This window comes from Methanosarcina sp. (assembly GCF_028693135.1).
Taxonomy (GTDB): Archaea; Halobacteriota; Methanosarcinia; order Methanosarcinales; family Methanosarcinaceae; genus Methanosarcina.
The window spans coordinates 1-57,671 of record NZ_JAQUVZ010000015.1; the positions used below are offsets into that span (position 1 = coordinate 1).

Consider the following 57,671-nt stretch of genomic DNA (forward strand, 5'->3'; position numbering starts at 1 on the left):
TCGACCAGCACATCCCGATTTTCAAGCAGTACAACCAGCCATACGTAATCCACAACTGTGCTGATGCCGTGCACTTCGAGACCCAGATCAGGAAGTTCGGAACCTCCCTGTACAGCTACGCCTACTACGAGAAATCAAAGGAAAAGGGATCCCAGAACTATGCAGACCTCATCCCCAAGTATGGAGACATCTGCTGTATGATGGGAGAAGTAAACCCTGTTGAGTTCATGGACGGCTCTGCAGCCGGCGTGCAGAAAGTCAAGGACGACACCAGGAACCTGCTCCAAAACGTGATGCCTGTGCTCAAGGAGAACGGTTACCAGTCCAAGTATATCTTGTCCACTGGCTGTGAAATCCCACCAGGAGGACCACTGTCCACTGTCCAGGCAATGGTGAACACCGTAAAGGAACTTGGCCCGGACCTCCAGAAGAATATAATGGGATAAAATCTCCTTAATGGGGTGAGATCGTCTCTCCCCATTTTTCTTTAAAGCTTTAAGAAAATCACATTTAATAGCCCAAAAGCAATAACTAAAAAGCCAGAAACACTCCATAAGAATTCAGAAATAAAAAACAGAAAAACCTCCAGAATCAAGAAAATAAACAGAAAAAACAGATTTTAACCTCCAAACAGATTTTAACCTCCATAAAGAAGTGAGAATAAACTTCTGATTTCCACACTTTTAAAATAACACCAGGTACTCCCGTATAATCGAGAGCTTCATGGTGAAAGACCTCCAATTAAGCAAGCTCTGAAGAAATACGAAGGGTGAAGATTATTCACCCTTCTCCTAATCAGGGGACGCCGGAAAATGTAAGCCGTGTTATCTTTTTTTGAAAAACGGTTTGATGCCTTAGAAGAATCGGATTTAACCAATTTATAGGCTAAAAAGATGAGAGAAGTATCCGGGCTATGGGAAATAATTGGGACCCGGAAAAAGGGAGAAAATGGGCCATAGAAATTGCAGAGGAGGAATTTAATGTATTTGGGACTGGGCATTGATACTGGTGGGACATATACCGATGCCGCTATTATGGATATGTCAAATGGAACCGTGATCGAGTCGAATAAAGCGCTTACAACTTATCCTGACCTTATAAGGGGAATAAAGAATTCAATTGAAGGACTGACCCAGGATTGCCTGAAAAGGATAAAATTCGTTTCTGTGTCTACAACCCTTGCTACCAATACTACTCTTGAGGGCAAAGGCTATCCTGCGGGGCTAATTCTTATAGGGCACACTATCCCGAAAAAACTTGCCAGCCGTTATGTAATATCAATAGGAGGCGGGCACGATTCCGATGGAAACGAAATTGCTCCTCTTGAAGACCTGGAAATCGTAAAAGAATTTGTCAGGCAGGTAAAGAACAAAGTGGCTGCTTTTGCAGTTTCCGGTTATTTCGGAGTCAGGAACCCGGAACATGAACTCAGGGTCAAGGAAGCAATTCAGGAAATAACTGACATGCCTGTTGTTTGCGGGCACGAACTTTCCATGAGCCTTGGAGCTTACGAAAGGGCTGTGACAGCTCTCCTGAACGCTGAACTGATCCCGGTAAGCAAGCAGTTCATCGAATCCATCCAGGCAGTAATTGAAGAAAAAGAAATAAAGGCAACCCTGATGATGATGAAATGCGACGGGTCCCTGGTCCGCATAGAAGAAGCCCTGCAAAAGCCTGTAGAATCAATATTCTCCGGACCCGCTGCAAGCCTTGTGGGAGCTGCCCACCTGACAGGCCTGCACACCTGCGTGACAATGGACGTGGGAGGCACAAGCACGGATATAGCCATGATTTCCAGAGGCATACCCGAGATCAGCGACACGGGAGCAAAAGTCGGGGGCTGGAAAACAATGGTAAAAGCCATCAGGATGGACACCTCGGCTCTTGGGGGAGACAGCCTGGTCTGGATTAAAAGAAAAACCTACCTGGGGCCCACAAGAGTGGTCCCTCTCTGCCTGGCAGCTTCAGAGTTCCCGGATATTCTGGAGAAACTCGAAAAAAGCGATGTTCCAGGCGAACGCATTATGGATGAGATTATACAGCCAACTTCGTTTTTCATAAGGACTGGGGTGAACTCTCCTGAGCTTCTTAGCGGGGAACTTGAAGAAGATGAGAAGGCAATAATCGAACATCTCGGGACAGAGCCTCTTTCGGTATTCGAGATCTCGGAAAGAACTGGAAAACACCCTCTTATGTTTGCAGGAACCCTAAAAACCCTCATCCGAAAGAGACATGTAAGCCAGATAGGGTTTACCCCAACCGATGCCCTGCACGTGCTCGGAGAATATGTAAAATGGGACGGGAGAGCTTCCTTCATAGGCGCTAAAATCCTTGGAAAGACTCTTAAAAAAGGAGCAGAAGAGTTTTCAGCCCAGGTTAAAGCTGAAGTCGTAAGAAAACTTACTCTAGAATTGATTTCTTTCTTTGCGGAGGACATGAAGAAAGAAGACGTTGAAAAGATGATAGGAAAGGAAGCTTTTCTGAAATTCCATATAAAGGTCCCTGTAGTCCTGGTAGGTGCGCCTGTAAGAGCCTATCTGAAAGAACTGAATGAAGCTGTGGACGCAGACATAAGGATTCCTGTATTCCACGATGTAGGAAATGCCGTGGGCGCCCTTGTAGGAAAAGTCGTCCACAGGACAGAGATCCTTATCCGTCCTTCGGCAGCAGGAAAAGCAGAATATTCGGTATTCTCCAGGCTTGGAAAAGAGATCTTTGAGGATTACGGAGAAGCCCTGGACTACGGGCTTAAGCTAAGCCACAGGTTGATTTCTGAGTACATGGACGGATACGGCCTGGAGATGGACAACGTGGATTTCGACCTACGACAGAATGACGTGGGAAACAGGGGGAAAGCTCCGCTGGAGACCCGCCTGGTCGGAGTCGGGGTAGGAACGACCGGAAAGCTGGCATAAGATAGAATGTAAAAACGGCAGGCACCAGCAGGCCATAAACAGCAGAAACAAAACAGCAGGAACAGCAGCAAATGAGGAGAGGACATGGCAAGCGAATTAAAAACACAGGGCAGCATGAGCCCGGAAAGCCAGGACGGAATGGCAAAACTGGCCCGGACGATAAGGGATAAGATTCTCATCGACGAGCCGATAAAAGAAGAAGAGCTTATCGACCAGCTTGAAAGGGCAGCCACAGAAATTGACGAGCTGCTGGGCTCCTCCCTTGGGCCAAAGGGGATGAACAAAATAATATTAAACCCCGTGGGGGATATTTTCGTTACGAGCGACGGGAAAGTCATCTTAAAAGAAATGGATGTGCTTCACCCGATAGTAACTTCATTAAAGAAACTTGCGGAATCAATGGACAAAGCCTGCGGAGATGGCACAAAGACAGCTGTGATTTTTGCAAGCAACCTGATTAAAAACGCTGTCGGACTCATCAGGGCAGGGGTTCACCCGACAATCATTATAGAGGGTTACGAACTTGCCATGCAAAAAGCGTATGAGATGCTGCAGTACAGCATAAAGCAGGCCTCAGAAGAGGACATACGCACAACAATAATGTGCTCGGCAACAGGAAAAGGGATTGAAAGGCAGCAGGCAGAAGCTGTGACGGACATCGTCCTTCAAGTCATAAGCCACCTTAACGAAAAGCAGGCTGGAAGGCTCGACCTGAACAGGAACGTCAAAATCCTAAAAAAGAGAGGCGGGCCGGAGATCGTTGCAATAGAAGGCCTGATTCTTGATGAAAACCCGGCAAGAGTGGATATGCCTGCTGAATTCGAAAGCCCTGCGGTCCTGATTACGAATTATGACCTCAAGATAAAAAGCGGATACCTAAACCCCCAGCATAACCTCAAAATGGATTCTGTACAGACTTCCCTTCTTTTTGAAGATAGAAGAAAGGAAATGTGCGGGAAAATCGCTAGAAAAATTATTGATTCGGGAGCTAACGTGCTCTTTTCTGAAGGGGATATAGATCCGTATATAGAGACTTTGCTAAGGGACAGTAACATACTGGCTTTCAAGAAGCTGAAGATGAAAGACCTTGAGAAGCTTGCGGAAGCAACAGGTACAACCCTGATGGCACAACAGGACGAAATTAACCCGCAGGATCTGGGCAGAGCAGACAGTATAAAGGTAGAAAAGAAAAACGGAGAAAACTTCGTTTTCATCACCGTTAAAGAGAAAGCAATAGCCACCATCCTGATCTGGGAACCTGTAAAATACGGGCTTGACAAGGTAGAAGAAGCCGTTGATGATGCCCTCAATAATGCGGCGTTCCTCCTGAAGAACAAAGGGATAGTAAACGGGGGAGGGGCGATAGAGTTTGAACTGGCACATATGATCCGGCTGTTTGCAGCAACACAGACTGGAAAGAAGCAGCTGGCAGTCCAGGCATATGCTGATTCCCTCGAAAAGATCCCCACGATTCTTGCCAGAAATATGGGAATGAATGCAATTGATGCAATGGCGCAGATGAGAAATTCATATTCAAGAGGAATAGAAGCCAGGATAGACCTTTCAAGAAAAGTGACCGAAAAGGGACCGAAAGTCTACGATTCGGCAACGGTAAAGAAACTCGCCATTATAGCAGGTACGGAGACTGCAAGAAACGTGCTCAGAATAGATGAAATAGTCCCGAAGAGATGAGATCACGCTGATGATAATGTCCCACCAGTATCCGTGGCATTGTTATCGTTTCCCCAAAAAGTGAGTTAGACTTGCAATACTTTTCCGGGAGGATACAGATTTGCCATTTTATGTGCCTCTCGAAAAGAAAAGTATAGAGCCAGAAAAACCCTCTCGGAAGGAGGCTCCGTGATCCCCTGTTTTAATCTTTTTTGTTATCGAAGGCAAACCCTCCTGAGACGGCGAGGAGGAATATAGCCCATAAAAATCGAAGTGGTCTGAAAAAATGTACATCTGGAAAAAACAGGCCCCATGCAAAATTAAAGCCTTTTGTAAAACCAGAGCCCTTCTCGAGAAGACTCGAATTATGTTATATAGAGTTAGTCCCAAAATTGGGTAGATTACCGGAACCTGGATAATTAGCATAATTGTTGTTGCCGTGGAATCCTGCCGATCCTGGAAATTGCAAAAAATAGAAATCCATCTGCATTCGGAACTGTCCTGTCTATGGCGGTTCTTAATCGTTGAGGTATAAAAAGGGATTTACTGTGTGAGGAATTAATTCAAATAGTGATTCTGGGAATAAGGTTGGAAGTTGATATTATGAGTGGACTTATAGATTTGATTTTTTTTTCGGAGAAAAGGAAGGAAATTTTGATCCTGTTGACAAAAGGACCGAAAAGAGCCGATGAAATAAAAAACAGCCTTAATGGCGATACATTTTCAATAATGCCGCAGCTAAAAAAGTTGAAAGATATGGATGTTATTGTCCAGGAAAGAAACATCTATAAACTCTCGGACATCGGGAAAATAATTGGGGAAAAAATACTGCCTCTGACGGAGCTCCTTCAGGTTTTTGAGGGAAATGACCATTACTGGTCAAAGCATGACAGAAGGCCGATACCCGAGTTTCTGATGAATAAACTGCACATGCTTGGAAAATGCAAACTGGATGAACCTGATCTGGATCACCTCTTCGAATTCCCGGAGGATCTGAAAGAAATGGTATTCAGGTCCGAGAGACTCAGAAGTTTTTACTCATTTTTTTGTCCCGAATGTCCTGCAATTCAGGCAACCTGTGCAAACAATGGAGCAAAAGTGGACCTTATTCTGGATGAAAAGGTCTACAACCGACTAAAGAACGACTTTAAGGACACATACGGATCACTGCTTGAAAACGATGTTTCACTCTACATTTATAGGGGAAAAATAAAACCGTCCTCCTTCATAATTTCAGATGAATTTATGATGCTGAAACTCTTCGGAAAGGAAGGACAGTTTGACCACAGAAAAATCATGAGTTTCAATAAAAGCTCCATTGAATGGGGAAACGAACTTGCTGATTACTACATAGGACTTTCGGAAAAAGTAAATTAAGCAAAAAAGGAGGTGCATATTTACACCTCCAAAATCTGAGTATTTGTGCCTCCGCCAACCATTCCAAATACATAGTTTTTACTTAAGTGCAGGTGACTTTTAGATATTAGTGATAAAATATTGAAAAGTGAGTACATCTGCCTCCTTTGCCCATATTCGCCTACTTTGCCCATATTCGAGAACCACACCCCTATTTGCGGTTCACAGTAACTGACCCCCAGACCCTAAAAACAATACCCTCGAATATTTCGAGGTATAATTATTTTTGAAGGCATCTATTTTTTTGAACCTGATTATTCAGCGAGAAAAGCTTTTCTCATCCCCTCCCCGAAAGTTCTCATTTACTAATTTTCTGTTTCCCCAAAATGCTCTGATTAAACAATTTTCCTGCTTTCCCTAAAAGCCCCTTTTACAAATTTTTCTGCCTATCCTGAAAAGGCTCCTTTGCCAGAGAGTAAAGTATCCTGAAAAGGATACACCTGAAATATTAAACATACCCGTAAAACAGGAAAGCCAAAAAAATAAGAGCACGATTAAAAATTTGCAGTTTCTACAAAAACAGCATCGGCTATGCTATATATTATTGAATAATAATACCTGAATGTAAACAACCATAGCAGAAACATGACCATCCGGAGATGTAAACGCGGCTATTTAGAGACTTGCTGACGAAATATCATCATGTTGGAGAAATAGCTACTGGATAGGCATCAGGTACTGGATAAGCATCAGAAAGTCTATGGAAAAATAAAGGACAGGGAAACCTTAGAAAACCCTGCCCAGAGCAGAAAAAACAGGATACCAGGATCTGGTACATCTAATCCTGAAAAATGGAGGTTTAAATATGGCAAAAGAAGAAATTCTTAACGGTTTAACAGATGCTGTCGTCGAAGGAGACGACGACCTTGCAGAAGAATTCGCACAAAAGGCTCTTGACGAAGGAGTCGACGCATATGAAGCAATCATTGATGGTCTCGCAAAGGGCATGAATGTAGTCAGTGACATGTACGAGAAGGGAGAAGCCTTCGTCCCCAGCCTTCTGCTCGCTGCTGATGCAATGTATGCAGGAATGGAAATCCTTACCCCTTACATAAAGACTGACGCAACCACGGTCCCACGGAACGTCGTCGTTGGTACTGTTGAAGGTGACGTGCACGACATCGGGAAGAACCTTGTCAAGACAATGATCACCGCCGCAGGCTACAACGCAATTGACCTCGGTGTCGATGTCCCACTCGATAAATTTGTTGAAACTGCAAAGGAAAAGAAGGCAGTTGCAATCTCCATGAGCACCCTGATGACCACCACCATGGGCGGCATGGAAACTGTTATCGAACAGCTTCAGGAAGAAGGTCTCAGAGACTCCCTTGTCGTCATGGTCGGCGGTGCACCCATTTCCAGGGAATACGCAGAATCCATCGGAGCAGATGGCACAGCCGGGGACGCAAGCGGAGCAGTCGAAACACTTACCTCCCTCTTCAGCGCACTTCCTGCCGATACATGGAGCGAATCCTCAGTCTCAGCAAGCAAGATGAAGTACAAGGAAATCCTCGCACAGAAGGGCACCAGGGAAGATATCGACGTTGGGCTCCTCACCGCAGAGAAGATCCTCGCAGATTACGACTCCGTTGTACCCAAGTTCAACGAGACCATGACCAAGAAGGAAAGGTTTGTTTCCGCTTTCCAGGACAAGAAGGTCGACAGGCTCCCGGTCGCACCCCTCATCTGCGGTCTCTCCAGGAAGTTTGTACCCTGCTCCTACGCAGACTACTCCACCAAGGCAGAAATGTATGCAGCCAGTGCAGTCGCAGGTACCAAGTACTTCAACATTGACAACTTCGTTGGCCTTACTGACCTCTGTGTGGTCGCAGGTGACTTCGGTGCAACCATCAGAGTCCCTGAAGAAGACACTCCTGCAGCAGTCGGACACCTTGAAGACTACGAAACCATGGAAGTCCCTGAAATCAAGGAAGGCACCCGTGCATACAACCTTATCCAGGGCAACAAGCTCGCGACCGAGAAGGCAAAGGCAATTGATGCACCCATCACAGCCCTTTTCGAAGGCCCGATGGTAGCCCTGACCCAGATCATGGGAGCAACCCGTGTCCTCTCCGACCTCAGGACCAACCCCGACGTTGTCCAGAAGGCCCTTGATAAAACCACCGAATACTGTAAGGAAATGGCAAAGATGATGTTCGAGGAAGCCCAGCCTGACAACCTCTGTCTGGTAACTCTCTGGACTAACAACATCATTCTCGGAGCAGACGAATATATGAAGACCGAAGGAAAGGCCATGCAGAACGTCTTCGCCCCGCTCTACAAGGAGTACAACAAGCCCATGGTTGTCCACAACTGTGCAGATGCCCCTCACTGGGACCTCATCAAAAAATGGGACACCAAGTACTACAGCTACACCTTCTATCCCGAGCAGGTAAACAAAGGCTCCAAGGACCACAAGTACCTCATTGAGAACTACGGCAAAGATGTCATGTTCGGCGGAGAAGTTAGCCCAATTGCATTCATGGACAACAGCCCCGCAAACATCGAAAAGATCAGGACCGAAACCATTGCCCTCCAGGAAAGCGTCCTGAACACTCTCAAGGAGAACGGAATGCAGTCCAAGTACGTGATTGCAACCGGTTGTGAAGTCCCACCAAGAGGCCCGTGCGACACCGTCACTGCCCAGTCTTACACTGTAGCAGAAACCGGTCCGGAACTCTACAAAAAGATCATGGGATAAACCCACTGATATCACCCAATCAAAAAAGGCAATGTAAAAATTGCTGTTTGAGAGGACGGATATTTTTGTCCGTCCTCTTTTTTATGAAACTTGATGTATTTACAGAAGCTTTCGGGTTTTATTAAGAAGGGCACTTGTATAAATTAAATTAATTCTGCAGATGTCGAAAAATAAATCCAGCAAAATCTCCACACATAAAGTCAAAAATCCACAAATAAAATCAAAGCTCCATACATTAAAAAAATCTCCACACATAAAATCAAAGCTCCATACATTAAAAAAATCCACACATAAAGTCAACCCTGTAGAATTCAGAAAAAATAGAATTCAATGGGATCTTAACACGAAATCCTGAATTACAAGGTAAAAAATCACGCTGATGACAATGTCCATCCCTCTCAAAAGGCATTGTTATCCCCTCTCCAAAAAAGTGAATAGACCAGAAAAACTTCCCTAAGCACAGATTTGCCATTTTAACGTGCCTTCGGAGAAGTAAAGTCTACATCCACGAAAAACCGGTTCAATGCTCTCAGCCTCAAACCTCCAGGCAGGAGAGGGCAATGAACCGGAAAAATAAGAACAAATCAGGACAAACGCACTGTTTCAGGCTCTTTTGCCATTTTAAGAGCTGAAAAAGTGCTGCTAATCCTGAGAAACCTCCAAAAAAAGTTCCAACATATTGGCATGCCCCTGGAACTGCCGGAATCCTCCGAGCAGGAAAAGGGGCAGAAATCCGGTTGTTGATAATTGTTGATAATAGAACATCAACGTTATCCGTCAGTCCAGGGATCTTTTTTCTCATGTTCTGTTTCCTGGCAGGTTTTCGTTCTATCCGCTTCAAAATTGGTATAAATCCATGAATCTATTTTTACTCCATGAATCTCTTTTCTACAAGCTTTGTTTTGTGAAATTTCCTGAATATATTTTCTACAAGCTTTGTTGCCACGCAATAAAAAGAGATAGCTAAGGCGCGATTTGTCTTCAGAAAAAGTATTTTTAGATGGATTTATATAATTTGTATACAGATATTTTAACTGAAAAATATAAAAGTGATCCCGCCTGTAATTAATAATCAGAAGAAGTCAACTATAAGGCTTAATGTAACAAAAGGATTTTTAATGGCAGGTTAAAATGGCAGATCCGGACCTGAGAGACCGTTTCCTGAATACCCTGAAAGGAAAAGCTGTGGATAAAGTGCCGGCTCTTTCGGTTACCCAGACCGGGACCGTGGAACTCATGAAAAAGAGCGGAGCAGCCTGGCCTGAGGCTCATTTTGATGCGGAAAAAATGGCAGACCTTGCCCTTTCAGCTCATACCTTTGCAGGCCTTGAAGCCGTTCGCTACCCCTTCTGCCTCACTGTCCTATCCGAAGCTCTGAGCTGCAAGATTAACCCGGGCAGATTGGACATTCAGCCGTCTCCAGGCTCTAACCCTTTTGCAGAAAACCCGGAAACGCTGGAACTTCCCTCAGACTTTGCGGAGAGGGGAAGAATTCCACTTATTGCTAATGTGACATCTATTTTGAGAAAAAAAGCAGGTGAAGAGGTCCCTCTCATAGCAGGAATGGAAGGCCCGGCATCCCTGGCTTCAAGATTGGTTGGTACGTATAATTTCCTTACCTGGACACTTAGAAAGCCCGAAACGTTAAAAGAATTCATTAAAGTCACAGGAGCAGTCTGTTCCAGATACACAGAAGTGCTTTACGAAGCCGGGGCAGATGCTGTCTGCATAGTTGATGGGATAGCAGGGCCTGACACGCTTGATCCCAAAGACTTTGAGATTTTTATGAGGCCCGAATATGAAAAATTATGCAGAGCCGGAAAAGGAATAAAACTCATACATATCTGTGGGAACTCAACCCCCATCCTCAAATCTATTTCAGAATGTGGTTTTCAGGGGATCAGTATAGAAGAAAAAGTAACCGACCTGCGTGCTGCAAAAAAACTTGTAGGAAGCAAAACAAAACTGATAGGAAACCTTGCTTCATCAGGAGTCATGCTTAACGGGACCTGTGAAGAGATAAAAAAAGAGGCAACGAAATGCCTGGAAGAGGGAATTGATATACTTGCTCCCGGGTGCGGAATTGCCCCGAAGACCCCGATTAAAAATATAAAGGCACTTGTTGAAGCGAGAGATGAGTATTACATCAAGCTTGAAAGATATGGGTGTTCACGGTACATAGCTGATGTTTGAATAAAAAGCAACTGATTCGAAATAACAAATCTGAGTTCTGGCCCATACAACCTCTTTCACTATACCAAACCTTTCTTGTCACGCTCGACGCAGGAGAGCGGCCTTTCCCGCTAAAGAATGATTCAAATATAATATCAAAGATTTTTGTTGCCAGGAATGATTATTTGGGGAAATGGAACTATAGAATAATTCCCTAAATAAAAATTTGAAGTTATATTTTTATCATTCCCAGGTCGTAGGTCTCGGATGAAAGGTCCCAGACACGGGCAATATCCAGTTTCATCTGGTTATCCTGAATAGCCATATCTTGATTCCTATGTTTGTGTTTTCAACTTGAGGTAATAGTCCCCCATTTTGCCCCAATCAGATTAGCTCCCTGAAGGTTTTTGGTAGACTGAATAGCGCTACTAAAAATCACTATTCCGGGAAGAAATCTTCTGCTCTTCTTTTGTATTCCCGGGTTTAGTTTATAAAATTGTATTCATTTTACCTCAGCAGGAGACCCCTTCCTCGACATTTCCGGCTTGCCGGAAATGGCAGGTGGGGGAGGAATGCGTCATCTGTACCATCTGAACTAATGTTGTACTCCTCGCACTCAGTCTCCTACATTTTTTCTTAACATTAACACTATCTGAAATTTTGTTTCCGAATATATCTGAGATTGAAAAATACCCGGATGACCGTTTGCCACGAATGAACCCGATCCCTTTTTCCGTATTTACAAGATCGAATTTCCTGAGCCCAAACAGCTTTCCGGTAGGTATTTTCTTCTCTGATCTCTTCCCTCTCCGCTGCTGATAATCTCCCACAGGAACGTTTCTTTTTAGAAAAACCGAATCTTCTACCTCTACTTTCTGATCGTCCCTGCAACAGATAGCAACAGCATCAAAGTAATGTGTTTTTAACAACTTTAAGACCTGCTCTCTCCTGTACTTTGTTTCGTACCCGAAAGTCTCTGCAAAATTCCAGCCGGATTTCCGGATTTGGGATTTGAGAATCCCAATTTCAGTTGCATGTTTTGTTTTTGACTTGTTACCTGAGAGTTTGAATTCTTCATTGTGCAGGGCTTTGTGACAGGTTTCACAAAGCGTAATCAGGTTTTCCGGTGCATCTGATCCCTTCTGTGACCTGAAAACAATGTGATGGCAATGTAGCCGGGAATCCTTTGACTTTCCCATGCAATGCTGGCAGGTGTAGCCGTCCCGATCCAGAACGTAAGCTTTGACATTGTAGAAGCCTTTAAGGTCCCCTTCCTGATACCCAACCCCGGAAACCTCCGGATTTGTTATTTTGTGAATATCAAAGGAAGCAAGCTCTACCTTCCACCCGGTTACAGGAAGCAGGGATTCCACAAACCTTTTTTCCCGGAAATGAGACTCAAGTTTGCTTTTGATGGAAGAAGCTAATCTCCCTTCTCTCCTTGAATTTCCCCGGTTAGCAAATCTTGAGGGTCTGTACCTTGTTTTTCTACCTCTTCTGGTTCTCCGGTACATCTTCCGTTGTTGCATCTTTTTTGAAATGTTTTCTCTAAGGTAGATTTCGGACTGATACAACACTTTTCCGTTAGCAATGGCTGCACAGCCCACTACCTTAGAGCCGGTATCCATCCCTGCAGTTACAGGTTGAGTATATCCACTGCTTCCGAAAAGTAACTTGATTGTGAATGGAGTATTTCGGACCACTTTTGCCTTGCCTGCTTGCAGTAGCTTTCTGGCTTTTGAAGGTTTACAGGGCATAAGTGGTTTTTTGTTTTGATTGATTACGAAAACTAACATATAGTTTTCCTCCGAAAAGTTATGCGTATCCGAATTGTGGAGTCAATTCCGGAATCCGTCTTCCTCTCGATCTGATATGGAAAGGTTTAACGATGCAAGCACTGTCCCTACCTCTCAGGACTGTTTAACCGGCATCCTTAGAGCCTTAAACTGAGGCGGCATTCAAGGGTAACTATTTCTTTCCTATCGTTTACCGATTTTCCATTGCTCCTTATCGGTGATCTGGTCAACCAGGGCTTGTTAGACAAGCCCCTTCCTCAAAAACCTGAGCCGTTAGGTGAAGGTTTTAGGGAGGGGTAATTGACTTATAGCCTGGGTCTATTAGGCCTACAAAAATGACAGCAATGTTTTCACTAAAAGGTTGCTGATTTTTAGTAACCACGTAGTTCTTGTCTACTTGCAGCTATTGCTCCAAATAATAATGCTATAAAAACTGAATCGCGGAATGTCGAGAATGTCAAATTTTTTATTTTTGAAAAATATAGAATTGCTGCTGCAAATGTTATTATAAATGTGAAGACTCCTAACATTACATTCATCTTGATTCAATATGTTAAACATATAAATTAATATTTTCTGTGAAGCTTCCTTTCCTAATTTTGACAGCAACATTTTAGCCTAAATGTTGCTTTTTTCTCGTTTTCAAGCTTGTATCCTGCAGTTTTTCATACCTGTCACATGGATTATAGCAACATTGTGATATTTTGTTGCCATATAACTTCAGGCAAAAAAGTCTATACAAATGCATTTTAGACTTGCTGGATTAAAAACCGATTTTCGGGGAGAAGAGACTATTTTTCAGGCAGTAGTGACATTTTACACAGTGTTTGGCTCCCTCAATAATATCATAGCTTCTGTAAATTGATACACCTCAAAAATCAATGCCCCCTCAAAAATCAATGCCTTTACTGAAATCAGGACCCTTTATGATAAGCCCCGAATTATGTTATATACATTTAAGACTAAATTTTAGTTAAAAACGAATTGAATAATAGTGAAAACGCTGCGCAGCTCATTTCACTACCTGGAGTATATCCAGTTCATTACAGCCTGATACAGCGGATAGGCTCCAATTAATTTTTTTTAATTTTCAATCACGGAATGTGAATAGTGCAAGTGGAGTAAGAAAAATGTATGGGATCGCACTTGACCTGGGAACCAGCGGCTTTAGAGCGCAGCTTATAGACCTGGAAACAAAAAAAGTTGTAAGAACTGCCATGACAATGAGACACCCCCTGCCAGGGGGCAATGTGATCGACCATCTGGATTTTGCCCTTGAAGTAGGGGAAGATATTGCAAACAGTATCATACTTGACGCAGTAAAGAAGGTCATTGAAACCCTGGATGTAGATCCGGTTAGCATTCAGAAACTGGTTGTATGCGGAAACCCTATCCAGCTTTCACTCTTCCAGAACTCGGAGATAAGGGACCTTGCCTTTGCCGGAAAAAACATGCAGAAAAGGCTTGGAGTCGAGAATGTGGACAGGAGTGCCAGAGTCTTTCCGGCATCCGAACTTTTCAAGGATGTCCTGGACCTGCCGAATTGTGAAATAACTGTGCCTCCGGCTATCGCCCATGAGATAGGAGCCGACGCCCTGGCCATGATGATCGAAACGGATTTCCTGAACCAGAAAGAAGTCTCCATTGTCACTGACTATGGTACGAATGCGGAAATGGCAATAAAAGTAGGGGACAGGATCATCACCGGCAGTGCAGCCGCAGGACCCGCCATTGAAGGGCAGGGCATTAGCTGCGGAATGATTGCAAGCCCGGGTGCGATTTCAGACGTGAACCCTGAAGGTGAATACTGGCGGCTGACAGTCCTGAATGAAAAGATGGATGGAAGGCCCGGGGCTCTGATAAACCCTGTTACCGGCGAGACTGTGGAGAACGGAGAAATCGAGGCAGTGGGTATTACCGGAACGGGTGTAATTGCAGTTATTGCCGTTTCAATGGAAACAGGCCTTATGGAACAGCCTCCAAGACTACCCAATGGAAGGCTGATCCTTGGTAACGGCATAGAAATTACAGACGGAGATATTGCAGAAGCCGGAAAAGCCATAGGGGCAATCAGGGCATCCCAGCTAACTCTCCTGCTTGAAGCAGGAGTGCCTTTTGAAAAACTTGAAAATGTATATATGTCAGGAGCTTCCGGAACATATGTGGACAGCAGGAAAGCCAGGAAAATCGGCTCCTGCCCGGATTTCTCAAGAAAAACCGTACAGTTCGGAAACACTTCAATCGCTCTTGCCAGGGAAATCCTCCTGGATGAGTCCAGGCTCGAGGAAGTAATTGCCCTTGCAGGAACGATAAAAGCCGACCACCTGATGATGGCGACCAGTGAGACCTTCAAGAACATCTACACATGCGAGCTTTCCTACTGGACCGAAGGCATGAGTATGAAGTTGTACAAAAAGTTTTTTAAAATGTACAAGTGCCCTCCTCTCCCGGAACCCGTAGAGAATGCAGTGATGGAAAAAAGGGTTGTCAAAGACATTGAAGAAACAGGAAACGTTCCTGTAGAGATTGTCGAAGATGTGGGGATCACTATAGAGGTTCGTGTAGAAGGCTGCATCCAATGCGGTCGCTGTAACGAAGAGTGCCCGGAAAATGCCCTTGTAACCATCGAGAGAAACGGCAGTTTCTTTGCAAGCTGCAGGACTCAGGACTGCCTGGGGACAAGCTGCAGGCGCTGTGTCCGGGCCTGCCCTATAAAAGCAATAGATTTCAAGAATATCGCAATTCAGCCCACAAACGAGCTTCAGAAAAGCGGAATGACCAGCGGAATCTACTGAAAAGCGAATCTCTAAAAAAATAACTGGACAGGGTGCGAAAAATGACAAAAATAAGTGTATCTTCCTGCATGTGCGGTTTTAGCCATACGATAATGGGAAGGGTTGAAGGAGATAAGATCATCATAAAGATCGAAACTCCCTGTGAAAAATTCAGAGAGCTCACCTGCCTGGAATTCCCTCTTGAGGAAATGCTCGAGAATCAAAGTACTCTCGCCCTGGAGATGGAAAGACAAACGGACTGCTCCCTTGAATGCACCAGGGAATGCGCCATGGACTGCACGCGGGGATGCCTGATTCCCCATGCAGTGCTTAATGTATGCAGTATGGAAAGAGAGCTTGCAGAAATGCCGATTCTTGAAAGTGAAGAATACACGATTTCAGAGCTGCAGTGACTGGGGAGGAGGGGGCTTTTCAAAGGATTAATCCCCTCTTCCTCACTTAATTCAAATACTTAATAATAATACTTACATTATCGATTTTTAAAAAGCTCTGGATTGGCACCTATTACCTCATTCATATCTTCCGTATTTTTCTGCTGCATCTACCATTGCCATCACTTTAACAGGTGCTGCATTGACCGGAAATTCGCATCCAGGTGAGAGAATAAACCCACTTGGAGAGTTTATACCTTCTTCGATGTTCTGCCTGCATAGTTCCATAACTTCGTCATATGAACTACTAAGGAAAAGTGGAGGGTTTATATTGCCACAGATAACATCATGGTTTCCAAATGCCTTGATCTGATCTTTAATAGGTGTTTCCGGCCCAAAAAGCCAGATATATTTTCCAGACCAGCCCATATCTTCTCTTAATTTTGCATAATATGGAAGATTTAAATTCTGATCAGCACATGGATGCATGAGTACGGCATTTATCCCCAGTTCTTTTGCGTGTGTATGAACCTTTTTCATATACGGATATGCGAATTCCTCGAACATCTGCGGAGAAATCATGTTATTTGATTCAGATGGCCCCCCATCAAAAGGAATCAGGCTTTCTGAACCATACTTATTTGCAAAATAATCCAAGGCATTGATGAACAGGTCACTTACCTTATCGAGTAACAGATGGACAGCTTTTGGCTCCATTAGAAGCCATGTCAAAAACTCAGAGGTATCCGCAACAACCGAAGCCGCAGTAAAATTACTACCTATTTGCATAGTAACTGGCATTCCGAGTTCAGAACACCTGGCTGCGACTCTATCTGCTATTTTATATCCACCAGGCAATTCTCTGTCAAAATCTGGAACTTCAAGTTTTTCGATGTCCTCTATGGTTACCACAGGATGTTTTTTTACAAAAGGTGCACCCTGCCCTTTCCCATAGGGAAAACCTATCTCTCCGCCAAACTCCCATGCCCCACATGAGGCATATCCATACATTGGAGTTTGTTCATAACCATGAAGTCGCATCGATGCAAACTGCGCCTCGAAACATTTGTCCCCATCCGCATAAAAATCTCCAAGAGATATGCCTGTAATTTGTGAAGAATAACCCTCTATAAATGGAATCACTGGTATACGATCAGGTTTTTGGCCTGAAATAACAGCCGCCATACGTTCTGATGATGTCATCCTGGATACCATTGTAGAAATCTTCTCCTTGATTAATATTTATTTAAAAGTATGTAACTTAAAACATAAGTATATGTTGATATTGTAGCAAGTCAAACAGAAAAATCCAAAAATCTCGTATAACCAGCGTAAAATTCACAGAGAATGGAAAGAAAATCAATACACTTCCGACTTAAAAACAAAAATAAATTTAGATCGTCTCTGCCCTCTGGAAGAAATAACTGCTGGCGCAGACCATCAGAACCGACAGTGTTAAAAGAATACATACATCCAGCACAATTGAGAATTCACAATGACCGATCAATACTCCCCGCAAAGCATCCACACCATATGTCAGCGGATCAAAGTAAGACAGAATCCTTAGAGGAGCAGGCAAATTTGAAACCGGAAATAAAGCCCCGGATAAAAGGAAGAGGGGGAATGCAATAAAATTAATAACTGTGCTAAACCCGTGAAAATCCTTCAGTACGGAGGACAAAATCAATCCTATATTTATAAAGATCATCGATATGAGAACCATTATCACGACAGAGGATAGAATTGCAGGAAGATAAGGCAGCCTGAAACCAAGTAACACCGACATCATCATAATAATTAATGCCTGAATGATTGATGTGGTGGCACTTCCGGAGATCATCCCGAGAACAATAGAGACTCTGCTTGCAGGAGTCACCATAACCTCTTTTAAAAATCCGAACTGCTTGTCCATTATGACACTCATACCTGCATAAGCAGCCGTAAAAAGAAGGGTCATCCCGATAATACCAGGCACAAGATACTGAAAATATCCTATTGATTCAGGCAGACCCGGAAATTCCACTCTTCTAAAGCCCATACCCTGAAAGATCAGCATAAAAGCTGGCATGCCAATAGCACCCGCTATTCTGGATCGTGCCCTGAAATACTTTATTATCTCACGCCGCCAGAGGACATATACAACTCTTCCCTGAATCATCGGAGCATCCTCCTTCTCATCCGATCACGTCTAGCTGACTGCCTGCTGCCTTCCTGTTCTCGTATTATTGAACCTGTCAGGCGGAGAAAAACATCTTCAAGGCTTGGTTTGCTGAAATTTATCGAACTGATCCCGATACCCAGATTGCCGGCAGTTTGAAAAATATAAGGAATATTTTTCCCATAATCCGATAGAATAACATCAAGCGTTTTTCCGTTAGGAACAATTTCCTTCACCCATTCCTTCTCCCCAAGTGCAGCAGCAATGAGCTCAACCCTCCCTTCAATAGTCAGGCTGACACAATCCCCCCTAAGACAGTTCTTCAGACCTGATGGAGTATCAAGTGCAATTATCTTCCCATGATCAATTATCGCAATGCGGTCACAGAGGTAATCGGCCTCTTCCATATAATGGGTAGTCAGAATTACAGACGTCCCGTAATTTCGGTTCAGGTTTCTGATATGGCCCCATATTGATCTCCGGGTCTGTGCATCAAGCCCGAGAGTAGGCTCATCCAGAAACAAAACCTTCGGATAATGAATAAGCCCCCTTGCAATTTCAAGCCGCCTCTTCATCCCACCGGAATAATTTTCAACAAGAATATCAGCTTTATCAGCCAGACCCACAACATCAAGCACTTCCCGGATTCTTTTTTTCCGCTCATCTGAACCGATGTTGTACATCATGGCGTGAAATTCAAGATTTTCCCTCCCGGTAAGTCCTATATCAAGCGAAGGGTCCTGAAATATTATTCCGATACTATTCCTGACCTCACCGGGATCTCTTCTAAGGTCATATCCTGCGATTTCAGCATCACCTGCAGTAGGAAGAAGAAGAGTGGTCAGCATATTGAGAATAGTCGTCTTTCCCGCACCATTAGGGCCTAAAAGCCCGAAAAGCTCTCCGGGTTCAACCGAAAATGAGACGCTGTCCACAGCAGTAAATTCCCCGAATTTTTTTGTTAGCTCTTTAATAATTATTGCACTCATGTTAAACAGGACCTTCAAACCTAAACAAAACCTTCAAAACGGGATTTTTGAACAATTATCAGAAATTCACATATCAGAAACTCATATATCAGAAATTCACCTTTCATTGACAAAAATAAACAGTGTAGATTTATGAATTGTAAAAACAAGATCCATAGGGCTTAATGATTATGACAGCACAGCCCTATTCTTGAACCCACAAGCCTTTTTGTATACTCATCCGAAGGTGAAAGCATAACATCGTGGGAATTACCCATCTCTACAATCTTTCCGGAATTCATAACGGCTATTCTGTCAGCAATCTTCAGTGTCAGGGAGAGATCATGTGAAATATATATCATTGAAAACCCTCTCCTGTTCTGAAGGCCCTTTAAAAGACGCAATACATTTGCAGAGGTTGAAACATCCAGAGCCGAAGTTATCTCATCGGCAATAAGAAGTTTTGGCTCCATAACCATTGCTCTGGCAAGTGCAACCCTCTGCCTCTGCCCACCGCTGAGTTCCCCGCAATATTTTCCGAGGAAATTATCAGTAGTGGGAAGACGAACAAGTTCAAGGGCATTTTTAACCATTTGCAGTCTATCTCCATTGGACCCGATCTTATTGATATAAAGAGGCTCTTTGATTGCATCAAGCACGGTAAACCTGTTGCTGGTTGAACTGAATGGATCCTGGAATACTATCTGAACGCCGTTGACCCTGTTTCCATAGTTTCCCCCGCTGACATTCCCATCCATAAACAATACCTCTCCGCATTCGGGCCTTATTACATTTGCAAGGATATGTGCAAGGGTTGACTTGCCTGAACCGGTCTGACCAACAACTGCAAGAACCTCCCCTTCCATCACTTCCAGATTAACATTATCAACTGCCTTAAGATATTCTCCATTTGGCAGAAGATACCTGAAACTCAAGTTTTTTGCCTCCAAGAGGCCTGCTATGCCACCTCTATGGCATGCAATTTCCCGCCCGCCTCCTACCGGCATAAGAACCGGGGAAGCTTTATTGCATATATCGATTTTCTGTGTACATCTTGGGCTGAAAGAGCAACCCTTAAACTCATCCCCTGCCGGAACATCCCCGGGAATTCCCCATAAATCTTTATAAACGAAAATATCCGGTGTCGAATGGACAAGGCCCCTCGTATAAGGATGACGGGGAGATACGAGAATATCCCTTACAGGTCCGGTTTCCACAACCCTTCCTGAATACATAACAGCAATCCGAGACGCCACAGAAGACACAAAAGTGATATCATGAGAGATCATTAACATCGTATAACCGTTCTTCTTCTGAAGGTCAACCAGAAGATCCCTGATCTCCTTTCGGGTAAATGCGTCAAGGGCAGAAGTAACTTCATCAAGAATCAGTAATTTAGGATCGCATGAAAGAGCCATTGCCAGAAGAACCCTCTGCCTCATACCCCCTGAGAGCTGATGCGGATATGAATCCATCCATTTCGGATCAAGGCCGACAGTCCGGAATAGATCAGCACATTTACTTCGGGCGTTTTCAGGGCTGATATCAAGATGTTTTATCATTGGTTCCGTTACCTGAACGCCTACTTTCATAACAGGATTCATCACATCCAGGCCGTTCTGAAAAACTATTGCAATATCCTTCCATCTGAACCTGTCCATCCCGGATTCGGGCAAAGAAGAGATTACCTCATCCCGGTAAAGAATTTCACCGGAAATGGCTGTATTTTCCGGCAAAAGCCCCATGATCCCAAGTGCAACAGTGGTCTTGCCACTTCCGGATTCTCCGACAATGCCCAGAATTTCTCCTTCTTCAATTTCAAAAGAAATGCCGTCAACAGCCCTGACAGTGTTAATGTCAGTCAGATAGTGGCATTTAAGATAATTAATTTTAAGCAAACTCATAATCAGAAACCTTTCTTTATCTTTAATTTCGGATCAAGTATTCTCTCCATATCCCTGCTTATGAATGCCAGACAGAGCAGGAGGAAAATGAGCATAAACAAAGGAGGCAGTAGCCACCATTGCCAGTAAGGTGTAAAATATATTGACCTGAAACCGGTTGCATGATTAAGCATCATCCCCCAGCTCTTGGAAGTAGGATCTCCGAGGCCCAGAAAGGCAAGCCCTGCTTCAGCTATAATTGCATGGGAAGATATGCCGATAACAAGCACAAGCAGAACAGGCATAACTTCAGGAAATATATGCCTCCAGAGCAGGTAAAATGGTTTTGCACCGTAATTTCGGGCGGCAATAATGTAGTTGTTCTGCTTTAATGACAGCGTCTGGGAACGTGCAATACGTGCAGGTTTGGCCCAGCTGAAAAGAACAAGTATGAAAATTACGTTAAGAATACTTGGTCCGAGAAAAGCAGATATTACAATCAGAAGAGGAAAACTTGGAAGAGCCATTGTCACATCAATTATTCTCATCAGGCCCTGATCAATGCGCCCTCCCATATATCCAGCCAGTATTCCGACAGCTCCTCCCCCAAAACCGGACAAAAAGGCTACTGCAAACCCTATTGTAAGACTCATTCTTGCACCGTAACATATCTGTGACCAGATATCCATACCAAGTTCATCAGTTCCGAGTATGTGTCCGGGACCCGGGGATTCAAGTGAATCCCCTGTGATCTTCTGAGGAGGATAAATTGTTATCACAGGAGCAAAAACTGCCATTAAAATGATACAGAGAATGCCAAGGATACCAATTTTACCTTCAGTACTGAACCTGGAGAATGGCTTAGCTATAGTCCTGAACCTGGAGAATGTCCTGGCTATACTGCTGACAATGCTGTTAATATGTAAAGCCTGAATAAAAGAGAGTATTCCGGCATTTCCAGAGGCAGCAATATCCTTTATCATATCACAACTCTCGGATCAAGTTTCCCGTATATTTTGTCAACCAGCAGATTGCAGATAAGTATGGAGACTGCAATTATCAGGAGAATACCCTGAATAAGAGGATAATCCCGGCCGACTACAGCACTTCTGAGCGTCATCCCTATGCCGGGATAAGAAAAAACACTCTCAACAAGTACAACACCACCCATCATTATACCGATCATAAAACCTGTTCTTGTTACTACCGGAAGCAGTGCATTTCGGAGTGCATGCCGGATCCATACGGTTTTTTCACCCAGGCCTTTGGCCCGGGCAGTCCTGATATAATCCTTTGTGGTCACTGTAATCAGAGTATTTCTGGTGAGCAGGTACACACCCGTCAGCTGTGAAAGTGATAGAGTCACAACAGGCAAAAAGGCATGACACAATATATCCCATGCCTGTTCTGCCGGACCATTATAGTTTGCGAAGGGAGTAATAGCACCTGCAAGCGGGAAAAGCCTGAGATATGCGCTAAAAATCAGAAGAAGGATCAGGCCGAGCAGAAATGAGGGAATTTCTGCAAAGGCAATCATACCCGTCATCATAATTCTGTCACTCCCCTTTTTCCGGTTCATTGCCGAAAGTGTTCCGAGAACCACACCGGAGATTGTACTGATTACGATAGCACCCACGACAATTAACATAGTCCAGGGGAGATGAAGCATTATTACATCACTGACCGGCATTTTGTAATAAATACTCCTGCCCAGGTCGCCCGTAATCAGATTTTTCATATATACTAAAAACTGTTCATAAAGCGGCCTGTCAAGTCCGTAATAGTTCATGTAATAAAGACGCTGCTCCTCTGTCATTACGATAATTTCTTCCCCGACCTCATCTGCGGAAGTGGTTGAGAACGGATCTCCGGGCATCATTCTTGGAAGGAAAAAATTTATGGCAAGAATTACAAAAAGGGTCGATAAAAACCTGAAAATAAACGAATTCCTGTCCTTTACCATCCAATCATCTGCCCCTTTACCACCCGATCATCTGCCGTTAACTTCCCAAACCATCATCCCGGTATATACATCCGACTCGGAACGATAGATTCCATCCGAAGAGGCATTCTGATAATAATCCATTATTTTTTCCTTTGTTTCGTCATCAAAATCCCGGCCTCTTCCAATGAACCCTATTGCCTGTTCTGCCGCTTCTTTCCAGTTTGTTTCGTCCTTCCATTCGGAATGGTTAATCCTGACTGAAGGCCTGTAGCCTGAGAGGTAAAGATACATGAATGGGTAAATTATGCCGTTCATGTTATTCTCGGATTTTTCCCCGAGTATCGAACTCCGGATATCACGATACGCCTTATCCTCAACTCTTCTAAGGAAGTTACTGTAATAACAGAGATTTTTTGAGCAGGCCATCATCATATTAAAGTTTTCAACATCCTTTATTCCGGGGGTCATGGAGGCAATTACAAGGTCGAATTCGTTCCGGAATCCAAGCTCATCTATGTCTGCCGTCCACCAGGAGCATTCAATGACATCTACCGGAAGAGACTCATTTTTTATGGCATCTTTTAGTCTGTTGAGCATTCCGGACGAGATATCAAGCGCAGTCACCTCTGCTCCGAGCCTTGAAAGAGGAAGAGAAAGGGTACCGGGTCCGCACCCGATATCCAGGACTCTGGAACCTTCCGGATTAAACCCGGTTTCTTCAAGAAATTCGAGAATCTCATCGGTTCTCTTCTTTCGTTTATCTTTTTCAATGTTATTGGCATAGTTATCGGAACGTTTGTTCCAGAAATCTGCCATCCTGCCCTCATCATGGACCAGCCCGTTTCCCGTGGCTTTATTCCAGCATTCGATCAGGCTATTAATATCATCTTTTTTCTGCAATTCCATCCCTCTCAAGATACGAAAGAATACTGTGTGTTCTTGCATGATGATCGTACATATTCATCCAACCATCGTATTTTGAAATGCGCCATACATCATACGAGGTAGTATAATAGAGCGGGATTGCAGGCACATCATTTGCAAGCACGGTCTGCATGTCGTATACAATTTCTTTCCGTTTCTCATCGTCAAGTTCCTGCAGTTCCTGAGTACCAAAAGCATTCAGGGTATCATTGTGGTAACCATACACTGCTGCACCGGATGACACACTGTTTGATGAATGTGAATCCGTATCACAGTACCTTGTACGAAGATAATCTGCATCCTGTCCCCAGCCTCCAAAGCCGCTTATCAGGAGTTCAAAGTCTCCGTTCTTCAGGTTTGTATCACGGGACTTGCTCTCAAGGGCTTTTACCTGAACGTCAACCCCCACTTCACTCAGCCTCTCTTTTATGAGTTCCCCGATACGAACTTCGCCACTGCCAAGGGACAATACATATGACAGTTTTTCCCCGTTTTTATCACGTATTCCATCCCCATCCGTATCAATCCATCCGGCCTCTTCAAGCAATGCTCCGGCCTTATCCGGATCATAGCTATATTCCGGCTGGTCGGGATTATACCATATGTGATCTTCTGGGAGTATGCCCATTTCACCGGGTTTTCCTGCACCTCTTGCGATCTTTTCCACCAGTTCCTCACGGTCAATGGCATAAGCAAAGGTCTGCCTTATTCTGCTGTCATTAAGCTCCGGACATTCTTTCATGTTGAAATAAAACTGGTAACCCCAGAAAGCTGGCTGCTGGACTACTCTTACATCAGGGTCTGATGTGAACCGATCAAGAATATCAGGGGATATACTTGTGAAATCTATTTGCCCCTGTTCAAAAGCTATTAATGAATCACTGACCGGAATAAATTCAACGGACTTAACAGCAGTATCCGGTCCCCAGAAATTGTCGTTTGTTACAAACCTGTATGATCCGTGCTCTTTATTGTACTCATCAAGAAGGAACGGGCCAGTACCGATGACTGCCTGCGGATCAAGGAAACTGGAAGGGTCCGAGACATTTTTGTAGATATGCTCAGGTATGACATTAAAACCCGTGAGCTTGTAAAGGAATGTTGAAACAGGCTGGACCAGCACGAATTTGACGGTATTGGGATCCACGACCTGGACATTATCTATAACCCCGGACTCAATTCCACCTGAGATAGGTACATTCTCCTGCTCATAATCGAAAGTGAATTTGACATCATTTGCTGTGAAAGGTTCCCCATCGCTCCAGGTGACACCTTTGCGGAGATGAAATGTATATTCTGTTCCATCTGCACTGACATCCCAGCTTTCAGCCAGCCAGGGAATTATACCGACTTCATCTCTTTCTAACAGACTGTCAAAGATCATTCCAACCTTTGATGAGCCAGGGCCCCTCGGATATATCGTAAATGGCTGGGGATAGCCATAATCTCCACCGCTAAGATAAGCAACATCCGCATGCTGTGATCCTTCAGCAGCATTCTCAGTCAGTGTCTCCTCAGCCAGGGCTTCTTCAGCCGGCATCCCCTTAGCCGATATTTCCTCAGCTTGGGAACTGTCCTGACTAACGCAGCCTGCCGTCATTAAGATCAGAGCTGTCAGGAAAACAGAAAATAATACTAATAATTTTTTTTTCTCCATTACAGAACACCCTTTTTTGTGAATTACCTACTAATCACCTGATAATCTGAATAAAAGACATTAACAACACACAACGATATTACCTAAACATATAAGAGTGTTACTAAATGAGCTTAAACTAAAAAAAAAGTAGAAAAAATTCCATCTCAAAACAATTTTGAATTTTACAATTGGGTGACATCTTCATTCAATTTTATTGTTGATTTATACTCATCCAGCTTTAAAATTCGGAACTTTTGGTCCCAAAATAGGGATACTTTACCAGAGGTTATTCCGAATAAAAAATATTGAGGGGTATAATTCGAAAATTTTGAGGTATAATTCGAAAAGAGAAGAATATAATTAGAAAAGTGAAGGTATAATTCGAAAAAAAGATTCATTTGGATTCGGTTAAGGTTTAAAATGTCAAAAAGTGTTATTTATTATGTTATATATATAGAAATTATGTTGGAAAATCGCTATACTTAGTATTCAAAATTGTGCATGAAATTCATTAACCAATGCCAAAAGAAAAGAGATTAATTTTCATTGATCACCATAGCTTATTTTCGTTTCCGGCTGAAATCCCCCATATATTTCGTTTCTACAATTAGAAAGAATGGTTTACCTGTTATAGACGGTATTCTCGCGGCGCTCAATGGAGCGCCGCTATTATCCTGAGAATTGCAGCATTTTGCTGAGAAAACATACTTTTTTATCAGTGGCTGAATAGTTACTATTTATTTTCTTTTGTTTGCCGATAGACCATGTACGCTCCGACAATGAGGAGCAACAACAGAAACGGAAACATGAAGCCTATACGACTGGAGGTTCCAGATACGTCATTTTCCTCAGAACCAGTCTCCGGGAGCTTCTCTTGTTCGTCATAGATGGATTTTTCAGAACCAGAAACTTGAGATTCTCCTGTAATCTCCTTTTCTCCCAAAAGATCCGGATCAGAATCTCCCGGAGCACTTCCATCCTCAACTGTCGAAGAAGCAGGACGGATCGTAGCCGAGCCGGTCCCACTGCCTCCATTACGCGGAATAGAGATTTTCTCGGCTGTTATGGAGAACGGGGAAAAACCTGGGGTTTCTGCACGGAAATAGTAATAGTCATCATCCGAACCGGTTTCCCAGGTATTAAGAGACTGCCATTCCCCATCATGGTACCTGTTTAGCCGGACAGTGCCCTGAACAACTGTTTCCATCCAGGCTCTGGTAACTCTGAAATCAATAAACTTTGAGTCGGAACCAGTCTCATTCATAACCGTGTGGTTGCTGCAGTAAATGTTTATGTGCTGGTAAACATCCCCTTCGGGGTCTTCTGAAACCTCAGACGCCCTAACTTTCAGGACTTCGACAAAGACCGAAACATTTCCGGCTGAAGAAGCATTGAAAGAGACTCCGAGAATGCTGTTGTCACCGGTATTGTCAGGGTCCTCCGTGAAATCAAAGGTCACAGATTCGTTTTCCTCGACCTTCCTGATCGGCAGCACTACAGTGTTATTGATGTTTTCTTTGTCCTCCGTGGAATCCGTGATAAGGAAATTCCATGTATGGTTTATAGCAGCACTGCCGTTTGAAACCCTGGTTGTTACGGTATACTTGCCCGCAAAAAGGCTGCTATTTTCGACACTTGTGTAATCGTTCCTGAACTGCTCGTTCTCCCAGAGGACTTTGGGAGAGAGTAAAAGAGACGCATACGCACTATTTTCCGTATTCCCTTCCGAGAACTCGTTCCCGTTCACATACCAGGTAAAGTCACAAAGCATGTGGGTCGAGATGTTGAACTCCTGGACAGGGTCTCTCACGTGCAGCAGTTTCAGAGCTTTCGGGTTATAGTCAGCAATCGGGGTGACTATGACCTCGTTTTCACCTTCAACAGGTATGGATACCAAATCTTCTGCTGACACGTTCCCTTCAATTTCGAAGAGCCCGAAGTCCGAATAAAGCGGAGCTTTCAGGGTGTAAACCAGCTGCTTGGGCTCCCCTGCAAAACAGTTTCCCCAGACCCATTTATTGAGGGAGGAGTCGAATTCCGCACCTGCGTTGTCTATGGGAACCAGGGTCCAGCCGGCAGGGAGATCTTCCACTACGATAAGGTCCCTGAGGTCCCAGGCGCTTTCGATGGAAAGGTTTGCAGTAAATTCCTCACCGGGATAAACGCTGGCCTTTGACAGAGTCCTTTTTGAAATGACCGGATGTGCCAGGACGTTGATGCAGCCCTCCACAACCCTCGTATTGTTTCCATAAGCATTGGAAACATACAGGCTCACATTGTAGCTTCCCGGAGTTACATAGGTATGAACAGGGCTTTCCTCAGTGTAATCTACCTGCCCGTCCCCATCAACGTCCCATTCCCGAGAAACGGCATTGTAAGACTCATCAGTGAACCTGACAGTCAAAGGCGCTGGCCCTGTCATAAGGCTTGCCGAAAAGTTTGCTGCAGGAAGGAAGGGCTGTATTGTGACATTGATGAAGTCTTCAACGGTCTTATTTACCGTTGTCCCGTTTCCGCTTGCACCCAGAGTGACGGTATAAAGGCCGCGTTCCTCGTAGATGTGCACAGGATTCCTTTCATTTGAGCCGCCCCCGTCCCCGAAGTCCCATTCAACTGATTCGGCATAGCTTGAATTATCCATAAACTGCACAGTCAGTGGATAAGGGCCAGTGGTCACGCTTGCGCCAAAATCAGGGATTGGGAGAAGGGTGACGTTGACGTAATTTTTAACTGTCTTTGTTACGGAAGTCTCGTTGCCGGTTGCAGTCAGGGAAACCGAATACAGGCCAGCAGCAGAGTATGTATGGATCGGATTGAGTTCATTTGAGCTATCCCCATCACCGAAATTCCATTTAAGGGTTTCAGCATACTGAGACTCATCAGTGAACTGAACTGTCAACGGGTAAAGTCCTTCAGTAATGTTTGCACTGAAAGCAGGAACAGGAGGAATGGCCACATTGATGTAACGATCAATGGTTTTAGTCACTGAAGTTCCATTTCCGGTTGCTGTAAGGGAAACAGTGTACAGACCAGCTTCAGAATAGGTATGAATGGGATTCAGGCCAGTTGAACTACTTCCATCTCCGAAGTTCCATTCAACAGACTCAGCATACTGAGACTCATCAGTGAACTGGACGGATAAAGGAAAGGTACCATCAGTAACATTCGCACTGAAGTCAGGAACAGGAGGAATTGTAACATTAATACAGTCTTCAACGGTTTTTGTAACGGATGTTCCATTTCCTGTTGCTGTAAGGAAAACAGTATACAAACCAGCTTCCGAATAAGTATGAACAGGATTCAGGCCAGTTGAACTGCTTCCGTCTCCGAAGTTCCATTCAACAGACTCAGCGTACTGTGATTCGTCAGTGAACTGAACTGTCAATGGGAAGGTACCTTCAGTAATGTTTGCACTGAAAGCAGGAACAGGAGGAGTAGTCACATTGATGTAACGATCAATGGTTTTAGTCACTGAAGTTCCATTTCCGGTTGCTGTAAGGGAAACAGTGTACAGACCAGCTTCAGAATAGGTATGAACAGGATTCAGTTCAATTGAACTACTTCCATCTCCGAATTTCCATTCAACAGACTCAACGTACTGTGATTCGTCAGTGAACTGGACGGATAAAGGAAAGGTACCATCAGTAACATTCGCACTGAAGTCAGGAACAGGAGGAATTGTAACATTAATACAGTCTTCAACGGTTTTTGTAACGGATGTTCCATTTCCTGTTGCTGTAAGGAAAACAGTATACAAACCAGCTTCCGAATAAGTATGAACAGGATTCAGGCCAGTTGAACTGCTTCCATCTCCGAAGTTCCATTCAACAGACTCAGCGTACTGTGATTCGTCAGTGAACTGGACTGTCAATGGGAAGGTACCTTCAGTAATGTTTGCACTGAAAGCAGGAACAGGAGGAGTAGTCACATTGATGTAACCAATCACGGTTTTTGAAACTGAACTCCTATTTCCGATTGTAATTAACGAAACACTGTATAATCCAGCTTCAGAATAGGTATGGACAGGATTTATGGCAGTTGAACTGTTTCCATCTCCGAAATTCCATTCTACGGTTTCAGCGTACTGTGATTCGTCAGTGAACTGGATGGATAGAGGAAAGGTACCTTCAGTGACATTCGCACTGAAGTCAGGAACAGGAGGAGTTGTAACATTAATACAGTCTTCAACGGTTTTTGTAACGGATGTTCCATTTCCGGTTGCTGTAAGGGAAACAGTGTACAGACCAGCTTCCGAATAAGTATGAACGGGATTCAGGCCGGTTGAACTGCTTCCGTCTCCGAAATTCCATTCTACGGTTTCAGCGTACTGTGATTCATCAGTGAACTGGACGGATAGAGGGAAGGTACCTTCAGTGACATTCGCACTGAAGTCAGGAACAGGAGGAGTTGTAACATTAATACAGTCTTCAACGGTTTTTGTAACGGATGTTCCATTTCCAGTTGCTGTAAGGGATACAGTATACAGACCAGCTTCTAAATAGGTATGAATGGGATTCAGGCCAGTTGAATTGCTTCCGTCTCCGAAGTTCCATTCAACGGTTTCAACGTACTGAGACTCATCAGTGAACTGGACTGTTAACGGGAAAGTACCTTCAGTGATGTTGGTACTGAAATCGGGAATTGGCAACGCTTGCACGAATATATAATCTTCCCGGACAGATGTATCGGAACTGCCTACCGAATTATTCACTGTTAGTGATACAGTATGATATCCGGGCTCAAAATATGTGTGTGTGGAGTTTTGAAGCTCCGAACTGTTTCCGTCTCCGAAGTCCCAGTGCCAGGATGCTGCATTTTCGGACAGGTCATAGAAACTCACAGTAAGCGGCTGGATTCCCAGAGTCACATTGGAGTCAAAATTTGCCACAGGAAGAGGGACCAGAGGAGCAGTCCATTCGATACTTGCCTGATTTGACGTGACGGTCTCGCCTGCGGTGTTCACAAAGCTTGCTTCTATAAAGTCAGTACCCGTGGAAGTCCCGGAATAGCTGAAATTAGCCCGCCCGGCTGCGTCCGTTGTAGCAGAGCCGCTCTGGCCTGCATTCGGGCCTGAAACGACCATGAAACTGACCACTTTTCCCTCGAAGGGATTTCCGTCATCGTCCTGCACCACAGAGGTGAGGGTATATTGAGACCCGACAGAACCGTTTCCTGAAGCAGGGGACAGGAGAATCCCTTCGCCTACCATCGCAGTGGTTGATTTCAGGAAAAAATATGAAAAGAATATGTTGTCATCATTAGAAGGGTTCTTAGTAAAGACCGAAATGTCGGTATCCCCGTTGTTTACGAAAGGTAGAAGGTTGTAGAGTTCGTCATCAGTCCGTGGATTGCTCGGGCCTGCTAATGGGTTAGAAGGATTTTCAATGCTGTCGTCCAATCCTCCTACAGTCAAAAGCGCGCCGTTACCACCGTATCCATCATCTTCCCCTCCGGCCGAACTGGTAACCCTTACTCCGTTTACATCAACATTACTGACCTGGCCACCCCCGCTAGCCTGGTAACTGTAAGATATGCCAAGTCCCATATTAACCATTAAATTCGCATTACCTTTATTGATGGGGTCCCCAAGCTTGATGCTGAAGGTATCCCCTGTTGGGTCCTGACAACCAAACAGCAGTATGACTGTATTATCTTCCACCTGGTTAGGGTCCTCAAATATTACTACTAAAACTTCTCCGTCAGAAGAAGATGCGCTGGTTTCTGTAATGGTGAAGTCAATCCTCCCTGCCGGGGCTACATCAACTACAGGTTTAACAAACGATGTAACATCTGCCCAATAGTTATGGCAGGTCGAACTGGTTGCAGTATTATTCCACACGACTGTATTCCCATTAATCAGAACACTTCCTTCAGGAATATGACGACCCCACGCTCCAGCAGCGATAAGATAAGCACTTTTTACAGTAGCGCCCGTGGGTTTTTCCACCTGAATAATACCACTGCCGTCGGTGCCTAACCCGTCCACGGAGACACTTATTTTCCCGGTTTCCGTGACCATGGGTTGCAAAGAAGTGCTTGAAGAGCTTCCTCCAACAAGTGTGTGGGGAGTGTTTAGAGTCAAATCATTTTCCAGGGCAATGCCCGGGGTCATTTCATTTTCTGCACTTACCTGCAAAGGCAGTGAAGAGAACAAAATAAAAGCTGCAAATAAAATAGAAATAGCTTTTACAAGAGTTCCGGATTCGGATTTCATTTTTCACACCTAAAATCGTTTTCAAGGTTCATTTTTACGGTTAAAGAGCAATGTGTGGCTAACTGACGAAAGGGGAGAGTAAAAATGTAACAACATGGTTATAAAAACAAACATAACTTGTTATAAATAAGTAAGAAAGTAAAAGAGTTAATATTATAAAAGAGTAACGTTAAAAGCAAATGAATAAAAATGAGAAATAAGGATGCATAAGGCATTATTTAGGAGAATAAAAATGCTTAGACTCATCCGACAAACTTTTGATGAAAGTTGACACAGATGATACTGATATTCTCATATGGAAAGAACTTAAAGGTATATCTTGCCTTTATGAAAAATAGTGGACAAACCGACAAGATAATTCCTGCATTTTTCTACACTTGTATACCATCTGAAAAATGAAGGAAAGTAATAAAAAAAATAGTTAGCTTAATCATTTTTAGACAAAAGAGAATGGAAGATATTAAGGAGGGTATTTAAAAAATTTAACCGAGTACATGAAATTAATTGCCCTCTATGGCAGCTTTAGAAATGAAAAATACTTGGTAAGCGACTCAATTTTACTGATTCATGAAGTGAACTTCCAAAATAAGAGTTACCGGAAAGCACATTGCATTAGAAAAAGAATTAAAGTGCCCGGAGCGTGACTCGAACACGCGACCTCCAGATATCTCAGGAGATTAAAGACGCCTCATATAAGGTCCCTATGAGTCTGGCGCCCCAACCGACTAGGCTATCCGGGCTTGCAACACACAAATGGACAAAGATATATTAAAGGGTAACGATCGGAATAGAGAAAAATTGGGTGTTTCATAATTTTTTTTACAAGAAATGCGGCAGAAGAATAAAACAGACAGAACAGCAGGTATTAAGGGGATGGAAAGAGCACCAGTAAGCACGTTATGTTAGGGGTAACATAATAGGGTAATATATAATAAAAGGGATTATTGAGGTATGGTCAGTATAACGAATATATATATAATTTAAAAGACATAATAAATATATTTCACATAAATTTTTAAAAACGAGGGAAACCAGGGAAAGTCACCCATGTTGGGTTTCCATCAATTGAGGCATAATTTGAAAATGCCGTATATTTATAAATCTGCATAAATATATATAAAACATATAATTATAATGAAAAATCGATATAAAAATCGGATAAGAAAAGACGCCCTGAGATTCCAGGTCCAGACAGTAGAGCCACTGAAACTACGAGACCTCAAAGCTGGATCTGTCAGGGGCCCACTCTCAAAAGAGGGACATCGTCCCTGATTCGATTTAAACATTATCAACGAACTTCTGAACCAGTATGAACCTGATCAATTAATTCTTAAAAAATTCATCGAAGATAACAATTCAGCTTATTGAAACTTTAAAATACACCCCAGATGAGGAATTTCCATGAAAATAAAAGCAAATCTCATATCCGGAAGGACCGCCAACCAGGGCGCACATCTGGAAGCAAAAACACACAAAGGTTATTTTGATGCCTGTGCTTACTGCGAACTGAACTCCGCAGACCTTGAGAAGCTGGGTGCCTCCGAGGGGGACAGCCTGAAGGTTACCACCGAGTTTGGGGAAGTGGTGGTATTTGCAAAGGCAAATGGAGGAAATCCAGATGGCCTTGCCTTTATCCCTATGGGCCCCTGGGCAAATGCAGTGCTGAGCCCTGACACCCATGGCTGCGGAATGCCAGGATTCAAAGGCGTCCCTGCGGAAATTGAGGTCACGGATGAAAAGCCTCTGGACATGAAGTCCCTGATGAAGAAGTATTTGGAAGATTAAAGGTCCCCTGAAACAAAAAAATCACATTTTCATCCAGGTCCGGAGAAACTGGAAAAAATCGGAGGAAAAAATATGCCAGTAATTAAAGACGCAGTATGTTCCCTCTGCGGGTCCCTCTGCGACGATATCACAGTCACTGTTGAAGATAATAAGATTACAAAAATCGAAAATGCCTGCATTCTCGGGCACAGCAAGTTTGTCGGCATGTTCGAGCATGACAGAATAGAAACCCCGATGATCAGAAAAGATGGGGAACTTGTGCCTGTCTCCTATGAGGAGGCAATCGAGGCTGCCGCAAAAATCCTGGTAAATTCCAAGAGGACACTTTCCTACGGCTGGTGCTCTACCTCCTGTGAAGCGATCAGTGGAGCAATTAAGCTTGCCGAAGAAACCGGTTCACTTATAGATTCTACAGCAAACGTCTGCCACGGGCCATCAGCCCTTGCTGCCCAGGAGAAAGGCTCTCCTTCAGCCTCCCTTGGAGTAATAAAGAACAGGGCAGATGTAATCGTCTTCTGGGGCTGCAACCCTGTACATGCACACCCCAGACATATGTCCCGTTACTCAAGCTTTTCAAAAGGCTTATTTACCGAGAAAGGGCGGAAAGCCAGGACGATGACAGTTATTGATGTCAGAAAAACCGACACTGCAAAACTCGCTGATAAGTATGTGGAAATTGAACAGGGCTCAGACCTGCTCCTTGTAACTGCTCTCCGCTCAATCGTAAACGGGCATGAGGATGTTGTACCGGAAACCATTGCAGGTGTTCCTAAAGCTGAAATCATTGAGCTTGCAGAAACCCTGAAAAACGGAAAGTTTGTCTGTATTTTCTTCGGTATGGGAGTCACCCAGTCCCGCTCAAAGTACAAGAACGGAGATGCCATGGCTTCCCTCATTTCAGACCTGAACCAGCACACAAAAGCCGTAATGATAGGAATGCGCGGGCACTATAACGTTACAGGTTTCGGACAGGTAGCAACCTGGGAGACAGGCTTCCCAATGGCAATTGACTTTGCAAAAGGATATCCCTATTACAACCCCGGAGAAACCGGAGCAAACGATCTGCTTGTGCGTGAGGAGCCGGACGCTGCAATTATAGCTGCAGCTGATGCAGGGGCACACTTCCCCCAAAAAGCAGTCAGGCATCTTGCAAGAATCCCTGTAATCCAGATTGACCCATATGCCAACCCTACAACCGAACTTGCAGATGTGGTGATTCCATCGGCAATTGTGGGAATCGAAGCAGAGGGTACAGCTTACCGCATGGACGCAATTTCCCTCCACATGAAGAAATTGATTGATTCAAAATTCAAGACCGACGAAGAAATCGTAAAAGACCTGACTGTAAAGGTCAGGGAACTGAAGAGAGGTGCATAAGATGTCGGAAATCCTGATTAAAAACGCCAGCGTCTGTGATCCTGCGCAGGGTATTAACTGCGAGACTATGGACATCTGCATAAGAGACGGCAAGATAGTAGACAGCGTCTCTGAAAACGCGAAGGTTATCGATGCAGAAGGCAAGCTTACCATGGCCGGGGGCTTTGACGGGCATACCCACAGCGCCGGAAAAATTAACGTAGGCCGCTTCATCAATCCAAATGATGCAAGGAAAAACCTCGTACCCGGACTTTCGGGCCAGGTTGCACGCACAGAAAAGACGAGAGCGCAGGTAGGGTACAACACTCCCAATACTTACGCAATCGGGTACAGGTATGCAAAACTCGGGTACACAACTATCTGTGAGGCTGCAATTCCTCTGCTTGCTGCAAGGCACACCCATGAGGAATTTAAGGAAATACCCATCCTTGACAAAATGGGCCTCTCCCTCTTCGGAAGCAACTGGCAGGTTATGGAATACATCAGGGACAAAGAACCTGAAAAACTCGCAGCTTATATTGCATGGGGCCTGAAAGCCTCAAGAGGATATGGAGTAAAGATCGTAAACCCGGGCGGTGGGGAAGCCTGGGGCTGGGGCAAGAACGTGAGCGGACTCTATGACCCCGTCCCGAACTTTGATGTAACCCCTGCAGAGATCCTCATGGGGCTTGCAGAAGCTAATGAGCGCCTGCAGCTCCCTCACTCCGTACATGTGCACTGCAACAACCTGGGAAAGCCTGGTAACTATGCAACCACCATAGAGACCATGAAGCTTTTTGAAAAGGTAAAGCCAAGCAGGGACAGGCAGTCTCTTCACGTTACTCACGTGCAGTTCAACGCCTATGCAGGCACTTCCTGGAGGGACTTTGAGACAGGAGCCCCAATGGTTTCAGATTACATTAACGGGGCAAACCATCTGACTTTCGACCTTGGACAGGTCATCTTTGGCCCTGCAGTGACCATGACTGCAGACGGACCGGTAGAATACGCAAACTCAAGGATGCTGCACGAGAAGTGGAGCAACCAGGACATCGAACTTGAAGATGCTTCCGGGGTTGTGCCCCTGTTCTATTCCCCCAAGAGCTTCGTAAATGCAGTCCAGTGGGCAATCGGGCTTGAGCTTGCTCTGCTCGTAAAAGACCCCTGGAAAATCATGTTCACAACCGACAGCCCTAACGGCGGCTCTTTCGTGAACTATCCTGAAGCCTTTACCTACCTGATGAGTGCAAAAAGGAGAGAAGAGGTCATCTCAGGCTTTTCCAAGATGGCTCTTGACAGAATGGTGCTGCCCGGAATTGACAGAGAACTGGACTTCTACGAGCTTGCTGTCATGACCCGGAGTGCCCAGTCAAAGATATACAGCAGACCGGAGAAAGGAAACCTGAAAGCAGGATCAGATGCAGATATTGCAATTTATGACATCCTCCCAGGCCAGATTGACCCGGCTACTGAGTACCAAAAAGTAAAGAAAGCTTTCTCAGGTGCCGCGTATACCCTCAAAGACGGAGTTGTCGTTGTAAAAGACGGAGAAATCGAAGCCACTCCTAAAGGCAGGATCTACTGGGTGAATGCAAAGGTCCCCGAAAACATAGACAGCCCCATGCAGAAAGATCTGGACCTCAAGTTTAAGAAGTACTACACGGTGAGCAAATCCAACTATATGGTTGAGGATATGTACCTCGAGAACCCTGTTGAAATCGGCACAGAAGGGGTGTTCTAAATGCAGGTTGTAAAACTTTCCCTCAAAAAAGCAAATAAAATCCCCATTGAAGCCGATAATGTAAACCCTGACAACTTTGCAGGCAAGACCGCAGAAGAGATAAAGGCGATTTCGGTCTGGCACGGAAACGGACAGTTCCCCCTCGGGGACCTCTTCAATGTAGAGGTCGAAGGCAGCGACTCCGTGGAAAACACAATGATTGTTTTCGAAGGCGATGTCTCCAGGGTAAAACGCATCGGGCAAAACATGAGCGCCGGAGAGATCGAGATCAACGGCAACGTGGATATGCACTGCGGCTTTGGTATGAAGGGTGGAAAGGTTGTAATCAACGGCGATGCTGACAGCTGGCTCGGCTGCGAGATGACAGGTGGAGAAATTATTCTCAACGGAAACGCTTCCTATTATGTAGGTTCAGGTTACCGCGGAGAGGCCTGCGGCATGCGCGGAGGAAAGATTACCATCAATGGCAATACAAAGGACTACCTCGGAGAACACATGTGCGGAGGAGAGATCCTCGTAAAAGGCAATGTAGGGCTCCTTCCCGCAATCTCAAACAACGGCGGAAAAGTAGTCATTGAAGGCAACGCAACCATGCCTGCAAGCGAAATGAAGAACGGTACGGTCATCATCAAAGGTGAGGTATCCGATCTGCTCCCCTCCTACAAAGAAGAAGGGACGGAAGAAGTAGAAGGCGTTACATACCGCAAGTTCGTAGGCGATGTTAACGTCGGCGGAAAAGGCGTTTTGCTTATAAAGTGAACGATTTGAAGTACTTGAAGTGAACTACCCATCAGTGAAGTAACGGGCTTCCTGCTTCATACCTCGAACTACCGTTCATAAGTCCACAGGCTCTACCCTCTGTTCCAGAGGTGAAGAAAGATCAAATTGGTTCTGGTTTCCCTGGCTTGGTTATCGCTTAGGAATTCAGTACATAGAATAGGACAGAATAGTATTTAGAGGTTAGCAGATAGCGAAAATATGGGACGTTGACGGCATTCATCCCGCCACTAAAGTAACAGGCATTCTGCCTTCGACTTTCGTAAATGTATGGCTGAAGTAAATGTATGGCGGATAAGAAATCGAAGTAAACAGACTCCGCAGAGTTTTTTCTTATCCGCTTTATTGCTTTTTTATACTCCCTGGTTAATTAGTTGGTATTATTCCGAAATGCCCTTTTGTTGCATCTCCTTTTCCTTATTTCCACGCGTTGCGCCACCCGAGTTTCGCTTCGGGATCTCAGGAAATCGGAGATTTTCTGGGAGTTGCACTGCAAGTGCAACAGCACGAGGTCCTTTTCGCTGCGCTCAAGAGGACTACTTGATGGATTTTTAGCAGTGAACTTTGCTCAGGGGACTAAATTATGGATGTTTATGGATATTTATGGATGTTTATGGATGTTTATGGATGTTAATACTGAACTGCGCTCAAGAGGACGAAATTAGATATTTCTGACCCGTGCAACCTTATTCGCTGTACCGTGTCGTTTTTGTCACGCTCGACGCAGGAGAGCGGCTTTCAGATAAAAAAAGAAGAGAAGAGAAGAGAAGATAAAACAAAAAAGGAGAAGAAGATAGAAAAGAAGGAAACTTGAAAGTTAAATTGCTGATGATGTCCTTGAGTTAGAAAGAGAGCACAACAGGTCAAAGCGACAGAAATTTCAGTCTCATTTCTCGTTCAAATCTTCGGTCTGATTTCTATTTAAAATCTGTATTGTTTTCTGCTTTTTTTGCAGAGCCGCCAGACAGGCTGGCGGAGGCGCTTATATCTATATGTGAATTAAAATAAGGTTTCTGGGGTTAGGGAAAATATTCTTAGGACAGGGGAGAAGGTTCAGATTTCTGTTTCTCCTGGTAGCAGGAGGAATTCGTCGGTTACTATTTTGCGTTGCAGGCCAGACAGGTTCAGCCCTTCAAGGAGTAGAACAGAAAAACAAAAGATTTCATCTTTGAAGATTCAAAATATCAACCGATAAATCCGGAACCGCCAACTTTATGAAAAAAAGGAAAAAAGCTGAAAGGTGTCAGCTCTACTGAAAGAAATCAGTATCCTGTTGCTTCTGCAAGCTGCCTTATAGGAGCTTCTTCAGCAGTATTTCCGAAAACTACTATCACATAGTTTTCATTGCTCCAGATATAGGAGTATCTGGAAACGGTTTTTCCTCCGGCTGTAATGTACTCGGTAATTTTCACAGCGGAGTGTCCGTTAAAGGACTCATCCGTAAAACGGGAGCCACTGTTTAGTGGGGGGAAAGAAGACTTGTATGCAGTGATGAAATTATTTGCAGCTTCCTTATCTTCAAGCCCGATCACATCTATGTGATATTCAGTTTTGTTAGAGTCTTTGTAGATCCCTTCGGATCCTTCAAGGATCCCTGAGACATTTTCAGCTTTATAACCACTTTTAATCTCATCTGTGGAAAGAGGAATGGTATCAATGTACTCAAAGCCTGCTGGAAGGGTTTCAAGCGTGCTTATTCCAGCTACATCTTCATCAGAAATTGCGTTTGTTTCCGGATTGCCCGAATCTGTCCCGTTAACTGCAGGGGTGTTGTTATCCACGCAGCCTGAAAACGCGATCATCAAAACCGCAAACACAGATATTAAAGCTATACTTTTTTTCATAAAATTTCACCTTGATCTGTAAAACCCTGAAAAACATGGTTTAAAGAATCAGGATTTCAGAATTAAAAGGAATCGTCAGAACTAGGAAATCTGCAAATAAAAAGTTATCTGCAAAAAAAAACCAAAAAAGAATTGAAAGAGAGAAGGGTTAAGAAAACCCTTCACTCAGAAAATTTAGTTGTTTCTCCTGACGAGGTATACAACTGCAAGGAGACCGACAAGGCCAAGGACAACTCCGAATCCAGGAGTGTCTGCTGGTGCTTCTTCGGTTGTTGTTTCGCCGGTATCATTTGTACCTTCGGTTGCAGTAACTTCGCCTTCGGCTGGAGTTACTCCTTCGGCTGGGGTTGTTGCCTCAGTCATATTATCATCTGAAGGAGTCTCGGTCCCGGTTGGAGTTTCTGTTACAACTACGCCTTCGTCTCCGATGGTCTTCTCAACGTATGGGTAGTACCTGAGAGCGCTAGAAGCGGTGTCAGCGATCTTGAAGTACATGCCCTCGCCGATTTCTTCATCGGAGTCTCTGGTCAGAGTGAATGTGTTGTCATTGGTGATAGAAAGGGTGTCACCGTTGATGTTCACATTGTTGAGTTCTCCGAATTCGTCGTCAGACTCGATGGTCATTGCGTTTGCGTAGTCAATGAGCCAGAGACCTTCGATCTGGGCAATACTGTCGACTGCGCCCTGGAAGACCTGGTTGACATGGACTCTGAGGACAACGACATTGTCTTCGCCCTGGATATCATCAAGTTCGACTTCCCAGGTGTTGGTGCCAGTGTCGACCGAGATGATTTCATCATCTACGAATTCCCCGTCCTTGGTTAATTCGAGCCAGACTTTCTTCCCGTCAACATCGACCTGCTTGGCTTCAATAGAGTAGCCTTCGCCGAGGTCAAGGAGTTCGCCGGTTCTGATGGTGTATTTGTCGTCGCTGTCAAGGATGAGCTTTGCAAGCTTGTCAGCTTTGTCAGCGTTGAGTGGGATGTATTCTTCTGCAAAGAAGCCGATAACAGGGTACTGATCCCAGCCTTCGGATGGCGCAGAATACTCGTAGTCAACGTTCTCGATGGTGGTCGCATACTCGAGACCGTTTTCACCAATCACGTTTCCGTTAACATTAGAGACTTTGAGGGTTTCTGTGGCGACGTCGTCATTGAGGTCATAGTAGAAACCTGCAAAGTTGGTTGCATTCCAGGTGAAGTCATCTGTTCCAGATGCGACCTGTCCTCTGATTTCATAGGTGCCGGGCTCTGTGATTTCCTTCATGACATAGAACCTGAGCTGGTTGGAGCTGGTGTCAGCGGTCTTGAAGTACATTCCCTTAGCGATTAAGTCTGAATCATCCCTGTTCAGGGTAAAGGTGTCTGCATTGGTGATGGTAAGTGTGTCACCATTGATGGAAACGTCATCGAGGTTATCGAATTCATCGTCAGACTCAATGGTCATTGCGTTTGCATAGTCAATGAGCCAGACACCTTCGATCTGGGCAATACTGTCGACTGCGCCCTGGAAGACCTGGTTTACATGGACTCTGAGGACAATGACATTGTCTTCGCCCTGGATGTCATCAAGTTCGACTTCCCAGGTGTTGTCTACAGCGTTAGCAGATGTAACTGAGATGATTTCGTCGTCTACAAATTCTCCGTCCTTGGTTAATTCGAGCCAGACTTTTGCACCGTCAACATCGACCTGCTTGGCTTCGATAGAGTAGCCTTCGCCGAGGTCAAGGAGTTCGCCGGTTCTGATGGTGTACTTGTCATCGCTGTCAAGTACAAGCTTTGCAAGCTTGTCAGCTTTGTCGGGGTTGAGTGGGATGTACTTGTCTGCAAAGAAACCGAGGAGGCTGTAGTTGCTCCATCCAGCAGCTGCATTTTCATACGTGTATTTAACAGGCTGAATGGTTGTCTTATAGACAATACCGCCTTCTCCAATGACATTGCCAGTAGTGTCGGCTTTGTCTACAATGGAAAGGGTTTCGGTTGTCACGTCATCGTCAATGTCATAGTAGAATGCTGCAAACTGAGTTGCATCTACTGTAAGGGTAGTACCGTCACCATATGTATCAATAATGGTGTCGATATTAGAGCCATTCCACACTGGACCACGGATCTCAATTACGTCTGCTGCACTTGCGGCGGATGCAAATACAGTGAGAAGCATGAGAGCAGCCAGTGATAATGCTGCAAATCTCTTCATATTATTGTTTCCTCCATGTTTGTTAAGATATATCGTATGTAAGAAGAAGTGTCGGGATCAAACACTTAAAGGGTTTCACCATTCTTCACCAAATCAGACGTAGTTATTTCGTCGATTGCCGAAGAGGACTTCATTCCCTCCTTATCCCTCTAAATTGGATTACAAGTGTTCTATAAAATAATTGCATTATTAAATCTTTTGTGGTCTATTTCATGGGAATTAGAGAAGAAAAGCGCAAAACAACGATACAAATAACGGTAAATGTCGAAAGAACCCGAGCAGAATATTCGTCAGAGGTTAACAGAGAAGATGAATTAGAAATACTTATAATATACTATAGAAAAAAGGTAATGTGTTTAGAGAGATGTGACTAAATAATTTTAAACAATACTAATTTTAAAAACCCATTATGTAAACCCCCATTTATTCGATGTTGATCTATTTTGAAAACCTCTTAAATCAGGAAAAATGTTCGGTACTTCGTACATGCCACCCTTTTCTTAACAGCATAACCGGAGCAGAGCATAATTATTCCAACAATCGGAATACATTTTAGATAATACGTTGGCCGGCATCTTCCAGAAAGAAATTCTGCTTGAATACTCCACAATATAGCTGATTTAGACATGTACTCTGTTACTGAGCGCACCGGACGGCAGGATAAGTACCAGCTTAGAAATTAGTCAGGTAAAGCTGGCAAATTTAGATAATTCTGGGTTAAAAGGAAAATAAACTTTTGAAACAATTCAGTTATTTATCACACCGACTTTTATTATTTTTATAACAATAAAAGTAAAACATTGTATATTTTACACGGTGTACAACATATTAAACGGCATATTAGAAATTGACGATATAAGATAGGAAATATAAAATAAGTAGAATATATAACAGAAAAGAGTATAAAAAGAATCTAAAGAAAGTATTCCCTGAAGATAAGGCACTCAGATATAATACAGATACTATATAAGATCATATTTTATACCTGAACAATGCAACATAGGATTAAAAACAACATGGGGTATCAGCTTTGGAATGCCAAGATATTATCCAGAATGTCCTCTGCAGGATTAAAGCCATCAAAGGCGTGGAAGATACATACATTTTGAATGAAGAAGATAAGGAAAAAATATTTGCTCTCGAGAAAAAAGCCGAAGGTGCAGTCTTGATGGGCATGGGAGTCGGCGATAACCGGGGAATAAAAGAGGTTTTCAAACGCCAGGTAATCATAGCCTTTACAACCAATATGGACTACGTCTGGCCTGAAGGACCAAATGTAATTCTAATGCAGCATGGGGAAAAAGTAGGTGAGGATGTCTATGACCCCGAAAAACTTGAAGAGTGTAAAAAGTGCAAGGATATGATGGTGATGGGAAATTTTGTAATTTACAGAAGTGCAGTGCCAAAGCCTCATATCGCAAAAAAAGAGCCGATCACTGTTGTACTCCCCCCCCAGGGTTGTAAAGAAGTAGATTGTGTGAGCAACGTGGCTAATACCGTACTTGCGTCCCCTTCCACCCCTTCAGACGAGTACATCAGATCTGTAATGGGCCTCGAGCCGCTGGTAGGGCAAGGGACTTTTATCATCGGATTCGACATCTGCTGATCAACCGGGATCTGTAGATGGTCACAAAAGCAAATTAATGTCCGGAAAAACAATCAAGCACACTATACAGACATGCCGGAAAGATGGCTCATCCGTCATTATGCATGTACTATACTCAACGTTGTATCTATAGATATTACTCAATGTCTTATCTATAGATATAATATAATACAATAACAAAAACAATACAACAGCTAAAATTGAGTGTGCTATACAATACAAAGGAAAATTCAACAAACGATCTATAGCATAAAGATCGAAAATTATCTTTTTTTAGAGAGATGCAGCAGCAGGTTTCAAATAAAGCAAATTTAGGAAGATTCAGACTAACGAAAATTTAAAGAATCCGACTGAAGGGAATTCCATTACTTAGAAATCAGTCTCAAACCCCTTTTATCTGAAACTGCTGCCGAAATAAATAGCCGGGAATAAATGCCGGAAAGACGGAATAAAAATGAAGGAAGCTGATTATAACAGGGCCTGCAGGAGTGTCCTTGAAAAAGTACTTGCCGGCGAAATAAAAGACGAAGCCCAGTTGAACAAAGTAAAAAAAGATGTGAGTAAGCTACATCATCTTGCCAGCCTGCCCAGAAATGGAGATATTATTATGCAGGGTACACCTGAGGAGCGGGCTCAAATAAAAGAGTTCCTCAGGCGAAAACCCGTAAGGACAATTTCCGGAGTTGCGGTAATTGCTGTAATGACCTCTCCTGCCCCATGCCCTCACGGAGTTTGCCTGCCCTGCCCCGGCGGTCCCAATTCAGCATTTAAATCCCCTCAAAGCTACATGGGAAGAGAACCTGCAGCAATGAGAGCCATTCAACACGAGTTCGACCCTTACGCCCAGGTTCAGTCCAGGCTATCTCAGCTAAGGGAAATAGGCCACGATGTGGAGAAGGTGGAGCTGATAGTTATGGGAGGCACATTTTCAGCACGCAGCCTCGACTATCAGGAATGGTTTAGTAAACGCTGCCTTGAAGCAATGAACGATCTCACAGGCACTGAATGGAGGGATAATGCATGGAAAATCGGAAAATCAGTCCCTTACATTCCACTTGAAGAAGTTCAGAAAGCTAACGAAATAGCTGAGATCCGTAACGTAGGAATAACATTTGAGACACGTCCCGACTGGGCAAAAGAAGAACATGTGGATGAGTTCCTCAGGCTTGGAGGAACAAAGGTTGAACTTGGAGTTCAGAATGTTTATGACTTTGTCTTAACCAGAATGCAGAGAGGACATGGAGTTGCAGAAATTGTCAGAGCCAACCGGGTTTTAAGAGACAGCGCATTTAAGGTAGGCTTCCATATGATGCCCCACCTCCCTGGAGCAGATTCTGAACTCGATCTGAGAGGGTTTAAAAAGCTCTTTGAAGATCCGCGTTTCATGCCGGATTACCTCAAAATCTATCCAACCCTTGTGACTGAAGGCACAGCTCTACACAGGATGTGGGAGGCCGGAGAATATCAGGCACTTTCCGACGAAGAGGCTGCAGAACTTGTTGCAGACATAAAAGCTATCCTGCCTAAATGGGTAAGACTCCAGCGCGTCCAGCGTGACATTCCCGCCAATCAAATCTTTGCGGGCGTCAGAAAGAGTAACCTCCGACAGCTTGCAGAGGAAAAACTCAGGGAAAAAGGAGGAAAATGCCACTGTATACGCTGCAGGGAAGTTGGGCACAATAGCCTAAAAGGGAGAGAGATAAACGAGAAAGATGTAGAGCTTACCATAGAAACTTACGAAGCCTGTAACGGCACAGAACATTTCATTGCTTTTGAGGACCTTTCGGCAGATGTCCTGATAGGTTTTACGCGTTTGCGCTTTCCGGCTGCCCCCCACCGCCAGGAACTGCAGGACTCCGCCCTTATAAGAGAACTGCATGTTTACGGCTCCATGGTACCCGTAGGAAAAGGAGCAAGACAAAAGGAATGGCAGCACCGGGGCTATGGAAAAGAACTTATTGAGCACGCTGAAAAAACTGCATATGAGTCAGGCTACGGGAAACTTGCAATAATAAGTGGAATAGGTGCCAGGGAATACTACAGAAAACTCGGGTATACTCTCGACGGATTTTATATGTCAAAAACTCTGAAGGGCTAAAAAATTGTTCTTTCCACTAATACACCTTAAATTGAGTTTTCCAACCCGATAATTTACACACCCTTTCGGGTTCTGGAACCTCCCCAAATTTAAGGGAGTCCTTAAAAGTCCTGCTTGAAATTGCTCTCAGAGAGACTTTTTGACACTATATTTGCTTTTTTAGCACCTATCGAATTATACTACCAGGAACGCCAGCTCAAGTACCTGCAGCATTCTCCACCCCACTCTTTCGATCTCAAGAGCCTGCTTCCTCCCCAACTGTTTTTTTTCAACTCCAATTTAAACTCCTTTTAGATTCCGTCTCATCTTTAAGTTACCTTTCATGCCAAATATTAATTGCCTGACCACTTGCTCCTGACAATTCATTTCAGATTTGGGGTTCAGGAAAAAGGGAGAGAAGAGGAATGTATATAAAAATAGATAGTTAAAAACATATTAATAAATATTATTAATATAAAATTGATACATTTTAAGATTAGTGATTGAGTTGAAGGGGGATCGGTTTGGGTCTAGAGGATCTAGAAAGATAGAGGAAAGGGGCTAAAACTTCAATAAGCAAGCCAATAAAAAAAAGCGAATAAAATTAGTTATCATGAGTTTTCCTTTATACAAAACCATTTATATATTAAAGATATAAGGTTGACTAAATATAATTAATGTAAAAATATAAATAGTACTGTGTAAATAAAGTAAGTAAACTGAATAATAATATTAAAGCGCAAGTTAAAATTTCTGCGTGAGTATATTTAATAAAAAAGGGAGTAGAGGGGCCATTATAAAAAGAATCCAGTTTAAGCATTAATTTTGATAATTAATAAAATTTATATATAATATAAAAGATATAATAACGAGCGAGTATTTTGTCTGAAGTATCTAAAAGATATGGAAAAAGGGACTGCAACAAAGACCTGTTTAACTGAAATCCCTATCCATCGCATTCGAATCAACATGTTTCACAGGGAAGATTTGCAGAAAAATGTTAAATAGTATGTTATAATATCGTATACATTCCTTTACGAATTGTACAAAAATATTTGCATCCTGTACGAAAAAAATAAAAATCTCAAATTTTGGTTTCGGGAAAAATACTCTTTAATTAAGGAAAAAGAGTGCTGGTCAATTAGAAGTAAATTTGCAATAGATATACTTAAAAAACCTGAGAACTAAAAAAATATAAAAACTGAAGCATGCGGTTATTAAGAGATCTAATTTCAGGAATAAATTTGTGATTAAAATAAAATTAAAAAAACATTCATAAAAAAATAAATATTATGAATCATTAACATAATAAAAAACGTAATATATAAAATCCGAAAAACCACTCAGGTTTTTGAATTTAAAAGATAAAAACAAACTTTTAATTAAACCTAAGAAACCTAAAAAACCCTAAATTAAACATAAGAAACCCTAAATTAAACATAAGAAACCCTAAATTAAACCCTAAATTAAACCCTAAAACAAACTCTAAAAAACCTGGAAAGAGCGGTGATAAAAATGAAAATTAGAGTTGTAAGCTCAAAAGAAGAAATTGACACTTTAAACCTCAATGAGGAAATTGTCCATCTCGCATTCAGACCATCCAACAAGGACATATTTAAACTCATTCTGAAGTGTCCAGAAGTAAAAGCGATCCACATCCCTAGCTCATACAAGAGAACGATTTCCAGTTCTGCACAGATGTATCTATCGATGCAGAACATTGCTTTGCTTGAAGGCGATGTGTGGGGCCACAGAAAAGACATCAACGAATATTCCGAAGTATCCCAACATGTATTTGACCGTATAAAAGAACTGAAAGAAGAAGGTCTTTCTGACGAAGACACTATAGAAAAACTTGTAAGGGAAACAAGGCTCAGCCCAGAGTTTGTAACCTTTATCATATCAAATTGAAATAAAATTCTAAAAAAACCGATCAGAATCCTGATCGGTCTTCATTCTCCCGCAAAATTCTTTGCATAAACTTTTTTTAAATTTATATACATAGGTTCTGAACCAACTCTTATAAGTTCCAGATCTGATTCAGGAAAAATGTATTGGAAAACGTGTCTCTCGGAATTAATGAATTAAAGAGTTCCAGTCACCAGCAAGCTTTTAAAGAAAACTATCCTTCTGAATAAAAATGTCTTTTAAAAATAACAATTAGATGTAATTAGATATTTTCCCTTACAGGAACCCTATTTCATACATCAGCACATCTTAGCCTGCCAGTGACACAAGAATAGTATTGATGTCGGAATATTATTGAGCCTGATATGCATTACTTTTGTCAGCACACGACCTGTCACATCTTTACTCTTTCCAGAAACTTACCCTAAACCCACATACCTGTCGTCGGTATTCATTACCTGTGCCGCCGACATTCATAATCTGTTGTCTGCGTGCATTTATCTGTGCTACCGACATTCATTATCTGTTTCTCGTCTGCATCATCTTTGCTATTCGAAAGAAAATAGAAAATAAACCAGGACATTGCCCTTATGTTTTAATAAAAAGTTTAAATAAAATAGAGAAAAACAGGAGACGGATTTTATGACCGATTTTGAACATGTGCTTGTAAACTCATTTAACGCATACATTGAGGAAAAAGGCATAAGAGCCATCTCCTATCGGCTTAAGCAGCACAGGTTTACTTCTCAGTTCCTTGACGTGCTTGTAGATTCCCTTGACCCGGACCTGTACCTGGGAATCGAATGTAAAAGTATCTCTGTGGAGAAAGGAGCAAATGCACTTTACTTCACCCAGCATTTTACTGTAGACAAAAAAGGCATCCATCAAATAGACAGGATTTCAGACTACCTTAATAGATCGGGAAGAAGGGGATTCCTTGCAGTGGAGCTTCGCCTCGGGACAGGCCACGACAGGGAAGCATATATGGTCCCCTGGGAAGAACTGGAAAAGAGTTATCATACAAAAAATCTAAAATTAACAGTACAGGAAATCCGAAATTTTCCGGAAATGAAAAGAGATGGAAAAAATTACATTATAAACCCTAAAGAATGGGGGAGAAAAAATCGCTGGGAAAAAGACAGTTAAACTGAAGCTAGCAGAGAATCTCGGAGAAATTAATGACTGAAATTATGGAAGCATTTAGAAAAGAAGCAGGAAGATGTGCCGAAGAGATAAGAAAACACAGGTCAGTGCACGTAGTATCTCATATAGATGCAGACGGACTGACTTCTGCGGGGATTATCTGCACAGCTCTTGAACGGGGAAATATCGAATATACAGCACGTTTTGTAAAGCAACTCGATGAAAAAGTCCTTGACACTATCGCAAACGAAAACCCTGAGTTTGTAATTTTTACGGACCTCGGGAGCGGGATGTGCGAACATATAAAATCCCGCGGGATCAATGCTGTTGTCTCAGACCATCACCAGCCTCAGGGTACTCTGGAGTTTCACCTCAACCCACACCTTTTTGGGGCAAACGGTTCTTACGAGCTGAGCGGTTCGGGAACAACTTACCTTCTGGCTTCAGCCCTCGGAAATAACATAGACCTTTCCCCACTTGCCATAGTAGGGGCTGTAGGGGATATGCAACACCTGAAAATGGGGCAGCTTGTAGGGATTAACAGGGAGATTCTGGAGGAAGGAGTAAGGGGAGGGCACCTCGAGTTCAAAAAAGACCTGACTCTTTTCGGAAAGCAGACCCGCCCAATCTACAAACTTCTACAGTACTCTTCTGACCCTTACCTTCCCGGACTTACCGGAAATGAAGAAGCTTGCATAGAATTCCTTCATTCCCTGAATATTCGCTACAGCCAGGATGAGCGCTGGAGACGCTGGATAGACCTCGAGGTTTCGGAAAAACAAAAAATGGTCTCAGGGCTTTTCCAGTACTGCCTTAAATCAGGGATACCGGCATACAAGATTGAGCGCCTTATAGGCGAGGTGTATGTCCTTCTCAAAGAAAGGGAAGGTACGGAAATGAGAGACGCATCAGAGTTTTCCACTCTTCTCAATGCTACTGCCCGGTATGACCATGCTGACATCGGGCTTGCAGTCTGTATGGGAGACAGGGAAAACGCCTACGAAGATGCCAAAAAACTGCTTGCCGAACACAGGCAAAACCTCGTTAACGGGCTTATGTACGTGAAAGAGAATGGGGTTACTCAGCTTGAGAACATCCAGTACTTTGATGCAGGTTCTCAGATAAAGGAAACCATTGTAGGAATAATTGCAGGAATGAGTTCCACAATAGTTAAAAACAGAAATCTTCCGATTATTGCCTTTGCAAAAACAGAGGGAGGAATTAAGGTCTCGGCAAGAGGAACACAGGACCTGATCCGCAGAGGAGTAAACCTATCTGAAGCAATGTCAACTGTCTCCGCAGAAGTCGGGGGGGCAGGCGGAGGACACGATATTGCCGCAGGGGCAACCATTCCTGAGAACGTAAAAGAAGAGTTTGCCCGAAAACTTGACCTGTTCATAGGAGAACAGCTTCGACGGAAAGCAAATTAAAAATAATGGAGACAGCCCTCCGGAAATCACACCGGAAAGCCGGATTCTACGAAAAACAAGTTCAAGGCTCAGTGAATGAAGGAAAGGAGTTTCCGGAACAGATGTTACAAGCAGATTTCAGACCAGGTCATCAATCCGGCTCATTTCCTTGAAAGAAATTAACCTTGACATTGCACTTGTGTCTATGGGAATTCCATACTCCTGCACAACAGCCATAGGATTTGTTCCTCCAATGACAACTATTCCAAGGTGGTCTCTCTCAATAGGGACATCCAGAACCCTTGTGTTTGGTTCTCCCACTTCCAGAATTCCGCTGAAGCCTGCGTCCAGAAGGTCAGAAAGGCTGCTTTCAATCGCATCCCTTGCAACCATGGGAGCTTCCCTCAGGTTTGCGAGAACTTTACCGGAACCTGTTCTGAGCATTTCAGATACGGAAGTGATTCCCTGAGACATCAGGACTTCCAGGGGATCTACAGTTGTACTTACATATGTCAGCACATCGGTAAAACGTACAGGGGACCCGTTTCGGATCTGGACAACCCCGCCAAGCTTCGGATTTACAGGAATTCCTGCTTTTAGTAGAACTCCGTCAATAGTTATACTGCAAACCGTCCCGATTCCTACCTTTCCTTTATCAATTGTCAGGTTTCCGATAGATTCCCCTTCGGAAATTACTTTTACGTAAGGGGTCACGGAAAGTCCGCTTGAGATAACCATCTTGAAGATCCCGAGCACATCGTCCAGGTCTTTTTTATCGATAAGCGAGAGATTAAGTATGACGTCTCCATCCATTTTCTTCGGATCAAATGTAGTCCTGTACATGAGATCTCTGATTCGGGATGATGTAAACTGAATACGGTATCCATTTTTTTGCATTTCAACCCTCCTGTAATTGAAAGTATTTAAACCTATTATAAGTTGTGTATTAGTATGGAGAAAAAACATCCTCCCGATTGGCATCAACCCTCTGTCTGTAAGTCCCCTTCCTTGAAGGCTACAATAAAAAAGATAAAAATGAAGGTTTCTCACAGGATTCTTCGGAAAAAAATGTATTAGAATGAGGGATCGTGTACATCGTGAAAAACTCGAGAGCCTTTTCACAGCACTCCCGCTAAGAAGCCCATAAAGTCCTGCGGAGCCGTTAAGAATCTCAGTTTATCAGCTCTATGCACAAGATCATACATGTTTTCCCCGGAAACAAGCCCGAGTTCATCAAAGTTCAGTGGTTTGCTATAACGAATGGGCGGAATATCCCTGTAGAGGGGGTTTTTACCAAAGCCATCTTTAAGAAGGAAATAGGCAGCTCCAGAAAGTCGTTTTATAGGCTCATAGACCGAAGAGAAATCACGGCAAACCCAATTTGCCATCTCAAGAGTCTTTTCTGAAGCGTTTATTGTTACATGCCCGTACCCGGGAGGAACAAGCACCATATCTCCTTTTTCTGCTTTGATGACTGCCACATCCAGAACAATGTCCTCTTCTCCAGGCTCCACTTTCTGCAGCAGATAAGTTGCAGAACCTTCAAGCACCTGGTAAATCTCAGGATAGGAGACATCTGTTCCAGGAACCTGCGGATGGTAATGACCTACGGTTTTAATGAATTCCGACCCAAGCATTCCGGGAGGGATTCTTGTAATATCATATCTGAGGTGGTGGGATTTAATAGTCTCAAGATCAGAATCATTTTTGGCAAGATCCCGGAACATATAATACATGTCCCTATTTCTCTCATCTGCCCTTTCAAACCATTCCCTATCAAACACTACATCTTCCATGTCGTGGAATTTTCTTACATCCGCAACAGTGACTTTATCCCCAAACTTCAGTGTAACTGCCATTGAATTCCCCTTTATATCAGAGCATACAGATAACGTTCAATACCACAGCGAGCCTTTTCATTTACATACAAGATTTACATACAAGATTTTGCCATAAAAGCTAGCAGTGAATCAGTAAGGACAAAATCCAGAAAGGCAATATCGTAGAAGTTATTAACTAACAATATATACCGGTTACTGACATTTCTACTTTTTGGCGAGACCCTATAGGAAAACTGCACTGTTTCACATATTCAAAGCCTTTTCAATCATTTTAGGGTAAGTAAGTTCAATAATAGTTTTCAGATTTACTATATCCTCCCGGTTATATTTAAGAAGCAGGTCCAGAGCTTCCCTGTCACCCTTCTCATAATGTCTCCAGAGCCGGACCGCATCAAATCCGTCCATCCCATCCGTATCTTCACTTCTGCAGATTCCAAGCAGCTTCTCGATATTTTTGAGACCCCCACTGTACCCGATACGCCTGAGCGGATACATCAGGTCGATATGGAGCTGCTTGAATTCGATTTCGGGAAATTCGGATTTTATGAAAGGAATATCAAAGCGAGCTCCGTTAAAGGACACAAGGAGCTTGTATTTTGAAAATTCCTCCACTATGTCACCAAGGTTGATACCCCTTACATACATTTTGGACTCATTCCCGTCATAGATTCCAACAACGGTTATCCTGTCCCTGCTGGGGGAAAGCCCTGTGGTTTCGATATCAAAGAAAGCGACAGAGTCGGAAAACAAAGAATAAGTCCTCCAGTGTTCTGCAGAAGGCAGACGCTGTGAAAAAAAGAAGCAGTCTCTTTCATCCAGATGCTTAGAAGATATCTTTATTTCGTCGCATATTCTGGTTTTCCTTAAAGAAGGAATTGAGATACTGTCTTCCATTTCCAGGAACTCGTCCCAGGTATTTATTCCTGAAGCCCAGATTTTCTGCTCGAGGGCTTTTCCTACGCCCGGAATGTGAATATATGTGTTCTTTAGCATTTTTCCCCTGAACCATTGGAGGTGATCTTTAATAAAAATACTGCATGAGGACTGAAAGTGATATAGAACACAGAAAGTTGATTTTAAGAACTGTGGACCATGCAGTGAAAGATCAGAAAAGATAAACTGCTCGCTAAACAGACGTTAATCCGGACAAATTAGTTTTGACATGTATTTAAGAGTCAACCTTGCCGTGCGGAATCGTTTTGGATCCACGCCAACAAGGTTAATATACTTAGTGAGTAATAATAGAAAGTACTCTTTAATTCTTTGCGGGGGCAAAATATAAAGAGAGCTTATAGAGTTCAACTTAATAAGAATGGGGAAAAAAGGCAAGTTCAGGACTTCTAGAAAGCCAAAAAAATAAATACCAAGATATAGTTACCACCAGACAAATAAGAAATTCAGGATCGAGTTTTAAAGGCAGGAGTCAAGAAAGCCTTCTGAAAATTAATCTTTTATACGGGTGTGCAAGTAATGGCTAAAATTTCCGTAATTGGTGCAGGAAATGTAGGTGCGACCACAGTCCAGCGGTTAACAGAACTGGAACCTGGCGAAATTGTCATGACAGATATTGTGGAAGGACTACCACAGGGAAAAGCTCTTGACCTCATGCAGGCAGGGGCAATAAATGGGTATGATACGCAGGTAACAGGTACTAACGATTATGCAGACATTGCAGACTCTGACCTTGTGATCATTACAGCCGGGATTGCAAGAAAACCCGGAATGAGCAGGGAAGACCTTACTAAAACTAATTCAAAAATAATAGGAGAGGTCTCCCGAAATATTGGAAAGTATGCTCCAAATTCTATTGTTATAAATGTCACAAATCCGCTTGACATTATAACATACGAAGCTATGAAATCAACGGGTTTTGAGCCAAAAAAGGTCTTCGGGATGAGTGGCGTTCTTGATGCAGGCCGTTTTGCAAGCTTTATAGCAGAAGAATTGAAGTGTTCGAAAAAGGATGTCGAGGCAATGGTTATAGGAGGTCATGGAGACCTTATGGTTCCCCTCCCCCAATATACTACAGTCTCAGGAGTTCCACTTCCAGAACTGCTTCCAGATGATACAATTGCCAGGCTTGTAGAAAGGACAGTTAATGGAGGAGCCGAAATAGTAGGACTTCTCAAACAGGGGAGTGCATTTTATGCCCCGTCTGCAGCTATTGTGCGCATGGCAGAAGCCGTGATTAAAGATTCAAAACGCATTCTTCCGGCGTCTGCATATCTTGAAGGGCAGTATGGGCAGGAAGGAATTTATTTTGGAGTGCCCGTAAAACTGGGAGCAAATGGGATAGAAGAAATCCTGGAACTCAAACTTGATGAAAACCAGTATGAGACACTCAGAAACTCCTCCGAAACAATAAGAAGGGGAATCTCACAGCTGGAGATATAAAAATAAACCACAAAATAAACCTCTAGAGACTTGAACAGATCAGAACTGAAAGGTAAGTATTAACAAAAAACAGGTTCCTGTTAACGGAAAAATCAGTAAATTTTTTTCGGCAGGTAAAGATTTTTGATAATCAAAAATCTTAGAGGCCTGCCCAATTTTCCAGTTTAGTTCAGTTTTAACCGGCCTATAAAAAAATACAAAAATAAAATTACTCCTTCTTAATCAATCAGGATAAGAGCAGGTTAGTGACAGAGCAGGTTAGTGACGGCCCCTGCGAATAAATTCACAGGCATCTACGGTATTGCAACCGATGCTATACCGGCTGGGACAATTCAGAAAAGAATTTAATAGAGAAAAACCACCTTCACCCCTGATTAACTTAAACACGGAGTATTTATTACATAATGTAGATTAAAAATTATTTTACTCAGAAAAAGGTAATAGAGAATTCATTAATCATAAACATTAAGGATAAGTAGAACTGAAAAATCTGGGAATAGATTAATTTAGAGAGAAAAAAGCCCGGTAAAACTGTAAGATATATAAGTATGTTTTTCATATAAGGTAGAGGAAGATATTTAAATAAATTTAGGATGCATAGATAACTTAAATTAATTAATAGAGCAGGGATATAATGCGCGCAGAACTCACATCACTCTTTGGCCTAAACATATACACAAACAACGGTGTTTATGTAGGGAAGTTGCAGGACCTTGTAATTGATGTAGAGGAACAGAAAGTTACAGGACTTGCTGTTTCGGACATTAACAGGGAACTTTTTGATCTCAGCAGCAGAGGTATTATTATTCCCTACCGGTGGGTTATTACAGCAGCAGATATTATCATAATCAGAGACGTTATCCAGAGATATAAAAAGAGGAAAGAAGACTGAATTGTCTTTCGAAAAGGTATATGAAAAATCGGGAAATCTATGCTGAAATGCGCTGTATCCCGCCAGTGATCTTGCGCGCTGACGGCAGGAATTTCAAAAATACACTTTCAGGCCTGGGCTTTGAGAAACCCTATGATAAAACATTCGCCACAGCAATGGCGGACACTGCCGAACTCTTCATTAAAAAAAGCGGTTTAAGCCCTCTTTTTGCCTATACTTTTTCAGATGAAATCAGTTTTCTGTTCACTGCCCTTCCTTTTGACGGCCGGGTGGAAAAAATCGATTCTGTTGTGGCGAGCTTTTTGGGAAGTGCTCTTACGATAAAACTGCGGCTTGATGAACCCGTAGCTTTTGATTCCAGACTGGTGGCTCTTCAAAAAGAGGAAATCCCTGAGTACTTTCACTGGAGGCAGCTGGAAGCCTGGCGCAACTTCGTGGCAGCCTGGGGATTCTATGCTCTCAGGAACGAAGGCGTGGGGAAAAATGAAGCTGCAAAGTGTCTGAAAGGAAAAAAAGAATGGGAAATCCATGAGATGCTTTTTGAAAGAGGAATCAATCTTGCGGCACTCCCTGCCTGGCAGAGGAGAGGAATTATTATATCAAACGAAGAATATGAAATCCAGGGCTTCAATCCGGTATCTGGCAAAGAGGAAAAATCCCTGCGAAAAAAAATAACTCAGAACTGGGAAATCCCTAAATTCAAATCAGAAGAAGGGATACCGTTTTTAGAGAAACTTATTAATAGAAACTGAAGTTTTTCAGAATAAAAAAAGAAAAGGAATGTAGATGCAATGGATAGACTTGAGCTTATAAGAAGAAATGTTCAGGAAATTGTAACCGAAGAAGAACTGGAAGGACTCCTTATCAATAAAGAAGCTCCCCGCGCGTATGTAGGATACGAGCCGAGCGGAAAAATCCATATGGGACATGTCCTTACCGTAAACAAGTTAATAGATTTGCAAAAAGCAGGGTTCAAGATCACTGTCCTGCTTGCAGATGTACACGCTTATCTGAACAAGAAAGGCACTCTGGAAGAAGTCAGGAAGATTGCAGACTACAACAGGCGCTGTTTTATCGCTCTCGGGCTTGATGAAGTCCAAACTGATTTCGTTTACGGGTCAGACTTCCAGCTGGGAGCCGAGTACATGTTAAATGTGCTCAAACTTTCAAGAACAGTTACCCTCAACAGGGCAAAGAGGAGCATGGACGAAGTAGGGCGTGCAATGGATGACCCGACAGTTTCCCAGATGGTATACCCCCTGATGCAGGCTATTGACATTGCCATGCTTAAGGTGGATGTGGCGGTAGGGGGGATTGACCAGAGGAAAATCCACATGCTTGCCCGCGAAAATTTAAAAAGCCTCGGATTTGAAACCCCGATCTGTATTCACACTCCTATTCTCCTGGGGCTTGACGGAACCAAGATGGCTTCTTCAAAGGAGAATTATATTTCAGTAGATGATACGGAAGAAGAGATCTACAAGAAGTTTAAGAAAGCTTTCTGCAAGATCGGAGACGTAGAAGAAAACCCGATTCTTGCTCTTTTCCGCTATCATATCATCCCAAGATACGAAACAGTTGTCATTGAAAGGCCTGAGAAATTCGGTGGAAACCTAACATACCACAGTTATGCTGAGATGGAAAGTAACTTTATAGAAGAAAAAGTCCACCCAATGGACCTAAAAAATGCAGCTGCAAAATATATAAATGAGATTCTGGACCCAGTCCGAAAAGTTCTTATCTGAATTCCGGGAGGTTAAAGCCCTTCCAGAAGAATTTAGAAAAATCCGGGGTAAAGGCACATTCTTACGGAGAGGGGGGACGTCACATAAAAAAACCTGAAGATCCTGGATAAAATGTTATATAGCTATAAAGCATAGAATCTTTGAAGAGTTAGTTTAGATATCCAGGGTGCTTTTTATGAAATATGTTTACCAGGACTCTACGGAACTGCCTGTACAGAGGGATTTAATTGAAGATCTTAAATCACTCATAGATATAACTGCCCGAGTAATCCCTCTGGAGAATTCCATAATAGAACTCAAGTGCAAAAATAAAGAAGCGCTCCATGAATTGAACGACAGAATTACCGGAATGAATATTTTCGAGGAAAAACTAAGCGCACTGGCAAATCGATTAATAAAAGAAATAGGTACTGAAGATTTAATATCCTGTACTGACGCAGTCCTGATAACCTGCAGCGAAAATCTCGGGCGAAAGCGTGAAATTCTCGAAATAGAGTCCAGAAAAATTGAAAGTGGAATCGCCCAGGAGTGTCAAAAAATTGAGAGCAAGGTTCTTGAGGTTCTCACTCCTTTTTTGATCTCAGGAATATATGGAGCAGAAAAGAGATTTGAGATTTCCAACGGCATAAGCGGAGTTTCAGGGGAAATGGAAGGTTCGGTTTCAGGCCTGCAATATTATTATAGACTCTGGTTTACAGAAGAGCCTCTGACAGTAGAGAAGCTTATTGATAGCTTGAGCCTGCCAGGAAGGACAAGGACAGGAATCCTGCGAAAAGAAGAGAAAATAAAAATGCAGGACCTCTCCGAGTTTCTCGTAAGCTCCCTTGAATATGACAGCGAGAAAAATATCCGTCTTGTTATTGAAAATAAAAAAGCAAACCGGAAGTTCAGGATAGAAGGCGGTGGGCTCAAGTACTTTGTATATGAAGATGACAGAGAGATTACTGCCGACAAAGAACTTGGTGCTCTTATAGATATGAAGATTCTTGCGAAAATTCCGGAAAAGATCAAGAATTACCTTCAGGCAAATATCCGGACTTATACCCTTTCAAAGGTCCTGCTTGATGAAGAGGATGCCGTCTCTACAAACCAGATTTTCGACTGCCTGAAAGTGATTGCCGAACAGTATGGTGTGGTCGTCCAGGAGTGTCTGGCAAAAGGGCTTAATAAAGAAGAAATTACCATCAAAATGGAAGAGGCCGATGGAACAAGAACGGAGAAGTATATTTCAAAGAATGAAATGTATACTCGTCTTTCAGATGTAGGAAGTGAGGGAGTTGAGATTGCTGAAATACTCGGCGTGGACAGTAGGGCTCAGATTAAGGATAAAAAATACCTGATCGTCTAAGTATTTTTAAAAGTTATCGTTTTGGATTATTTTATTACAGA

Annotated in this window: 38 protein-coding genes and 1 tRNA gene; 22 read left to right on the forward strand and 17 right to left on the reverse strand. The window is 43.2% G+C overall.

Annotation, left to right across the window (positions count from 1 at the left end):
- The 5 genes from PHF18_RS09015 to PHF18_RS09035 form a co-directional block, all read left to right on the forward strand.
- Window positions 1-446, forward strand: a 446-nt coding sequence (locus PHF18_RS09015; protein WP_300101421.1) for a uroporphyrinogen decarboxylase family protein, incomplete at its 5' end; no start/stop codon positions are given.
- Window positions 447-980: 534 nt separating this feature from the next.
- The gene (locus PHF18_RS09020) at window positions 981-2,915 is read left to right on the forward strand and encodes a hydantoinase/oxoprolinase family protein (RefSeq protein WP_300101424.1); all 1,935 of its coding nucleotides are present in this window, start codon (window positions 981-983) and stop codon (window positions 2,913-2,915) included.
- A gap of 84 nt (window positions 2,916-2,999) precedes the next feature.
- Window positions 3,000-4,607 (forward strand): TCP-1/cpn60 chaperonin family protein, encoded by a 1,608-nt coding sequence (locus tag PHF18_RS09025; protein ID WP_300101427.1) that lies wholly within the window; start codon window positions 3,000-3,002, stop codon window positions 4,605-4,607.
- A gap of 582 nt (window positions 4,608-5,189) precedes the next feature.
- Window positions 5,190-5,963 carry a winged helix-turn-helix domain-containing protein gene (locus PHF18_RS09030; RefSeq protein ID WP_300101430.1) on the forward strand — a complete coding sequence of 258 codons (774 nt, stop codon included), beginning with the start codon at window positions 5,190-5,192 and terminating at the stop codon, window positions 5,961-5,963.
- 844 nt (window positions 5,964-6,807) lie between these two features.
- Window positions 6,808-8,703, forward strand: a complete 1,896-nt coding sequence (locus tag PHF18_RS09035) for a uroporphyrinogen decarboxylase family protein (RefSeq protein ID WP_300101433.1) — start codon at window positions 6,808-6,810, stop codon at window positions 8,701-8,703.
- A 535-nt stretch (window positions 8,704-9,238) separates the two neighbouring features.
- On the opposite strand, the gene PHF18_RS09040 is transcribed toward PHF18_RS09035, so the two are convergent.
- A complete protein-coding gene (locus PHF18_RS09040; protein WP_300101436.1) occupies window positions 9,239-9,505 on the reverse strand; it encodes a hypothetical protein in 267 nt (88 codons plus the stop codon).
- A 329-nt stretch (window positions 9,506-9,834) separates the two neighbouring features.
- On the opposite strand from PHF18_RS09040, the gene mtaA reads away from it, so the two are divergent.
- Window positions 9,835-10,896 carry a methylcobamide:CoM methyltransferase MtaA gene (gene mtaA / locus PHF18_RS09045; protein WP_300101439.1) on the forward strand — a complete coding sequence of 354 codons (1,062 nt, stop codon included), beginning with the start codon at window positions 9,835-9,837 and terminating at the stop codon, window positions 10,894-10,896.
- A 491-nt stretch (window positions 10,897-11,387) separates the two neighbouring features.
- Here the strand turns inward: mtaA and iscB are convergent, their stop codons facing one another.
- Window positions 11,388-12,671, reverse strand: coding sequence for an RNA-guided endonuclease IscB (gene iscB, locus PHF18_RS09050; protein WP_300101442.1), 1,284 nt, complete (start codon window positions 12,669-12,671; stop codon window positions 11,388-11,390).
- A 1,130-nt stretch (window positions 12,672-13,801) separates the two neighbouring features.
- On the opposite strand from iscB, the gene PHF18_RS09055 reads away from it, so the two are divergent.
- Together PHF18_RS09055 and PHF18_RS09060 are read left to right on the forward strand one after the other, a co-directional pair.
- The gene (locus PHF18_RS09055) at window positions 13,802-15,466 is read left to right on the forward strand and encodes a methylamine methyltransferase corrinoid protein reductive activase (RefSeq protein ID WP_300101446.1); all 1,665 of its coding nucleotides are present in this window, start codon (window positions 13,802-13,804) and stop codon (window positions 15,464-15,466) included.
- Window positions 15,467-15,507: 41 nt separating this feature from the next.
- The gene (locus tag PHF18_RS09060; RefSeq protein ID WP_300101449.1) at window positions 15,508-15,858 is read left to right on the forward strand and encodes a hypothetical protein; all 351 of its coding nucleotides are present in this window, start codon (window positions 15,508-15,510) and stop codon (window positions 15,856-15,858) included.
- A gap of 117 nt (window positions 15,859-15,975) precedes the next feature.
- Here the strand turns inward: PHF18_RS09060 and PHF18_RS09065 are convergent, their stop codons facing one another.
- From PHF18_RS09065 to PHF18_RS09110, 10 genes are all read right to left on the reverse strand, one after another.
- Complete coding sequence (locus PHF18_RS09065) at window positions 15,976-17,052, reverse strand: uroporphyrinogen decarboxylase family protein (RefSeq protein ID WP_300101451.1); 1,077 nt, start codon at window positions 17,050-17,052, stop codon at window positions 15,976-15,978.
- Window positions 17,053-17,230: 178 nt separating this feature from the next.
- The gene (locus PHF18_RS09070) at window positions 17,231-17,995 is read right to left on the reverse strand and encodes an ABC transporter permease (protein WP_300101453.1); all 765 of its coding nucleotides are present in this window, start codon (window positions 17,993-17,995) and stop codon (window positions 17,231-17,233) included.
- Window positions 17,992-18,984 (reverse strand): ATP-binding cassette domain-containing protein, encoded by a 993-nt coding sequence (locus tag PHF18_RS09075; protein ID WP_300101456.1) that lies wholly within the window; start codon window positions 18,982-18,984, stop codon window positions 17,992-17,994. Before PHF18_RS09075 ends, PHF18_RS09070 begins: the two co-directional genes overlap by 4 nt.
- 161 nt (window positions 18,985-19,145) lie before the next feature.
- Window positions 19,146-20,867, reverse strand: coding sequence for an ABC transporter ATP-binding protein (locus tag PHF18_RS09080; protein WP_300101459.1), 1,722 nt, complete (start codon window positions 20,865-20,867; stop codon window positions 19,146-19,148).
- A gap of 2 nt (window positions 20,868-20,869) precedes the next feature.
- Window positions 20,870-21,829 carry an ABC transporter permease gene (locus tag PHF18_RS09085; protein WP_300101463.1) on the reverse strand — a complete coding sequence of 320 codons (960 nt, stop codon included), beginning with the start codon at window positions 21,827-21,829 and terminating at the stop codon, window positions 20,870-20,872.
- Window positions 21,826-22,809, reverse strand: coding sequence for an ABC transporter permease (locus PHF18_RS09090; protein ID WP_300101465.1), 984 nt, complete (start codon window positions 22,807-22,809; stop codon window positions 21,826-21,828). Before PHF18_RS09090 ends, PHF18_RS09085 begins: the two co-directional genes overlap by 4 nt.
- A 27-nt stretch (window positions 22,810-22,836) precedes the next feature.
- The gene (locus PHF18_RS09095; protein WP_300101467.1) at window positions 22,837-23,697 is read right to left on the reverse strand and encodes a class I SAM-dependent methyltransferase; all 861 of its coding nucleotides are present in this window, start codon (window positions 23,695-23,697) and stop codon (window positions 22,837-22,839) included.
- Window positions 23,675-25,372: an ABC transporter substrate-binding protein gene (locus PHF18_RS09100; RefSeq protein ID WP_300101470.1), complete on the reverse strand. Its 1,698-nt coding sequence runs from the start codon at window positions 25,370-25,372 to the stop codon at window positions 23,675-23,677. Before PHF18_RS09100 ends, PHF18_RS09095 begins: the two co-directional genes overlap by 23 nt.
- 715 nt (window positions 25,373-26,087) lie before the next feature.
- Entirely contained in the window at window positions 26,088-31,568 is a 5,481-nt protein-coding gene (locus PHF18_RS09105) for a PKD domain-containing protein (protein ID WP_300101472.1), read from the reverse strand.
- Between the two features lie 630 nt (window positions 31,569-32,198).
- A tRNA-Met gene (locus tag PHF18_RS09110) sits at window positions 32,199-32,308 on the reverse strand.
- A gap of 661 nt (window positions 32,309-32,969) precedes the next feature.
- Here PHF18_RS09110 and PHF18_RS09115 point away from each other — a divergent pair.
- From PHF18_RS09115 to PHF18_RS09130, 4 genes are all read left to right on the forward strand, one after another.
- Window positions 32,970-33,353 carry a molybdopterin dinucleotide binding domain-containing protein gene (locus PHF18_RS09115; protein ID WP_300101475.1) on the forward strand — a complete coding sequence of 128 codons (384 nt, stop codon included), beginning with the start codon at window positions 32,970-32,972 and terminating at the stop codon, window positions 33,351-33,353.
- A gap of 72 nt (window positions 33,354-33,425) precedes the next feature.
- A complete protein-coding gene (locus PHF18_RS09120; protein ID WP_300101478.1) occupies window positions 33,426-34,730 on the forward strand; it encodes a formylmethanofuran dehydrogenase subunit B in 1,305 nt (434 codons plus the stop codon).
- Window position 34,731: 1 nt separating this feature from the next.
- Window positions 34,732-36,450, forward strand: coding sequence for a formylmethanofuran dehydrogenase subunit A (locus tag PHF18_RS09125; protein ID WP_300101481.1), 1,719 nt, complete (start codon window positions 34,732-34,734; stop codon window positions 36,448-36,450).
- Entirely contained in the window at window positions 36,451-37,209 is a 759-nt protein-coding gene (locus tag PHF18_RS09130) for a formylmethanofuran dehydrogenase subunit C (protein ID WP_300101484.1), read from the forward strand. It abuts the gene before it with no gap.
- 1,280 nt (window positions 37,210-38,489) lie between these two features.
- Here PHF18_RS09130 and PHF18_RS09135 read toward each other — a convergent pair.
- Together PHF18_RS09135 and PHF18_RS09140 are read right to left on the reverse strand one after the other, a co-directional pair.
- Window positions 38,490-39,071: a hypothetical protein gene (locus tag PHF18_RS09135; protein ID WP_300101487.1), complete on the reverse strand. Its 582-nt coding sequence runs from the start codon at window positions 39,069-39,071 to the stop codon at window positions 38,490-38,492.
- Window positions 39,072-39,245: 174 nt separating this feature from the next.
- On the reverse strand, window positions 39,246-41,267 hold the full coding sequence (locus PHF18_RS09140) for an S-layer protein domain-containing protein (RefSeq protein ID WP_300101490.1): 2,022 nt from the start codon (window positions 41,265-41,267) through the stop codon (window positions 39,246-39,248).
- A 1,030-nt stretch (window positions 41,268-42,297) separates the two neighbouring features.
- On the opposite strand from PHF18_RS09140, the gene PHF18_RS09145 reads away from it, so the two are divergent.
- The 5 genes from PHF18_RS09145 to PHF18_RS09165 all read left to right on the forward strand — a co-directional run bounded on the left by PHF18_RS09145 (window position 42,298) and on the right by PHF18_RS09165 (window position 49,431).
- Complete coding sequence (locus PHF18_RS09145) at window positions 42,298-42,873, forward strand: hypothetical protein (protein ID WP_300101493.1); 576 nt, start codon at window positions 42,298-42,300, stop codon at window positions 42,871-42,873.
- 454 nt (window positions 42,874-43,327) lie between these two features.
- Window positions 43,328-44,971: a tRNA uridine(34) 5-carboxymethylaminomethyl modification radical SAM/GNAT enzyme Elp3 gene (locus tag PHF18_RS09150; protein ID WP_300101496.1), complete on the forward strand. Its 1,644-nt coding sequence runs from the start codon at window positions 43,328-43,330 to the stop codon at window positions 44,969-44,971.
- A 1,494-nt stretch (window positions 44,972-46,465) separates the two neighbouring features.
- The gene (locus PHF18_RS09155) at window positions 46,466-46,861 is read left to right on the forward strand and encodes a DUF1699 family protein (RefSeq protein WP_300101499.1); all 396 of its coding nucleotides are present in this window, start codon (window positions 46,466-46,468) and stop codon (window positions 46,859-46,861) included.
- A 639-nt stretch (window positions 46,862-47,500) separates the two neighbouring features.
- On the forward strand, window positions 47,501-48,004 hold the full coding sequence (locus PHF18_RS09160; RefSeq protein ID WP_300101502.1) for a hypothetical protein: 504 nt from the start codon (window positions 47,501-47,503) through the stop codon (window positions 48,002-48,004).
- Between the two features lie 32 nt (window positions 48,005-48,036).
- Complete coding sequence (locus tag PHF18_RS09165; protein WP_300101505.1) at window positions 48,037-49,431, forward strand: DHH family phosphoesterase; 1,395 nt, start codon at window positions 48,037-48,039, stop codon at window positions 49,429-49,431.
- 117 nt (window positions 49,432-49,548) lie between these two features.
- On the opposite strand, the gene nrpRII is transcribed toward PHF18_RS09165, so the two are convergent.
- The 3 genes from nrpRII to PHF18_RS09180 form a co-directional block, all read right to left on the reverse strand.
- Window positions 49,549-50,307 (reverse strand): global nitrogen regulator NrpRII, encoded by a 759-nt coding sequence (gene nrpRII, locus PHF18_RS09170; protein WP_300101508.1) that lies wholly within the window; start codon window positions 50,305-50,307, stop codon window positions 49,549-49,551.
- Window positions 50,308-50,528: 221 nt separating this feature from the next.
- On the reverse strand, window positions 50,529-51,269 hold the full coding sequence (locus tag PHF18_RS09175) for a glucose-6-phosphate isomerase family protein (RefSeq protein ID WP_300101511.1): 741 nt from the start codon (window positions 51,267-51,269) through the stop codon (window positions 50,529-50,531).
- 225 nt (window positions 51,270-51,494) lie between these two features.
- A complete protein-coding gene (locus tag PHF18_RS09180; protein ID WP_300101513.1) occupies window positions 51,495-52,244 on the reverse strand; it encodes a ribonuclease H-like domain-containing protein in 750 nt (249 codons plus the stop codon).
- A 477-nt stretch (window positions 52,245-52,721) separates the two neighbouring features.
- On the opposite strand from PHF18_RS09180, the gene mdh reads away from it, so the two are divergent.
- The 5 genes from mdh to PHF18_RS09205 all read left to right on the forward strand — a co-directional run bounded on the left by mdh (window position 52,722) and on the right by PHF18_RS09205 (window position 57,630).
- A complete protein-coding gene (mdh, locus tag PHF18_RS09185) occupies window positions 52,722-53,645 on the forward strand; it encodes a malate dehydrogenase (RefSeq protein ID WP_300101516.1) in 924 nt (307 codons plus the stop codon).
- A 634-nt stretch (window positions 53,646-54,279) separates the two neighbouring features.
- Entirely contained in the window at window positions 54,280-54,537 is a 258-nt protein-coding gene (locus tag PHF18_RS09190; RefSeq protein ID WP_048129484.1) for a PRC-barrel domain-containing protein, read from the forward strand.
- A 20-nt stretch (window positions 54,538-54,557) separates the two neighbouring features.
- Complete coding sequence (locus PHF18_RS09195; protein WP_300101523.1) at window positions 54,558-55,289, forward strand: tRNA(His) guanylyltransferase Thg1 family protein; 732 nt, start codon at window positions 54,558-54,560, stop codon at window positions 55,287-55,289.
- A 39-nt stretch (window positions 55,290-55,328) separates the two neighbouring features.
- Window positions 55,329-56,282, forward strand: coding sequence for a tyrosine--tRNA ligase (locus PHF18_RS09200; protein ID WP_300101526.1), 954 nt, complete (start codon window positions 55,329-55,331; stop codon window positions 56,280-56,282).
- Window positions 56,283-56,457: 175 nt separating this feature from the next.
- On the forward strand, window positions 56,458-57,630 hold the full coding sequence (locus tag PHF18_RS09205) for a chromosome segregation ATPase (protein ID WP_300101529.1): 1,173 nt from the start codon (window positions 56,458-56,460) through the stop codon (window positions 57,628-57,630).
- Window positions 57,631-57,671: the final 41 nt, after the last annotated feature.

What these genes read in the sequence shown, in the direction of transcription:
- PHF18_RS09140 (WP_300101490.1), bottom strand. Translation starts at nt 41,267, where the DNA reads ATGAAGAGATTTGCAGCATTATCACTGGCTGCTCTCATGCTTCTCACT.
- PHF18_RS09085 (WP_300101463.1), bottom strand. Translation starts at nt 21,829, where the DNA reads ATGATAAAGGATATTGCTGCCTCTGGAAATGCCGGAATACTCTCTTTT.
- PHF18_RS09020 (WP_300101424.1), top strand. Translation starts at nt 981, where the DNA reads ATGTATTTGGGACTGGGCATTGATACTGGTGGGACATATACCGATGCC.
- PHF18_RS09100 (WP_300101470.1), bottom strand. Translation starts at nt 25,372, where the DNA reads ATGGAGAAAAAAAAATTATTAGTATTATTTTCTGTTTTCCTGACAGCT.
- PHF18_RS09180 (WP_300101513.1), bottom strand. Translation starts at nt 52,244, where the DNA reads ATGCTAAAGAACACATATATTCACATTCCGGGCGTAGGAAAAGCCCTC.
- PHF18_RS09025 (WP_300101427.1), top strand. Translation starts at nt 3,000, where the DNA reads ATGGCAAGCGAATTAAAAACACAGGGCAGCATGAGCCCGGAAAGCCAG.
- PHF18_RS09155 (WP_300101499.1), top strand. Translation starts at nt 46,466, where the DNA reads ATGAAAATTAGAGTTGTAAGCTCAAAAGAAGAAATTGACACTTTAAAC.
- PHF18_RS09075 (WP_300101456.1), bottom strand. Translation starts at nt 18,984, where the DNA reads ATGAGTGCAATAATTATTAAAGAGCTAACAAAAAAATTCGGGGAATTT.
- nrpRII (WP_300101508.1), bottom strand. Translation starts at nt 50,307, where the DNA reads ATGCAAAAAAATGGATACCGTATTCAGTTTACATCATCCCGAATCAGA.
- PHF18_RS09080 (WP_300101459.1), bottom strand. Translation starts at nt 20,867, where the DNA reads ATGAGTTTGCTTAAAATTAATTATCTTAAATGCCACTATCTGACTGAC.
- PHF18_RS09105 (WP_300101472.1), bottom strand. Translation starts at nt 31,568, where the DNA reads ATGAAATCCGAATCCGGAACTCTTGTAAAAGCTATTTCTATTTTATTT.
- iscB (WP_300101442.1), bottom strand. Translation starts at nt 12,671, where the DNA reads ATGTTAGTTTTCGTAATCAATCAAAACAAAAAACCACTTATGCCCTGT.
- PHF18_RS09060 (WP_300101449.1), top strand. Translation starts at nt 15,508, where the DNA reads ATGACAAAAATAAGTGTATCTTCCTGCATGTGCGGTTTTAGCCATACG.
- PHF18_RS09115 (WP_300101475.1), top strand. Translation starts at nt 32,970, where the DNA reads ATGAAAATAAAAGCAAATCTCATATCCGGAAGGACCGCCAACCAGGGC.
- PHF18_RS09200 (WP_300101526.1), top strand. Translation starts at nt 55,329, where the DNA reads ATGGATAGACTTGAGCTTATAAGAAGAAATGTTCAGGAAATTGTAACC.
- PHF18_RS09150 (WP_300101496.1), top strand. Translation starts at nt 43,328, where the DNA reads ATGAAGGAAGCTGATTATAACAGGGCCTGCAGGAGTGTCCTTGAAAAA.
- PHF18_RS09135 (WP_300101487.1), bottom strand. Translation starts at nt 39,071, where the DNA reads ATGAAAAAAAGTATAGCTTTAATATCTGTGTTTGCGGTTTTGATGATC.
- PHF18_RS09120 (WP_300101478.1), top strand. Translation starts at nt 33,426, where the DNA reads ATGCCAGTAATTAAAGACGCAGTATGTTCCCTCTGCGGGTCCCTCTGC.
- PHF18_RS09130 (WP_300101484.1), top strand. Translation starts at nt 36,451, where the DNA reads ATGCAGGTTGTAAAACTTTCCCTCAAAAAAGCAAATAAAATCCCCATT.
- PHF18_RS09195 (WP_300101523.1), top strand. Translation starts at nt 54,558, where the DNA reads ATGAAAAATCGGGAAATCTATGCTGAAATGCGCTGTATCCCGCCAGTG.
- PHF18_RS09030 (WP_300101430.1), top strand. Translation starts at nt 5,190, where the DNA reads ATGAGTGGACTTATAGATTTGATTTTTTTTTCGGAGAAAAGGAAGGAA.
- PHF18_RS09040 (WP_300101436.1), bottom strand. Translation starts at nt 9,505, where the DNA reads ATGAGAAAAAAGATCCCTGGACTGACGGATAACGTTGATGTTCTATTA.
- PHF18_RS09070 (WP_300101453.1), bottom strand. Translation starts at nt 17,995, where the DNA reads ATGATTCAGGGAAGAGTTGTATATGTCCTCTGGCGGCGTGAGATAATA.
- mtaA (WP_300101439.1), top strand. Translation starts at nt 9,835, where the DNA reads ATGGCAGATCCGGACCTGAGAGACCGTTTCCTGAATACCCTGAAAGGA.
- PHF18_RS09125 (WP_300101481.1), top strand. Translation starts at nt 34,732, where the DNA reads ATGTCGGAAATCCTGATTAAAAACGCCAGCGTCTGTGATCCTGCGCAG.
- PHF18_RS09165 (WP_300101505.1), top strand. Translation starts at nt 48,037, where the DNA reads ATGACTGAAATTATGGAAGCATTTAGAAAAGAAGCAGGAAGATGTGCC.
- PHF18_RS09095 (WP_300101467.1), bottom strand. Translation starts at nt 23,697, where the DNA reads ATGGAATTGCAGAAAAAAGATGATATTAATAGCCTGATCGAATGCTGG.
- PHF18_RS09055 (WP_300101446.1), top strand. Translation starts at nt 13,802, where the DNA reads ATGTATGGGATCGCACTTGACCTGGGAACCAGCGGCTTTAGAGCGCAG.
- PHF18_RS09035 (WP_300101433.1), top strand. Translation starts at nt 6,808, where the DNA reads ATGGCAAAAGAAGAAATTCTTAACGGTTTAACAGATGCTGTCGTCGAA.
- PHF18_RS09205 (WP_300101529.1), top strand. Translation starts at nt 56,458, where the DNA reads ATGAAATATGTTTACCAGGACTCTACGGAACTGCCTGTACAGAGGGAT.
- PHF18_RS09090 (WP_300101465.1), bottom strand. Translation starts at nt 22,809, where the DNA reads ATGGTAAAGGACAGGAATTCGTTTATTTTCAGGTTTTTATCGACCCTT.
- PHF18_RS09065 (WP_300101451.1), bottom strand. Translation starts at nt 17,052, where the DNA reads ATGGTATCCAGGATGACATCATCAGAACGTATGGCGGCTGTTATTTCA.
- PHF18_RS09175 (WP_300101511.1), bottom strand. Translation starts at nt 51,269, where the DNA reads ATGGCAGTTACACTGAAGTTTGGGGATAAAGTCACTGTTGCGGATGTA.
- PHF18_RS09190 (WP_048129484.1), top strand. Translation starts at nt 54,280, where the DNA reads ATGCGCGCAGAACTCACATCACTCTTTGGCCTAAACATATACACAAAC.
- mdh (WP_300101516.1), top strand. Translation starts at nt 52,722, where the DNA reads ATGGCTAAAATTTCCGTAATTGGTGCAGGAAATGTAGGTGCGACCACA.
- PHF18_RS09160 (WP_300101502.1), top strand. Translation starts at nt 47,501, where the DNA reads ATGACCGATTTTGAACATGTGCTTGTAAACTCATTTAACGCATACATT.